Source organism: Bacteroidales bacterium, assembly GCA_014860585.1.
GTDB lineage: Bacteria > Bacteroidota > Bacteroidia > Bacteroidales > 4484-276 > RZYY01.
Genome location: JACZJL010000143.1, coordinates 1 through 57,671 on the forward strand (window position 1 = coordinate 1; position 57,671 = coordinate 57,671).

Below are 57,671 nucleotides of genomic sequence, written 5' to 3' on the forward strand. Positions count from 1 at the left end.
CCCTACGGTAACTGTATTTGAAACGGCCGTTGGCGCCGGTGAGATTATCAGTGATTTTTCCTATGGAGATTTCGCAGGATACCTTGAATTGCCCACGCTTGACTTTGTACTCGAAGTACGTGACGAAACCGGCACTGTAACCGTAGCTGCTTACGCTGCTCCGCTTGCAACCCTTGGTCTGGAAGGCGCTGCCTTATCAGTGATTGCTTCAGGATTTTTGAATCCGGCCAACAACAGCAATGGCGAAGCTTTTGGATTATTCGTTGCCCTGCCATCAGGTGGCGATTTGATTGCTCTGCCGGTTTATGAGCCACAGCAAACTGCCCGTGTTCAGGTAATCCACAATTCAGCCGATGCAGCCGCAGCAGTAGTAGATGTATGGCTTGATGATACCAAGCTGATCGAGAATTTTGCCTTCAGAACAGCTACACCTTTTATTGATGCACCCGCAGGCGTTGAATTTACCATTGCCATTCAGGGACCTGGCAGCACCAGCCCTGAGAATCCGATTTGGTCCCAAAACTACACCCTTGCCGATGGAGAAACCTATGTTTTAGTCGCCAATGGCATTGTAAGCGCTTCGGGTTACGAGCCTTCACAACCCTTTGATATTTATGTTTACGGAATGGGTCGTGAATCAGCTTTGCAATCCGGAAACACCGATGTATTGGCATTCCATGGATCAACCGATGCCCCTACTGTAACCGTTTATGAAGTGGGTGTTGGCGCCGGTGAGATTATTAATGATTTTTCCTATGGTGACTTTGCAGGATACCTTGAACTCCCGACGGCCAACTTTTCATTACAGATACGTGATGAGTCAGGTGTAACAGCAGTTGCAACTTTTGCTGCTCCCCTCGAAACACTTGGTTTGCAGGGACAGGCTTTAACTTTGGTTGCCAGTGGCTTCTTAAATCCTGCAGGTAACAGCAATGGTGCATCATTTGGTCTATTTGCCGCGTTAGCGGCAGGAGGTAATCTTGTTGAATTAACCAATACGAGCAGTATTGATGATATCGTAGAGGTATCCAGCCTGTCGATTTATCCCAACCCTGTTACTTCGTTTGTAAATGTAAATTTCAACCTAAAACAAACCACTGAAGTTGAAATTGAACTTTTCAATCTGCTTGGTTCTAAAATGATCAGTGACAACCTAAATTCACTTTCTGGTAGCCAGCAACATCGTTTGGATGTTAGCAGTCTTCCTGAAGGACTTTACATTATGGTGATCAACGCTGGTGATGAAGCAGTGTCGAGAAAAATTCAGATTGTAAGATAATCTTCATTTGAGTTCCTTTGTCAAAATCCCTCCAAAGTGAGGGGTTTTGACTTTTTACCCACATTAAACCAAAAATCAACCCTTGCTAAAAGTTCTAATTTCAATTCTTTAGTACTTTTGCTTAAATTTTAAAAATATGGATTCGATACTGACGAACAGTAAGACTAAAAGAGATTTCCTGCTTGAAATGGCAAGGGAGAACGAAATGGACGGCTACGAGAAAATGGACCTTTACAACCAGGAAACTATTGACAGCTTAGGATTTCATTATTATGAAATCTTGAAGCTGATTGGAGAAAATCCGGAGCGTGAAGGTCTTCAGAAGACACCTGAAAGGGTTGCGAAAGCGATGCAATTTCTTACTCATGGTTACGATCTTGACCCTGCTGAAATTCTGAAGAGTGCTATGTTTAAAGAAGATTACAAGCAAATGGTGCTTGTGAAAGATATTGAGGTTTATTCGATGTGCGAACACCACATGCTCCCCTTCTTTGGGAAAGCCCATGTTGCTTACATCCCAAACGGATACATCGTTGGTCTGAGTAAATTACCCCGCATTGTAGATGCCTTTGCAAGGCGCCTGCAGGTTCAGGAAAGATTAACGACGCAAATAAAAGAGTGCATTCAAAGCACATTAAATCCCCTTGGGGTGGCGGTTGTAATTGAAGCTCAGCACATGTGTATGTCTATGCGGGGAATCCAGAAACAAAATTCTGTTACCACAACTTCCGACTTTACAGGAGCATTCCTGAGCGAAAAAACACGGGCAGAGTTTATCCATCTGATCGGTTCGAACCTGCACTAAAAGGACGATATTTTCCCGGACAAGGCTGTCGGCAAATTTTACTGACAGCCTTTTTACATTTAATCAAGGGATAGCACCAGGAATCTCGATGCTTTCCAGAAATCTTCAACCCGGGTAATTTCAAAACTGGTTACCCGCTTGCCATCTTCGCTGTTTCTGATCAGGTAACTGTCAGAAGGGTGCACTGTAAGTAGATTTATTTTTTCAGCATCAATGGGGAAAACTGTATTTTCACGAATATCAATCATTGTAAACTGAGATGGATCAAGATTATCGGCAAGTTTGTCAACTTTGCCGAGTCCTAAAAAGCCGCCGCTGCGGATTAAAATTCCCTGTTCACGCATTTCTTTCCGTAGACCAATAAGATAATAACCGCGATGCAACGCTTTGTCCTGCTGGTCAATGGTAATTTCCTTTTCGGCCTGATCAACTTTTAAATCGGTCACTGTACTATACAAATCGTTGATCTGCAGGTTCATGTCTTCCATGTCGGCAAGCAGAGTCTGAATTTCAAGGTCTTTGCTTTCAACCACTGAATTTAGGTTGGCAATCATCTTTTCGAGTTGTTGATTTTCGCCGGTTGTTGTTTTTAACCTTTGACTGAGAAGCTCAAGATTCTCGCGGTTTTTCCGCATGAGTTCATCAATAGCCATGATTTCCTGTTTAATATCATCCACCTTATTTGTTTTGTTTTCGGTGGTTGAAGAAATTTTCAGAAGTCTTTCCTCACGGGCTCTGACATTGGTAAGATTTTCTTCAATTTCGTTGAGGATTGAGATCATGCTGTTGATGTCATCTTCGCGTTGTTGCACGGTAAGCTGCAATTTTTCATTTTCTTGCTTGAGCCTGTCAACTTCCTTGCGCTGGCAGGATGAAACCACGAAGGTCATTAATAATAAAGCGACTGCAATTTTTTTCATCATTTTAATTTGTTTTAAATATTTGAACAGTCATAACGTTTAAAAAGCTCAAATCGTAGGAAGAAGTGTATTTATTTTCAACATGCGTTGAGTAATGAAATTGGAGAAGTGTTGATCATCAAAAGGTTGATGTGTTATTCTGTCATTTTATTCAATTTCTTTATTTTATTTCTATTTTTGCCGCGATTAAAGAGAAGACGTTAAAACCAATTTATTTTTATGAAAGCTTATGTTTTCCCCGGTCAGGGGGCACAGTTTGTCGGGATGGGAAAGGATTTATACGAGAAGTTCCCGGCCGCGAAGGAACTCTTTGAAAAAGCCAACAAAATTCTCGGTTTCAGGATAACAGATATCATGTTTGATGGAACAGATGACGATTTGAAAGAGACCAAAGTTACTCAACCTGCAATTTTTTTACACTCAGTTATTTTGGCCAGGATGCTGAAGGACAGCTTTAAACCTGATATGGTTGCAGGACACTCGTTGGGTGAGTTTTCGGCGCTGGTTTCCAATAAATCGCTTTCGTTTGAGGATGGTCTTAAGCTGGTCAGTAAAAGGGCTCAGGCCATGCAAAAAGCCTGCGAAGCTGAGCCTTCAACCATGGCTGCCATTCTTGGTCTTGATGATGCTGTTGTTGAAAAGGTTTTAAAAGACATCAACGAAATTGTTGTTCCTGCCAACTATAATAGCCCCGGGCAATTGGTTATTTCAGGTTCGGTAAAAGGTATCGAGATAGCTTGTGCAAAACTTACTGACGCAGGCGCCAAACGTGCTTTGCAATTAAAAGTAGGGGGAGCATTTCATTCGCCATTGATGGAACCTGCCAGGCTTGAGCTGTCCAAAGCTATTGAAACTACTAAGTTTGTCAAGGGAATTTGCCCTATTTATCAAAACGTAACAGCTCAACCGGTGACAGATCCGGAAATTATCAAATCGAACCTTATCGCTCAGCTTACCGCACCGGTTCGCTGGACACAAATCATGAAGAACATGCTTGCTGATGGGGTAAAACAAGTAGTTGAGGTTGGGCCGGGAACTGTTCTTCAGGGCCTGTTTAAGAAAGTTGATCGTAACCTGGATGCCACAAGTGCTGTGATTGAGGAGTAGTAAATGAATTATTTCTTTTTGTTCAATATTGCCTGATAAAGAAATTTGAAAAAACAGGTAACTGTTAAGTTAAGGTCAGCTTGTGCCCAATTCCACTTTCATTTTTTTGTTTTGATTGAATTTGACAATTGGTCGTAAAGAAACCCTCGAAATATTTGAATCTGAACAGAACATCCTATTCCGGAAACATTCCTTAAATTTGCCTGATCTTAAACTGATTAAAGCCAACGTATATGAATCGAATAGCAGTTAATTTTTTTGCCGTTTTCATCGCCCTGATTTATGCTGCTTTACCTGCCTGTGCAGAGGAGGAAGAAAATCCATTTAGCGATAAGTCGAAAGTTTACAGGGTTTACACATTAAATATTAAGGAGATGATTGCACCTCCGGTCTGGCACTTGACAAAAAAAGCACTGCAATCAGCAAAGGACACCGCTGCCGATTTGATTCTGATCGATATGAATACCTATGGAGGAATGCTCGAATCGGCAGACTCGATCAGGACGGCAATTTTGCAATCATCCATTCCGGTTTGGGTTTTTATTGATAACAACGCTGCCTCTGCAGGAGCATTGATCTCTATTGCCTGCGACAGTATTTACATGCGTCCCGGAGCAAATATTGGTGCTGCTACCGTTGTTGATCAATCCGGTGAAGTTGTGCCGGACAAGTATCAATCCTACATGCGTTCGATGATGCGTGCGACGGCCGAAGCCAAAGGACGAGATCCGAAAATCGCTGAGGGTATGGTTGACCCGCGAATTAAAATCCCAGGTGTATCCGACTCGGGACAGGTAATCACCTTTACCACATCTGAAGCAATCAAATTCGGATTTTCTGAAGCTCAGGCAGAAAGTCTTCAGGATGTGCTTAATGTTGCTGGAATTAAAGAATATGAAATCATCAACCATGAGCTGACGTTTACCGACAGGATTATCCGTTTTTTAATCAGCCCTGTTGTTTCAGGAATCCTGATCATGGTGATCATCGGCGGGTTGTATTTTGAGTTACAAACACCCGGGGTAGGATTTCCAATTGCAGCCTCTATTTTGGCTGCTTTGCTCTATTTTATGCCGTTATACCTCGAAGGCATTGCAACACACTGGGAAATTATTATTTTCATCGTCGGAGTAATTCTTATTGCCCTGGAAGTGTTTGTCATACCTGGTTTTGGTGTGGCTGGTATAACGGGCATAGTGCTTGTAGTTGCCGGCCTTGCGCTTGGTATGGTTGACATCAAGGGTTTCGAGCTTGGAAGTTTCCCTTTCAGAGAACTAACAGTTTCCTTGTTCATCGTAATCATAGCCACTTTTATTTCGCTAACACTTTCGTTCTGGATCAGCCGAAAACTTTTCACAACAACAACTTTTGGGCACCTGGCACTTGCCACGACTCAGGAAAGTTCAGAGGGTTACACTTCAGCACTTGAATCTTATACCCGTATGATTGGCCTGGAAGGCATTTCAAAAACGGTATTGAGGCCATCCGGCAAAATACTGATCGATGAAGAAACCTATGATGCTACAGCCGAGTCGGGATTTATCGAAAAAGGCGAACCAATCAAAGTTACGCGCTATATCAATTCCCAGCTGTTTGTGAGAAAACTGTAACCTTAGCGTTTGCTCATTGTGATGGATACAGAGAGCACTTGAAAGCACGAAATGCATACCCTTGCCAAAAGAAGCTAACTAGCGGAAAGCATTGATCAGACCGTAAAAATTGTATGGCGACAGTGTTAACTGATCCATTGCTGATTTTATGCCGATGCGTTCTGTAGTGGTTTGTTTAAGGAATGGTGGTAGTCATGATCATACTGAATTAATTACTTTTGCAAAAATTTTTCTAAAGATTTATGCTTGACAAACTTAAAGCAATAAAAACAAAGTGGAAGGACATTGAGCAGAAAATGAATGAACCTACTGCAATGTCCGACATGAAGATGTTCATAAAGCTGAATAAGGAATATAAAGATCTGCAACCGATCGTTGAAGCCTATGATGAGCTGAGCATGATCACCTACAATATCGAATCGACCAGGGAGATTCTAAAAAACGAGAAAGACGAAGAATTTCGCACCATGGCGAAGGAAGAACTGGCAGAATTGATTGCGCGGAGGGATACCTTGGAAGAAAAAGCACGCCTCATGCTAATTCCTGCAGACCCGATTGATGATAAGAATGCCATTATTGAAATCAGGGCTGGCACTGGGGGTGATGAAGCCAGCATTTTTGCGGGCGATCTTTACAGAATGTATGCGAAATTTGCTGAAACCAAAGGTTGGTCAGTAGAATTTGTTGACGCTGCTGAAGGCACAATGGGGGGCTTTAAGGAGATCATTTTCAATATAAAAGGGGATAAAGTTTACGGGCAAATGAAATATGAGTCCGGTGTACATCGCGTGCAAAGGGTTCCGGTGACTGAAACACAGGGCAGGGTTCATACATCAGCCTCTTCAGTTGTTGTTTTACCTGAAGCCGATGAGTTTGATATTGAGTTAAATCCTTCTGATATCCGGCGTGATGTTTTTTGCTCTTCGGGCCCGGGTGGGCAATCTGTCAATACCACTTACTCCGCTGTCAGGCTTACCCATATTCCGACAGGGATTGTGGCTTCCTGCCAGGATCAGAAATCACAAATTAAAAACTACAATAAGGCACTTTCGGTATTACGTTCCAGAATCTATGAACTTGAACATCAGAAGTATCTTGACGTAATTTCCTCGAAAAGAAAAACCATGGTATCGACAGGTGACCGGTCAGCCAAAATCAGAACCTACAATTATCCACAGGGAAGAGTGTCGGATCACCGGATCGGGCTGACGCTATATAACCTTCAATCCATTGTGGATGGGAATATTCAGGAGCTCATTGATCAATTACAGTTGGCCGAAAACGCCGAACGGCTCAAATCGGAAATTGAAACGGATTAATCGTTTCGCAAAAAATCAATGTAAATAATTAACATCAAATAAATGGAAAATCTGGAATACAACACTCAGCGCACGCAACTCCCATTACCGGAATATGGCAGAAATCTTCAAAAGATGGTAGATAAAGTGGTGAAAACTGAGGATAAGGAAAAAAGAACACGTTATGCCCATCAGCTGATTGAAATTATGGTTCAACTGCATACAACGGCAAAAGACTCTCCCGAATTAAGACACAAATTATGGGATCACCTGCACATCATGTCGGATTTTAAACTCGATATCGATTCCCCATTCCCTGTACCTGACCGGGAAGTATTGACGAAAGCCCCAAGAAGGATTAGTTACCCTAAACGCAGCATGAAATACTCCTACTACGGCCGGAATATACAGATGATTATCGAAAAAGCCTGCGAAATGGAAGAAGGTCCGGACAAAGAAGAATTGACTAAAAGCATTGCCAACCAGCTAAAAAAATCTTACCTGATCTGGAACCGTGACTCAGTGGACGACAGTCTGATTGCACAGCACCTGACAGAATTGTCGAACAACAGGCTTCGTATTTCGGAAGCCCTGCAGCTTAAGCACACCAACGAAATATTGAGCCAGCAGGGAACCAAGAAAAAACCTAAACCTAAATCATCGAAGAATCAGTCGCAACGTAGGAAAGGGAAGTATTAGCATTAAGGAAAATCAGGGAATTTGAAGGATAATCCATAACTAATCTTTTGCGTTGCCACAGGTGATTTTATCCTAAATATCAATTAATTTACCAAATTAAACAGCAGCTATGAGTTCGTTCGTCATTCAGGGCGGTAAGAAGTTAGGAGGTGAAATTACACCACAAGGCGCCAAAAATGAGGCACTGCAAGTAATCTGTGCTACTTTGCTTACACCTGAAAAGGTTACCATTTCCAATATTCCGCTCATCAATGATGTGATCAACCTGATTGATCTGCTTAGTGATCTGGGTGTGAAAGTGGGTAAAAAGGACAGGAATACTTTCACTTTCGAGGCAGTGCATATCAATCTCGAGTACCTGCGTTCAGACACTTTCAGGAAGAAAGGTGCAAGTCTCAGGGGCTCAATCATGATTCTTGGTCCTCTCCTCACTCGTTTCGGATTGGGTTACATTCCTCAGCCGGGTGGCGACAAAATTGGTCGCCGCCGTCTTGATACGCATTTTATTGGTTTGCAGAAACTCGGGGCAAAATTTGATCACAGTTTCGATGATAAATTTTACAAAGTAGATGCCTCAAAATTAACCGGAACCTATATGTTGCTTGACGAAGCCTCTGTGACCGGAACAGCAAACGTTTTGATGGCTGCCACACTTGCCAAAGGAACAACGACCATTTTCAATGCCGCCTGTGAGCCATACCTGGTTCAATTATGTAAAATGCTCAACCGGATGGGCGCAAAAATAACAGGGATAGGTTCTAATCTCCTCGTTATCGAAGGTGTGGAACAATTGCACGGTTGCAGTCATACTTTACTACCTGATATGATCGAGATCGGAAGTTTCATCGGGCTTGCTGCCATGACGCAATCAGGTGTCACTATCAGAGGAGTCGACGTTAGCCAACTTGGGATCATCCCAGATGTATTCAGGCGGCTGGGAATCATCATCGAAGAGGGCGAGAATTCGTTAATCATTCCTGAACAGGAGATTTACGAAGTGGAAACTTTTCTTGATGGCAGTATCATGACCATTGCTGATGCACCATGGCCCGGCTTTACTCCGGACCTTATCAGTATTGCGCTGGTTGTGGCCATTCAGGCACAGGGTAGTGTACTCATCCACCAAAAGATGTTCGAAAGCCGCCTCTATTTTGTAGATAAACTTATTGACATGGGGGCACAAATCATCCTTTGTGACCCACATCGTGCAACCGTAATCGGCCTCGGCAGAAAATATAAACTTCGAGGCCTCAGGATGAGTTCACCTGACATACGGGCCGGGGTAGCACTTCTGATTGCAGCGCTTTCGGCAAATGGTGAAAGTATTATCGACAATATTGACCAGATTGACCGTGGTTACCAGGATATTGATGTCAGGTTGAAAGCCCTGGGTGCTGATATTGTCAGGGTATAGGAGTTGTTGCTTTTTATCATGGAAATAAATCGCAAACTGCATACAGCAGGATCCAGAATCCGGCCTCCACAAGGAAATCTGCATTTTTATGGTCTTGTGGTCAATTGTCAGCTGTAACTTAAATATGTAACAGTATAATGCTCAAAATGATCTTAAAACTTCTTTCACTCTTTCTCCTGATTCATATAGCATCTCATTCCCTGAATGCCCAGACTGGTTCATCTCCCAAAACGGGGATTGAAATTGGCAACCTTGCTCCGGACATCACCCTGAAAGATATGTACGAAAATGATTTGAGTCTTTATAATTTGAGAGGCAACATCGTCTTCATTTCTTTTTGGGCAGCCTGGTGTCGCCCGTGCAGGCATGAAAATCTTCAGATTGTTGAGATTTTCCAGACTTTTAAGGATGTAAAATTCAGCAAGGGAGAGCGTTTCAGGATTTTTAGTGTATCCCTTGACAAAACGAGGGAGAACTGGATAAATGCCATCAACAAGGATGGTTTGGTTTGGAGTGATCATGTGAGCAGCCTCGAGGGTTGGGAGTCGCCGGTGGCAAAGACATACGATATCAGAGCAATCCCTGCCAACCTCCTGCTCGACAGCAATGGAATCATTATCGCAAAAAATCTAAAAATCGAACAGCTGAACGAACTTCTGCAAAAATTTGCGGAGTGAGAAGGACAAAGCTTTCAGGATCAACCGCTGACATTCTGACGCTAAACCATTGATTGGCAGAAATTTTGATAACAGATGCCCAATCTATCCAAATATATTGTAAATCATTGATTATTAATAGAGATGAATTATGGTTGAAGAAAACAATTTTGATTTCACTGATCTATCCGGAGAGACGGTTGATGGCAAGGATGCCACAAGTGCAGAAAGCACGAAGGACGCACAGGCAAAAAATGCTAAGGACCAAACCTCTAAAACACTGTTTCAAAAAGGCCACAAGGCCGTGAAGAGATATGAAGAGAAGATCAAAAGCCTCGAAGAAAAACTGGATGAACTCAATGATAAATATTTAAGATTGTTTTCTGAGTTCGATAACTATCGCAAGAGAACAAATAAAGAGCGTCTTGATTTATTGAAGACAGCCTCCGAAGATACGATCATTGGTCTGTTACCTGTGCTGGATGATTTTGAAAGAGCCATTGCTGCAATGGATAAAAATGGCGCTACTGGTGTTGATGTTGATGGAATTAAACTGATATACAATAAGTTATTAAATATTCTAACAAAAAAAGGACTTGAGTCGATGAGTTCAGCAGGACAACCGTTTGACACCGACTTTCACGAAGCATTAACCATTATTCCCGCCCCTGACGACCAGATGAAAGGAAAAGTGATCGAAGAAATTGAAAAAGGTTACCTTCTCAACGGAAAAGTGATCAGGTTTGCCCGCGTAGTTGTGGGGCAATAAATGCCGGTCATTATCAAAACAAACACAAAGGATATGTCAAAAAGAGACTACTACGAAATACTTGAAGTGTCCAGAGATGCCAGCGAGGCCGATGTTAAAAAGGCTTACCGCAAGATGGCGTTGAAATTTCATCCTGATAAAAACCCTGGTGACAAAAGTGCGGAAGATAAATTTAAAGAGGCTGCCGAAGCCTATGAGGTCTTGAGCGATCCACAGAAGCGGGAACGTTACAATCGTTATGGCCATGATGGGGTGGGCAACCAGGGTGGTGGTATGTCGATGGATGATATATTCTCTCATTTTGGTGATATTTTTGGTGGGGCATTCGGAGGGTTTGGTGGTGGTTTTGGAGGCGGTTTCAGCGGTGGAGGCACACACCGGAGGGTCAATCGGGGATCCAATCTTCGTGTTAAAGTAAAGCTGAATCTTGATGAAATTGCAAATGGAGTTGAAAAGAAAATCAAGGTAAGTAAATTTGTAAAATGCGAGCCCTGCTCAGGAACAGGCGCCCAACATGGCTCATCTTACAATACATGTCACACGTGTCATGGCTCTGGCCAGGTAACTCGGGTGACCAATACATTTTTGGGACAAATGCAAACCACATCTACCTGTCCGACTTGTGGTGGAGAAGGTCGTTCGATAACCCAGAAATGCACTTCCTGCGGTGGCGACGGCATAGTGAAAGGGGAAGAGGTGATCAGTATCAATATACCGGCTGGTGTGGCTGATGGCATGCAGCTTTCGGTGAGTGGAAAAGGAAATGCCGGTGCAAGAAGTGGTATCAATGGCGACCTCATCATCATCATCGAAGAGAAAGAACACGAAGACCTGGTGCGTGATGGCAACAACCTGATCTATGAAAAATATATCTCCTTCCCTGATGCAGTGCTCGGCTGTCAGGTAGAAATACCAACCCTTGAAGGAAAAGCAAGGATTACACTGGAGCCAGGAATACAAAGCGGCAAAGTACTCCGCCTCAAAGGTAAAGGACTGCCAAATATTGACCGTTACGGTAAAGGTGATCTGCTGATTAACATCAATGTATGGACTCCCGAGAGTGTAAGTAAAGAGGAAAAACTAATCCTTGAAAAGCTGGCACTTTCGCCCAATTTCAGTCCTTCCCCTTCAAAAGGTCAGAAAAACTTCTTTAGCCGGATGAAAGAATATTTTCAGTAAAAAATGATACTCGTTGACGTTTTTAGAAAAATTATATGTATGGTTTAGTAAAACTATTCAGAGCCGGAGATGATTGAAAGTTAATACTTTTGTTCCTCATAATTAACCTAAAAGGACCTTTTATGGAAACACTCAGAATCAACAATGTGAGTAAACAGTTTACCGGTCATCGTGCACTCAAGAATGTGAGTCTCACGGTTCCTCGTGGGAGCATTTTCGGGCTGCTGGGGCCAAACGGCGCCGGTAAAACCACACTGATAAGAATCATCAATCGTATTACGGCGCCCGACGAAGGGGAAGTCCTGTTTAACGGCGCCAGACTTACAAGGGAGGACGTTTCGCGGATCGGATACCTGCCGGAAGAACGCGGCCTTTATAAAAAAATGAAAGTTGGGGAGCAGGCACTCTATCTCGCTCAACTCAAAGGATTATCCAAATCAGAAGCTACAGAAAGACTGAAAGTCTGGTTTAAAAAGTTTGAGATCACCGCATGGTGGGACAAAAAAGTGGAGGAACTTTCGAAAGGGATGCAGCAAAAAATCCAGTTCGTGGTCACTGTGCTGCACAAACCTGAGCTACTGATTTTCGACGAGCCATTTAGCGGTTTCGACCCCATCAACGTCAATCTTTTAAAAGATGAAATCCTGAAAATCAAAGAAGAGGGGGGCACAATTATCTTTTCAACCCACAACATGGCTTCCGTTGAAGAACTTTGCGATCACATTGCATTGATTAATAATGCGGAGAAAATCCTTGATGGACGTGTGGATGAAATCAAACAGTCTTATAAGAAAAATCTGTTCGAACTGACTTATGTGAAAAACAGTCATTCTTTTGCCACCAATCTGCCACAGGACTATCATCTGATTGGCGAGGAAATTGAAAATGGGTTCGCAAGGGCAAAAATCCAGATCCCTTCCCAAACAACCCCCAACGATCTGCTGAAACTCGCCATTGCTGAGGTGGAAGTGCATGGTTTCACAGAAATACTCCCAACTATGAATGACATTTTTATTTCAAAAGTGAACGAATACAAAAAATAAGTTGAAGCCATGAATAAAATCAAAATCATCATTACACGCGAGTATTTGTCGAGGGTGAAGAAAAAGTCGTTCATTGTGATGACCATACTTGGCCCGATTCTAATGGCCTCCATTTGGGTACTCCCTGTTTTTTTGTCGACAATATCCACGGATGAAAAAACTATTCAGGTGATTGACGAAACCGGCCTGTTTGCGCAACGATTTACTGACACCAAAACAATGAAGTTCATCCCCATTTCTGTTGATGTTGAAACGGCCAAGGAAAACCTGCTGAAAAGTGGCGATTACGGGTTGCTCTGGATCCCTCAAACAGAGCTTAGTGTGCCATCGGCAGGGATGTTTTATTCCACCGGTCAGCCTTCACTTGATGTCACTTCGCATATCAAAAGTATCATGAAAAATGAGGTGGAAAGCCTCAAACTCGAGGCTTCCGGTGTGGATCCCGAAATTCTCAGGGCAATCAAATCCAACATTGTACTCAATACGATTAAAATCACCGAAAGTGGTAGTGAAGAAAAGAGCTTTACTGAAGTAAGCATGGGTGTAGGTATTGTTTCAGGTGTGCTTATTTACATGTTCATTTTTATGTTTGGAGCGCAGGTTATGCGTGGTGTGATGGAGGAAAAGACCAACCGCATTGTTGAAGTAATCATTTCTTCGGTCAAGCCATTTGAACTGATGATGGGAAAAATTGTCGGAGTAGCGCTTGTTGGGCTCACCCAGTTCATGTTGTGGATTGTGCTCACGCTCGGTATAGTCACAGTTTTGCAGGCAACCGTGCTTGATACTACCGAACTCACAAAGTCGGAACAATTATACACCGGTGGAGCAAAAGTACTTGATGCAGAACAGTTAAAGAACATTTCGGAGCAGACACAATCGCAGGATTCATTCAATGTCCGGATTATCGAAGCCATCAGTTCGATCAATTATGGAGTGATGATTGGGGCATTCCTGTTTTTTTTCCTTGGCGGATATTTGCTTTATGCCGCACTTTTTGCTGCCATTGGATCCGCTGTTGACAACGAAACCGATTCTCAGCAATTTATGCTGCCGGTAACCATCCCGCTCATCCTATCGATGGTAATGCTGGGTATGATCATCAATAACCCCTCAGGCCCGGTTGCTTTTTGGTTTTCAATCATCCCGCTCACCTCGCCAATCATTATGATGCTGCGCATTCCTTTTGGTGTGCCATTATGGGAAATTGCACTTTCAGCAGGATTGCTGATTCTTGGCTTTCTTTTTACTACCTGGTTTGCTGCAAAGATTTACCGGACAGGAATTTTAATGTATGGTAAAAAAGTAAATTATGCAGAGTTATGGAAATGGATGAAGTACGAATAACCGATGAACTATTACTGCGTCAATATTTTATTTAAAGATAAATCCTCAGGTGATTACAGCGAAATTATCCCGGCATGGCTGAGCGACTGCGGTTTCGATAGTTTTACAGACGATGACAACGGGATCAAAGCATTTATTCCAGAAACTGATTTTGATGAAAAAGCAGTGACCGAACAGCTTGAATGGATCAAACAGCAGGTTAATATTTCGTGGGAATTCAGGTTTATACCGGACGAGAACTGGAACCGGGAGTGGGAAAAGAACTTCGATCCGGTGACCATTGCAGGCCGATGTATGGTGAGAGCACCTTTTCATCAACCCGATCCGAACATTGAGTTTGACCTCGTGATCATGCCAAAAATGTCATTTGGTACTGCTCACCATGAAACAACCCGGATGATGATTGAATTCATTCTCGAACAAGATTGGGAAGGCAAAGAGGTGCTTGATATGGGGAGCGGAACCGGAGTACTGGCCATCCTTGCTTCCAGAATGGGAGCAAAAAGAGTAGTTGCAGTTGATAATGACAGCTGGGCCTACGAGAATGCATGCGAAAACACCGAAAGAAACCTGGTAAATAATGTCACAACCCTCTTAGGTGATGAAAAAACAATATCCGAAATGACCTTCGATGTGATCATCGCAAATATTAACCGGAATATTCTTCTCCAGCATTTGCCTTCCTACCTAAACTCACTCAAGTCAGATGGCAAGCTGTTTATGAGTGGTTTTTACGAAGAAGACATCCCCATTTTACTTGTTGAAGCTGATAAATCAGGTCTTGAATTCAAAGCTAAAAAATTGCTGAATAAGTGGGCTGCAATCATGATCGGGTAACAGAAAAGGCAATCATATCCAGTCATTTTTCCTGGCGATTCCTTCTTTTTCTTTCCAGGCAGGAAGCTTTGAAATGTTTATGGGCAGTACCATTTTACTCCTTAAACTAAGTGGGCGAAAGGCAATAAAATCGCCATTTTCCCGCTATATTCATCGTTCAGTAAAAACAGGACCGATATCGGAGAATATGTACTACAGGCTTTCAGTCGTGATTCTATTTTGTTGGCTCACCGGGCTGATGCTGAATGGCCAGCCATTGAAGTCGTTTACCCACGAGCCGGACGCATTTTTCGGGGAGTTAAATGGGATGTTCCAGTCCATACAGGTGCGTGATAACCAGCAAAAGGCTATTTCAACATTAAGCACATTTTCCGGATTGTGGAATGCCGGTAGTTTTTCGCCAGAACAGCAGCAAACTATTTATCAGACTGCTGACCTGATGTTATTACGTAAACTCAGATCATTCCCGGATTTCGAACAATATCTCCAGACTTTAACAACCTTTAAATCGAAAAATATCGGCAACGATAATTTCGACATTTGGCTTACTGCTACCCTTCAAATGCTTGAAAGCAAAGGAAACGCCAAAGCTTTCGTTGAGTTACTTGGCTTTACCGGTGATTTTATCGAATCCGGAATACTTTATCAATCAAGGATTTTGACATGGTCAGCCGGAAACAGCCAGTTTCGTTTTGGTTATGATTCTATTTTTTATGCTCGTTTTGATCAGTGCAATATTACCTGTTTCACAAAAAGTGATACTTCAGTGATTTACGAAACCCGTGGTTATTATTTTCCTCTAAACCAGCATTGGAAAGGAGAAGGAGGCAAAGTCACCTGGCAACGGGCAAATTTGCCCGAAAACGAGGTTTTTGCTCAGCTTAATGATTATGAAATTGACATGAAATCTGCAAGTTTTGAAGCAAATCCTGTGGCGTTCAATCACAATAAATATTTCAGGGGTGCGCTTGTTGGTGCACTCATTGAGCGTGTTTCCACAAATGCTGTCTCACCAGACAATGCGCTATACCCCCGCTTCGAGTCAGAGGTCCGTAATCTTATGATTACCAGCCTTTTCAGGGATGTAGACTATGAAGGCAGTTTTTCGATGAGGGGAGCAAAAATATACGGTAGTGGTGATGTGCGGACTCCTGCGAAAATTACTTTTAAACGGCCTTACCGCGATAAAACAGGGAATTACGATTTACTTACTGCAAGATCCAATGAGTTTATTATCAGTCCTGACCGGATTACTGCTGAAACCGCCGCCATAACCATAACCCATCAGGATGACTCTATTGTACACACAGGTCTTCAGTTTCGTTACCTTGACCAAAACAGAGAGATTTCGTTGCTCCGAATTAATCAGGGCATCGAGCAAAGCCCCTACTCAAACAGTTTTCACGATATTGAAATGGAGAGCGAAGCCATTTTCTGGAAGATGGATGAGGAGGTGATTCGGATGGGTGCGATGTATGGCTTAAAAAATCAAAGCACTGCTACTTTTACTTCGAACAAATTTTTTTCTGAGCAACAGTTCGACAACCTGATGGGAATCGACCGTAAACATCCTCTGCTTTGGCTGCACGATTACAGCAAGGAATTTAATACAAAGGAGTTTTTTATTGATCAAATGGCCACTTATATGAAGATACCGCAGAGCCAGGTGGAAGCTCAGGTCATCCGCCTGGCAACGATGGGATTTTTGCAGTATGATATAGGGAGGAAACATGCAGTTATCACCGACAAAGTGAATCACTATCTCTTTTCGAAAAGTAAACTGAATGATTACGACGTCATCAGTTTTTTATCCAATGTTGATGACCGGATCAATGCAGAACTGAAACTCGAAAATTTTGACCTTAGTTTACGGGGAGTACCTCAGGTGTCCATCAGCAATGCCAAAAAGGTTTCCATCCGTCCTGCAGGGCAGGAGGTAACACTTCGTAAAAACCGCGATTTTATCTTTTCAGGTTCTGTTCAGGCAGGACTGTTTGATTTTAAAGCAACAGAATGCTATTTTAATTATGACACGTTCAAACTGAATATGCCCACCGTGGATACCATGCGTTTTAAAGTACAGTCGTTCGACATGGATCAGTTTGGCAAACACAGACTTGTTGATGTGAAGACGCCCATTACCGGAATCAGCGGTGAAATGCTGATTGACCGTCCGGGTAATAAAAGCGGACTGGTAGAATCTCCCCGTTACCCTATTTTTACGAGTACAACAGAATCTTATGTTTTTTACGATGACACGGCTAAGTTAAAGGAAGCCTATAACCGGGAGCTGTTCTATTACTATTTGAAGCCTTTTACCCTCGAAAGCCTTGAAAACTTCGCCACAGAGTCTATTAAATTTGAAGGGTACCTGAATTCGGGAAGTATTTTCCCCGATGAAATTGATGAACCGATGGTGGTTATGCCTGACTATTCACTTGGTTTTCAAAGAAAGATCCCTGAAGCAGGTTATTCTGTTTACAAAGGAAAAGGAACCTATTATGACACCATTACGCTTAGCAAGGCAGGCCTGAGAGGAAATGGCCGGCTCGAATACCTGAACTCAGTATCAAAAAGCCAGCAGTTTATATTTTACCTCGATTCAGCGAATGCCAGCAAAGTTGAGTTTGATCTTAAGTCAAATGCGACAAGTGTTGGAGCTTTTCCGCCGGTAAAAGGGTTCAACTTAAATCAACATTGGATACCTTACAAGGATTCGATGCTGCTAAATACAACAGATTCGCCAATTGCATTGTTTAACGAAAGGGCTTTGTTATCCGGTTCTTTAACACTCACTCCAACCTTATTATCGGGCGCCGGGGAACTGGATTTCCTCAATGCTACTGCCCACTCAAATCATTATGAATTTACGGCCAACGCATTCAGTTCTGACACAACGAAGCTGGTGCTCAGAGATATTGATGTTTCCAATGTAATATTTAATACGGAAAATTACCGGGCCTATGTTGATCTGGATCAAAAAACCGGGAACTTTAAAACCAATGATATTTTTTCTAAAATTGACTTACCGGTAATTCGTTACGTTTCTTTTTTGAATGAATTCGACTGGTATTTCGACCGCAATGAGGTTGAGTTATACAGCTATGTAAAGCCTGATTTACCGGGTCTTGACACGCTTACAATGGCTGAGCTGATTGGGAAACCGCTTCCCGGAGCTCAATTTATCTCCGTTCATCCGATGCAGGATTCGTTATCGTTTTATTCGCCACGTGCCAATTACAACATTACCGGGAATATCCTTACCGCGAGAGATGTTCAACTGATCAATGTAGCCGATGCTGCCATTTTTCCAAGAGATGGCCTGGTCGAAATTCATAAAAATGGTGTAATTCAGCCGTTGATTGGGGCGACAATCATTGCCGATACATCCAACCAAAACCATATCATCACCGATGCAGAGGTTATCATTCAATCGGGAATTGACTATAAGGCCAGGGGAAAATATGCTTTTACCAATGCAATTGGTGAAGTGCACACAGTAAACTTTGATGAAATTACAGTAGATAAGGGATTTCAGACTATCGCTTCAGGAAAGGTGACCGAAGATGATCATTTTCAACTGAGTCCCAGATTCGCTTTTAAAGGTGAGGTAACGCTGAATGCCCGCGACCCGCTGCTCGACTTTAAAGGGGGCTATATGGTCGTCCAGGACTGTGATTCGTCGCTGTCAAGGTGGGTTGATTTCCAACAAAGAATTAGCCCTGAAGAGTTGATCATGCCCGTGCCCGAACAATTATTAGAGCAAGGTTACAAACAACTTTACGCCGGAATTTTCCACTCAAACGAGGAAAACAGGGTTTATCCTGCGTTCCTTTCGAGGCGTTCTTATTACAGTGATTCCTTGTTGTTTTCGATGAATGGCTTATTGAAAACCAGAAAGAAGGGTGCGGAATTACTTATTGTGAAAGCAGATCAGGCTGATTTGGGAGAAGATAGCGAACCTTCAGCACCTTTTATGAGATGGAATATTGATAATTGCACGATCAATGCGAGGGGAAAACTTTCATTCGGGCAAGATCTCGGACAGGTTAAAATGGATGTTTTCGGGCAGATTAATCATTCCATATTCCAGGACTCAACATTTTTCGACGTGACTATTTCGGTTGATTTTTACTTCCCGGAAGAAGCCCTTGTTAAGATGGCTGAAGACCTCGGTGCAGCCAATAAACCAGCCATCGACATGAATGACCCGATGATCAGAGAATCCTTTGAAGTAATGATTGGCAAGGATGAATCCGATCAGGTCTTCGCCGATTTGAATCTGTTCGGCACAATAAAGCGAATGCCTGAGGGCTTAAAAAAGAATTTTATTTTTACCGACGTAAAAATGACTTATGACATCGATTCGCGCTCTTTCATTTCCAAAGGAACCATCGGTGTGTTGATAATTAAGGGAAATCCTGTGTATAAGAATTTCGATGGGTATCTTCAGGTAGTAAGAAGGCGTAGTGGTGATGAATTCAATGTTTACCTTGAACTTGAACGGGGACACTGGTATTTCTTCACTTATAAAGGGAACCTGATGCAGGCAGCCTCATCCCGGACAGATTTTAACGCAATTCTCAGAGATATTAAGACAGAAAAAAGGCAGGATGAGCAAGGAAAAGGTGAGCCCGCCTATCGATTCACGGTTTCAGATACACAGACAAAAAATCGCTTTTTACGGAATATGCAACAAGAAGCCACTGATGATGAATAATATGACAAACGAAATGTACATCGGTATTGGAATACTCACCGCTTACCTGGTTGGCTCAATCCCCTCAGCTGTCTGGGTTGGGAAGATATTTTGGGGGGTTGATGTACGTAATGAGGGTAGTGGCAATGCCGGCGCCACCAACACCATCCGCGTTCTCGGGTTGAAAGCAGGAATTCCCGTGCTGCTCTTCGATGTTTTTAAAGGATGGCTGGCAGTTTACCTGGTTCACTTCCTTCCAATTGAACAATTGAGTACATTTCAGGCTGACCTGTTTAGGATATTTGTAGCTGTTGCTGTTGTCCTTGGACATGTATTTCCGGTATTTGCCGGTTTCAGGGGAGGTAAAGGAATCGCCACTCTGCTTGGTGTTGGCATCGCACTTTACCCTTATGCTGTTTTGGTAACGATTGCCATTTTCGCCCTAATGCTGATCATTTCAAAATATGTTTCCCTTTCATCCATCACCGCTGCTGTAAGTTTTCCTTTCCTTGTCTTTTTCCTTTTTAATACCGGTTCAACGCCATTGTTAATTCTTGCTGTTTTTGTCGGAATATTTGTCCCGCTGACGCATCGAAAAAACATCAAACGGTTGCTTAATCATGAGGAATCAAAGTTTAGTGTGAAAAAGAAGAAGTGACGCAATACGTTTTGACTTTTCATTTTTAGTTCATCTCACTTTCAAAATTCCTGATTAATGAAAACTATCTTGCGAATCATGTCAAAACTGTCGACATTTTTTTATTCGTCCAAATTTTTACAAAAGAAAAACTTACTCCATTAACCGACAAGTTCTTATCTTTGCACACGTTTTCAGGGAATTGGCTTTTGTCCTATGTTTCAACTAAACCCGTTACTAACAAAAGGTTAATGAAAAAATGACGATCATCCTGATAGCGTAAAAGCATAATTTGTAATATTGTAGCTGAAAAAAATCGTTAAACAATAATTAAATCTTTAATCATATGAAGTTCATTGTATCCAGTACTTTTCTGCTTAAAAACCTGCAGGCAATCAGTGGTGTTCTGGGATCCAACAATTCGCTGCCCATCCTCGATGATTTTCTTTTCAATCTTGATGGAGACGATTTGAAAATTACAGCTTCTGACATTGAAACTACCATGACGGTACAACTCAAAGTGACGATGTCCGATGAACCGGGTATTGTGGCAATTCCAGCCAAAATCTTACTCGAAACCCTTAAAACACTCCCCGACGTTCCTGTAACTTTCACCGTCGATCCTTCCACATTTGCCATCGAAATGCTTGCCGGTGAAGGTAAATACAAGATGAACGGTCACAATGGCGAGGATTTTCCCGAAACTCCTGGTGTTGAAGAGGGAAGTGAATTTAAAATCAATTCGATCGTGCTGTCAGAAGCCATTTCAAAAACCGTTTTTGCAGCCAGCAGCGACGAAATGCGCCCTGTAATGACAGGAGTTTTTCTCGATATGAAGCCCGAAAGCACTTCATTTGTGGCGACAGATGCACATAAGCTGGTGCGCTACACCAGGTTCGATATCGGTGTGGAACTTGAAGATTCGATCATTATCCCAACCAAACCTTTAAACCAGATCAAAAATTTGCTTGGCGCAGAAGACCAGGAAGTAAACGTTGTTTACAACAAGAAAAATGCTTTTTTTGCTTTTGGAAGAATTCAACTGATCTGTAAGCTCATCGAAGGAAAATACCCGAATTACACTGCCGTAATACCGTCAGACAATCCAAATAAACTGCAAATAGAGCGTGCTCCGCTCCTTAGCGCAATTCGCAGGGTTTCAATATTTGCCAACCAATCAACACATCAATTGCGGTTTTCGATTACCGGACGTTCTTTGGTCCTTTCAGCCGAGGACGTCGATTATTCCAATGAGGCCCGTGAAATCCTCAATTGCAATTATGATGGCGAAGACATGGATATTGGCTTCAACTCGAAGTTTTTACATGAAATGCTTAGCAACCTTGACTCACCGGAGGTTATCTTTGAAATGTCGCAACCAAACCGCGCAGGGTTGGTAAAGCCCGTGAATGAAGAAGAGCGCCCCAACGAAGACATACTCATGCTCATCATGCCGCTGATGCTAAACGATTAATTCACCTGATTTTCCCGGTATTCCCAATAATCTGACAAGCGCATTCAATGCTGCGTAATCTTAACTGCATGTCATGTCTATCATTGTAAACAAGATATCAAAACTTTTCGGTGAACAAAGAGCACTTGATGAAGTGAGTTTTCACATCGAACCCGGGCAGATAGTAGGTTTTCTTGGCCCTAACGGCGCCGGAAAGTCAACGATGATGAAAATTCTCTCTTGTTTCATACCCCCAACATCCGGGCAAGCTTTAGTGAACGGATTTGATGTCATGGAGAACTCGCTCAAAGTGCGCAAGGTGTTGGGTTATCTGCCTGAGAACAACCCGCTGTATACTGAGATGTACGTCAAGGAGTACCTTGAGTTTGTCGGTGGAATCTTTAAACTGCCTAACCTTGACAAGCGCATTGAAGAGATGATTGAGATGACCGGTTTACAGGTTGAAAGACACAAAAAGATCGGAATGTTGTCTAAAGGTTATCGTCAAAGAGTAGGACTTGCCCAGGCGCTGATTCATAATCCGCAGGTACTGATACTCGATGAGCCTACTTCAGGACTTGATCCCAATCAGATTGTCGAAATCAGGAATCTGATCAAAACCATAGGTCACAATAAAACCGTAATGCTTTCCACACACATCATGCAGGAAGTAGAAGCGATCTGCGATCGGGTGATTATTATCAACAAAGGGAAAATTGTTGCTGACGGAAAAATTGAAAATCTCCAGCAACAAAGTAAGGGAAAAGAGGTGCTGCTTGTTGAATTCAGCAAAAACATTGAGCAGGCTAAAATTCAGGCCATCAGTAATGTTAAAGTTTTAGAGAAATGTGGTGAGAATACATGGAAAATAACAACCTCAGGGGGAATTGATATCAGGCCGGCTATTTTTAAACTTGCAGTTGATCAGGACGCTACCGTGCTGACTCTTCAAAAGCAAGCCCACTCGCTGGAGCAGGTTTTCAGGGAATTGACCAATTAAATAAATTGATCGCTTCAGATACAATTAATCATAGTTTGAAATGAGTTCCTTGATGATAATACCTGTCAGTCAAACATATTTGGTGTTCAGGGTTTGCAGCAAGTTGGACATGCGACTGACTGAAAACATTCAGCTTTTTTAAAATTGTTCAATGCTTTTCCATCTTCTTATTAATTATTCCTATTTTTGCAGCAGATTTTAATCTGATTTTCAGATTAAACCAATGGAGAAATTTGATTGATTGCAACCATTAAAAAAAATGCTAAAACAATTCGTTTTAACAGCCTTCCAGTCATCATTTCCTCCAATTTTCGGATAAAACAAATTTAAAATCATCAACAAATGAGTTATTTATTTACGTCAGAGTCGGTGTCTGAAGGGCATCCCGACAAAGTCGCCGATCAGATTTCAGATGCTTTACTCGATGAATTTTTACGTCATGACCCCAATTCAAAAGTTGCATGTGAAACGCTGGTTACTACTGGTTTGGTAGTACTAAGCGGTGAAGTTAAAACCAATGGTTATGTTGAAGTCCAGGATGTTGCCCGCAATGTCATTAACAAAATCGGATACACCAAGCCATCTTACCGGTTTGATGGAAATTCATGTGGTGTGATCTCAACCATTCACGAGCAATCAGGAGATATCAACCAGGGAGTCGAAAGACCTGATGAAAAAAATCAGGGCGCCGGTGACCAGGGCCTGATGTTCGGTTATGCCGTGCGTGAAATGGACAACCTGATGCCTTTGCCGATTGAACTGGCACACATTCTTATGCAGCAACTGGCAGCAATTCGTCACGAAGGAAAAGTAATGACCTACCTCGGCCCTGACTCCAAGTCGCAGGTCACCGTTGAATATGACGACGACAACACACCGGTACGCATTGATACCATCGTAGTTTCCACACTTCACGATGAATTTGATACTGACCAGGCAATGTCCGCTAGAATCGAAGATGATGTAAGGAAATATCTGATTCCAAGGGCAGTTCAGGAAACACCGAAAAAATTCAGACATCTTTTCAAGGACGATTTTAAACTCCATATTAATCCTACGGGGAAATTTGTAACTGGTGGGCCACACGGCGATACCGGTCTCACCGGACGCAAAATTATTGTTGACACTTACGGAGGTAGAGTAGCTCATGGCGGCGGCGCATTTTCAGGCAAGGATGCCTCGAAAGTTGACCGTTCGGCGGCTTATGCCACTCGCCATCTGGCTAAAAACCTTGTAGCTGCAGGCGTAGCGGATGAAGTGCTGGTACAGGTGGCTTATGCCATCGGCCTTGCTAAACCAGTTGGTATTTTTATTAAAACTTTTGGAACAGCCAAAGTAACTGACGCTGACGGGAAGTTGATGAAGGACAGCCTGATCGCCAAAATTGTAGATGAAATTTACGATCTAACGCCATACGCCATTATCAACCATTTTGGGCTGAAAAATCCTATTTTCTCCCGGACAACAACTTACGGCCACTTCGGAAGAGATCACTACAAAGAGGATGTCGAAGTATATTTTGAAAATGACTCCACATTCAGGAAAACAGTTGACGGAAAAGAGCGGATTTTCAAAACTGTGGAGTTTTTCGGCTGGGAAAAGCTGGATTATGTGGATAAATTTAAAAAGGCGTTCAACATTTAGATGAAAAAAACCGGTTACTGAGGCTGGTTTTTTTATATGCTAAAGTATTTTATCAGAATAATTAGAGGGTAAAACAGTCAAAAGGATTTAACCTTCAAGCGATGGCGTACAATTTTCTAATGAATAACTATTGGATGATTACGACTTAATTGTAAATCCTGAGCGAAAAACCATCGTAAAAAGTCTGGTATGGAACCAGCGGATATGTTGCCGGGCCATTCTGAACTGTTCCGTCGATGATTAACCACTTTGACCCGGAACAGGTATCGACAACGAACAAGCTCGATTCATCAACGATAACTTTGGAACAAATTCTCACCGGGTCTAAAATACAACAACTGTCTGGTTTATAGGTTGGTGTGCGCTCAAAAGCTTTAAAATCCTCCAAAGTCAGCCGATAAACCAAGATACCGCGGCTTGGCTCGTTGGCATTGATGTAAGCGTATCCGCCAGGGCTGTTCAGAGAAATATATTCGGTGGAGTTGGGGTAAATAGTAATGTTGACGTAACCCGTCTGAATTGGGGGATCATCGTCGTTATTACACGCCGTCAGCAGGAGTAAACCCGTCAATCCCACAACTAAAAATAAACCAGTTAAAATTTTCGTTTTCAAAATTATTAGTATCAGAATTTTGGTCAAACGCTAATCCCGGTAATATATTTTTTCAATCGAATTACAGATGATCAGGTGCAGAAGTGTAACTTTGCTTTTTCTCGTAATACTGCTGGTAGCTCCAGGTTGCGCAAATCAGGGTATCAAAAAGCAAAGGGAAATGGAAAAACGGCTTGAGAAGGAAGAGAATGAACGGGAAAAAGCATACAGGGAGGTTAAAAAGCAACATTATCAGATGCAGACCAGGGAAACCCAATTACGGATGAAGGAATCTGAGAAAAGGTACAAGAAACAACTCAAAAAGCGAAGAAAAAATTAATCTTAATTATACAGCATGGTTTCAAATACAATGCGATTTTGAAAAAGCCAGTATCAATAAAAATCATCTTTTTGTTTGCACAGATCATCTGTTTGAACATGGGAATAACAGCCCAAAACAGGGATTATCTCTTTGATCTGATCACTTCTGAGAAGAGAACACTCAGTAAAGGGCTTTCTCAAAATACAGTTTATGCAATCGTACAGGACAGGCAAGGTTACTTGTGGATTGGCACCTGGGATGGACTCAACAAATACGACGGACTTAAATTTACTACATACAACAAGGAAAGTGGCCTGAGCAACGAGGTCATCAATTGTCTACTTGAATCTGATGATGGGAACCTATGGATTGGTACCGAAAACGGGCTTAACTATCTTGATCGCCGCAGCGGAGTCATCACTGTTTTCCAGAATAACCCGATTGATTCCACTACCCTGAGCGACAATTGGATAAATCACCTTTTCCAGGCGCCTTCCGGTAAAATTTATATCGGAACACGACGTGGATTTAATGTTTTAGACCCGGAAACGGGTAAAGTACAGCGGTATCAAAGCAGGGATGCCGCAAACCGCCGAACGAAAAGTAACAATGTCAGGTTTATCAACCGGTACAACGACGAATACCTTGTCGGGACTGATTTTGGACTCGTGAGATACAACCCGGGGACACATGAAAATATAAGATACCTCAATCGACCGGATGATTCTGCAAGCTTAAGCAATAACCAGGTAAACGTAATTTTTCCGGATTCCGGTGGTCGTGTCTGGATTGGTACAGAAAACGGGCTTAATATTCTCGATTGGGATAAAGGAACCTTCACAGTTTTTCTTCATGACCCCACTGATAACTCAAGTCTGAGTAACAATTCGGTTAAAACGATTTTTCAGGATAATGCCGGAGTGATCTGGATTGGGACTGATGGTGGCGGAATTAGTGTTTTTAATGATGATAAAAAGAATTTTAAAAGAATTATTAGTCAACCGGGATTGCCACATAGCCTTAATAATAACCGTGTTTATTCGATATTTCAGGATAAAACCGGTAATATGTGGTTTGGAACTTTTAAGGGATTGAATAAAATTAACCGGTTCACCAGGACTTTTAACTTGTTCACTCATTCACATGGCGCTCCAAATACAGTGGTGAACAACCTGATCTGGTCGTTTTGCGAAATAGAACCCGATGTGTTCTGGGTTGGAACTGATGACGGTATCAGCATCTTCGACCGCGTAAATAATTCATTCTCCTTATTTAGCCTTAACAACGGCCTTTCCAGCAAAAGAATCAGATCTATGATATTGGATGACCTTGGGAACATGTGGATTGGTACCCGGGATGCAGGGCTTAATAAATTAAATTTGGCGACAGGCAAAATAAAGCAGTTTCAACCTTCGATCCAATACCAGAACAGCCTTACGGATAATTTTGTGATCTCTCTCTTCAGGGATAAACGAGGGAAAATATGGGCAGGAACTCAGGGCGGTCTTAATTGTATTGACCCACAGACCGAGATAATCAAAATATTCCAAAACAATCCCGATGATAGTTCTTCCCTTTCTCATAATACAGTTTATCAGATTATTGAAGATAAAGAAGGGGTAATGTGGCTGGCGACCAATGACGGATTAAACCGCTACAACCCTGATTTGAATACTTTCACATCATTTAGGCATACAACAGGTCAGCAAGAAAATATCTCATCTAACAGGTTTTTTTGTTTGTTCGAAGACAGTGAACGGAACTTTTGGGTTGGAACTCGCGGAGGCGGGTTGTTATTATTTGACAGGGCAAGCGGCCGTTTTACTCAATCCTATACTGTTGAGGACGGATTACCTAATAATGTAATTTACGGCATTTTAGAAGATGAAGATGGTCTGTTGTGGATGAGCACCAATTGGGGGCTGTCGAGGTTTGATAAGCATAATAACATATTCGTTAATTATGATGTAACCGATGGCTTGCAAAGTAGCGAATTTAATGCACTGGCATTGCTCAAAAGCAGCAACGGACTTATGTTTTTCGGTGGAATGAATGGATTTAACCTGTTTCATCCTTCTGAAATACAAAGCAATCCTGACGTTCCGGATATCCTGATCTCAGGATTTAAATTGTTTAATATTCAGCAACCTGGTGAAATCAGGCATAAGGATACAATAGCCCTTAAAGCTGAGGATAATTTTTTCTCTTTTGAGTTTACGGCACTCGATTTTATAAACCCCCACAAAAGCCAGTTTGCCTATATCCTCGAGAACTATAACAATGACTGGACCTATGTTGACGGATCAAAAAATTTTGCTGAATACACCAAAGTGAATCCGGGTACATATTACTTCAGGGTAATCGGTTCAAGCAGCGATGGAGTATGGAACAAAGATGGTGTTGTAATCACTGTAATTGTCAGGCCTCAATGGCATCAGACCTGGCTTTTTCGCATTTCACTTTTCCTGATCTTGATGGCAGGAATATGGTACGTTGTTTACAGGCGTTATCGCTTTTTGCAAAAAAAGAACATGACAAACAATAAGATGTTACAAATCGAAAATCAATTGCTCGACATACAACAAAAAGCCTTGCGCCTGCAAATGAACCCGCACTTTATTTTCAATTCACTCAACTCTATCCAAAGTTTCATTTTATCCAAGGACATAGACCAAGCCGTGAACTACCTTAGCAGGTTTTCCCAACTCATGCGAATGATCATGGTCAACTCGACCGAATCAGTAATTCCTCTTTCAGAAGAAATACTCGCTATCAGTCATTACCTCGAAATAGAGAAACTCCGTTTCGACGACAAGTTTGCTTACACAATTAGCATCGCTCCTGAAATTGATGAGGAGTTTACCGGAATACCACCAATGATTATTCAACCCTACATCGAAAATGCTATTATTCATGGATTGTTGCACAAACCCGCTAAAGGGAGGATCGATATAAATTTTGAAAAAGAGGGAAGCAGTATCCATTGTATTATTGCTGATGATGGCATTGGGAGGGCAAAAGCAGAAGAAATTAAGAAACAGACTGGCTTGAATCAGAAGTCGAAAGGGATGATGATCTCTAAAGAAAGGTTAGATATTTTTAATAAAAAGGACCATGACCTTTTTTCGGTTAAAGTTACTGATTTGTTGGATGAAGCTGGAAACCCAGCCGGAACCAAAGTCGAATTATTCATTGCCTATCAGGAGATTTAAAGGTTGTTCATTCCATTAAAAAGTTATTTTTGCAATAAATAATCTGCATTGTTAACTTTTTCCGCTGGGAGGAGAGCAAGAAATTGATCAGAGCCGTTATCATTGATGATGAAAAGCAATCACGCAGTACGCTGACCAGTCTGGTTGAGCGTTATTGCCACAATGTAATGCTGGTAGGCGAAGCTGATGGTGTCCGCTCCGGAATGGAGGTGATAAAGAGTACTCAGCCCGACCTTGTTTTTCTTGATATTCAGATGCAGGATGGGAGTGGTTTTAAGTTGCTCGACTACCTTGATAAAATTGATTTTCAGATAGTTTTTACAACAGCATTTGATCAGTTTGCCATTAGGGCCTTTAAATACAATGCCCTGGATTACCTGCTTAAACCCATTATTCCTCAGGACTTGATTAATGCAGTGAACAGGGCGGAATACATTAAGGAACAACAAAAATATCTTGAAGGACAAAATATTGACGAACTTATCGAAGCGCATAAAAAGGCGACCGATTCACAAAAGATCACCCTCACAACTGCCGATAAAATCCATCTGATAATGGTAAACAATATAATAAGGTGTGAATCGGATAATTACTACACCAGGTTTTTCTTCACGGACGCGAAAACATTGCTTGTTTCAAAGACACTGAAGGAAACCGAAAAGTTGCTTCACGACTTCGATTTTATGCGTCCGCACAAGTCACATCTGGTAAATCTCCGCTATATCAAAGGATTTTTAAAACATGAAGGCGGTTTTATTTTGATGTCAGATGGCACCGAAGTTCCTGTTGCCCGAAGAAAAAAAGAAATGGTTCTTAAAATATTAAATCAATTGTAAATCAATATTATAAATAGATAATTAATACATTAACCCAGATTTGAACAAGAAAAATTTGTAAAGATATTAAAACGGCTTGTTGCAACCAATGGCTTTAGCTTTTACATCATAAATATCATTAATACAGTGGTTTAGAGGCTAAATCGTAGTTAGGTTAAAGGGATTTCCTCTAAACCGAAAACTTACATTTAAGAGCCGAAAACTGATTTTTTGGACAGGGTTCATTTGTGCCTTGTATTTTTACTTGTTCAAGTTGCGAAAAATAGTTTTTCAAAATGGAAGATTACATTTACTACTTAATGCTTGTTGTTTGGCTTGTTTTCTCATTTTATCAACAGAGTCAGAAGAAGAAGCGAAAAAAAGCTGAAATGGAAGCGGCTCAGGCCAGGCAGGAGCAGAACCGGCAGTATGATGAACAGAAACCGGCAGGAGCAGGCACAGAAGCGCCGCCAGACTCAGGATTCAAAAAGATACTCGAAGAGTTACTGGGAGAGGAAGAAGTATTAGTGCCAGAATATGAAACGAGGCCGGTTGAAGTAACCAGAAATTTTGATGAGGAGAGCGTCAGTGAAAGAAATGAATATCAGAAATACCTTGAGAGTAAAAGTTACAAGGAGGGCGAATCACTTGAGATGGGATACTTGTCAAGGAGTAGCCTGGAAGATAAGATCGTTGAACTGGAAAAGGACATGAAACTGCAGGAACATGAGTTGGAAGTGACTGAATCTCATTATTCAAGTGCGTTTAATTTGCGTAGTGCAGTGATTTACTCAGAGGTACTGAAACGAAAATATTAATTAAGTATCATTTTAAATAGAGGACTAAAAGAAAAAAGGTTTGGCCGTAAGATTTTTTTATTACTAATTTTACCGCCCTTTAGCAACAAAGTATAATCTAACGTAAAATTATATGATATGTTAAAACATTTACTTTTAACAATTGTAGGTTTGTTGGCAATCAACCTGTTGGCATTTTCCCAAACAGGCTCCATTCAAGGGCAGATACTTGATGCGGATACAAAAGAACCCATTCCGTTTGCCAACGTGGCGATTTATTCGGGAGGTAACCTTCTGACAGGTGCCACAACCGATTTTGACGGCAAATATGCTGTCAGGTCATTAAGACCCGGTAACTATTCAGTAAGGGCTTCTTTCGTTGGCTATCAGTCTCGAGAGATATCGGGAGTAGTTGTTCGTGCGGATCAAATTACCTTTTCGGACATTGAACTAAAGGCTACGGCTGAAGTTTTAGAGACAGTAGAGGTTACTGAATACAAGATACCGCTCATCTCCAAAGACCAGACAACATCCGGCGCCACCCTGACATCCGAGGAAATTGAAAAAATGCCCAACCGGTCAGCAACCTCAATTGCTACCACGGTGGGAGGTGTTTATTCAGATGCCGACGGCGGTAGCATCAGTATCCGTGGTCAGCGGCAGGAAGGGACAGTTTATTATATTGATGGAATGCGCGTATTGGGTTCAACCAACATGCCTGAGTCGTCCATCGAGCAGGTAGCTGTTATTCTTGGTGGTGTACCCGCTAGGTTTGGAGATGCTACGGGGGGTATTATCAGTTTGACAACAAAAGGCCCTTCTCGCGAATTCGGTGGCGGACTGGAGTTACAAACTTCCCAGTTTCTCGATAAGTTCGGCTATAATCGTCTTGGATTTAGTTTGCAGGGACCAATTCTGACAAAAAACCAGGATGGTAACAAATCCTCAATCCTTGGCTATTTTATTGCCGGCGATGTTGTTTACCGTGAGGATGGAAGGCCTTCAGTCAGCGGGTCGATTGACAAGGTAACGGATGAGTATCTTGCCTATTTGAAAGAAAACCCACTGCGACCCTCAGGAACAGGTTTCGGCTCATTCGATAACAGTTTGTTTACAAAAAAAGCGGATACCGAAAGCATTGAAAATACGCAGAATACAAACTCTCTTGATGTGAGTTTGTCAGGGAAAATTGATATCAAAGTTTCTCCCACGGTCAATATGTCAATTGGTGGCTCCTACAACGTACAGGATTACAAGGCGTTTCAGTATGCAGGCTCTTTGTTTAACTACGAAAATAATCCCCATGTTTACAATAATACATGGCGTGTTTATGGCAGGTTAACCCAAAGATTTTCAACTGACCGGGAGAGTAGTTCCACAATCAGGAATGTTTTTTATACGATCCAGGCCGACTACTCGAAATTTTATCAGGTGGTTGAGGATGATTCCCATCGTGACGATCTTTTCAAATATGGGTATTTGGGGAAATATGATACTTACAAGCGCAGGTCCTACGAGATTGGAACTGATACCGTTAATGGTCAGATTTATTCCAATGTTTGGGTGCAAAATGCTTTCCAGGATACTGCATTCACTTTCCAGCCTTACGAATTTAATCCTGTAGTAGCCCGCTATACGGAGCAGTATTATGAGTTTTATCCTGAGAAAGGCGATTGGAGAGATCCAGCTAATGGATACTGGCTTAATTCCAATCAGGTGCAACTTTATGGTGGTTTACTTAATGGACAGTCGCCTGATAATGTTTACACGATGTGGCAGGGTTTAGGGGCACAATACAATGGATACTCGGTAGCAAATAACTCACAGGTGGGGATTTCTGCCAATGCATCTGCCGACATCGGAAACCACGCGATTGAGTTCGGTTTGCAATACGAACAGCGCACAAATAGCTCTTATGGATATGGTCCTGTAGGTCTTTGGACTATGATGCGTCAGATCACCAATGCGCACATCAACGAATTGGATAAAAGCAGTGCACATCTTGTTGTGGTGGATGGTGTTTTTCAGGATACTATCAATTATGACCGACTCTATAGTTTCACGGATCAGCGGATTTTTGATATCAATCTCAGGGAAAGACTTGGATTGAATGTTCAAGGTACCGATTGGATTGACATTGATTCTTACGATCCAAACACCCAAACCATCAGTTATTTCGATGCCAATGGAAATTTAAATAAAAACATTCCTCTCAGAGGAGGTTTATCCATTGATATGTTCAGTCCCGATGAGTTGTTCAACGATGGTTTCAGCTATGTAAATTACTATGGATACGATCCTTATGGTAATAAACAATCAAGTCGTCCCGCGTTTGATGATTTTTTCAACAAAACAGAAAGCATCTTACTACCAAACGGGCAGACCAAATTCTATAATACACGGGATATTGGAGCATTCCAACCTATTTACATGGCAGGTTATATCCAGGATAAATTTGCATTCGACGATTTGATTTTTAACATTGGAGTTCGTGTTGACCGCTTTGATGCCAACCAGATGGTACTGAAAGATCCTTACCTGTTCTATTCAGCATATACTGCTGATGAGGTAAAAACAGTCGGTGGAAAGCAGGTGACCCATCCGGGTAGTGTTAGCGGTGATGCAGTGGTTTATATTGATAATAAAGACAATCCTTCAGAAATATTAGGATATCGCGAAGGAAGTGTATGGTACAATGCTACCGGTAGTGTTATTCAAAACCCTGAAATACTTGATGCAGGAAATGGCATTACACCGTACCTTGTTAACCCGGGGCAAAATCAAATTACATCAGATGTTTTTAAAGATTATGATCCTCAGGTAAGTGTAATGCCCCGTATTTCATTCTCTTTCCCGATTTCTGATGAAGCACTTTTCTTTGCTCACTACGATATTCTTACCCAGAGGCCAACTTCTGCATTGAGAATGGATCCAACGGATTATTTTTTCATTGCACAACGTGGAAGTATCAATAATCCCAATCTAAAACCTGAAAAAACCATTGATTATGAACTGGGCTTCCAGCAAAAGATAAGCAATTCATCCTCTCTTAAATTATCAGCATTCTATCGCGAAATGCGCGATCAGATTCAATATTTCCGCTACACAGGTGCTTACACAGGAGCTACTTCACTTTACGATAGTTACACCAATCTCGACTTTGCAACAGTTAAAGGGTTGACTGTTGAATATGACCTGAGAAGAACAAGCAATGTTAGAGCAAGGGTAAGTTACACGCTTCAGTTTGCTGACGGAACCGGGTCAAGTCCGAATACTGCTGCTGCACTTGTCAGCGCAGGCTTACCAAACCTCAGGCAGGTCTTCCCGTTGGATTGGGACAGGAGGCATTCTTTTAACATAAGTCTTGATTACAGGTTTGGCGAAGGGAAAGGATATACCGGGCCAACCTCTACCAAGCAGATTAAAGGTACAGAACAGGTTAAAACCATTCAATGGTTGCAAAATACAGGCGCCAACTTTACGCTTAGCGGCGGTTCGGGAACACCTTTCACAAGGTCAGATAATATCATTGGAGTGTATGCCGGTGGCGGTGGTTATCAGCTGGACGGATCCATAAATGGTTCACGTTTGCCCTGGCAGTTTCGAATTGATGCTCGTTTAGACAGAGATATTCAGGTGTCGAAAAAGCCCAATGCTACCACATACCTTAACGTTTATCTGCAATTTTTAAACCTTCTGGATACCAAGAACATCATCAGCGTTTATCCTGCCACAGGAAGTCCGGATGATGATGGTTACCTCACTGCTCCTGAATGGCAGAGTAACATCAATACATCAACTGACCCGGAAGCTTACCGCGATCTGTATGCATTGAGGATGAATTCGCCATTTAATTACAGTTTACCCCGCCAGATAAGGCTTGGTGTTGTTTTTAACTTTTAGATCAATTTTTTCAATCGCTTGATTTTATGAATAAAGCAAATAATAAAATAAGTATAGAGATGAAAAACATTTTACACACGCTGTTGGTGTTTGCTGTGATGAGCTTAATTGTCCAGCAGGGCTATGCAGAAAAATATGTTAACGAAGAAAAGTCCAGGGAGATTAAAGCCAGTGCAGCAGGATGTCCTGCAGGTGCAGGTTTTGCTTTCCTTGACGTAAATAATGTTCGTGCCCGAATCAATACTGGCGGAGATATGTGGTGGAATTTCGACAGGGCACAATATTATGTACCCGCCAACACAGAAAAAACCTCCATGTTTTCTGCTTCTCTCTGGATTGGTGGTCTTGACGTTAACGGTCAGTTGAAACTTGCCGCTCAGCGTTACAGGCAGGTTGGTATTGATTATTGGCCAGGCCCCCTTTCGATGGTTGATGCATCCATAGATGAAGAAACCTGCGCCCAGTATGATCAGATGTTCAGAATGACCCGTCAGATGGTGGATGACTACCTTGCATGGTGGAACAGCACAAATCGTGCTGAAGAGTTTCCCGGCTATGTAATCCCCGATGAAATCCTGAATTGGCCGGCACACGGCGACGTAGCCAAAGGACAAAGTTATTACCTGGCGCCTTTTGTGGATACTGACGGTGATGGAAATTACGATCCGACACAAGGCGACTATCCCTATTATGATATAGACAATAGCCTGTGCCGCACCCAAACCCCTACAATGGATGCCCAGTTTTACCATCCTGACGATCCTGAAAACTGGAAGTATGGGATTCTTGCCGACCAGGTCATTAAAGGCGACCAAACACTTTGGTGGGTTTTTAATGATAAAGGAAATATCCACACTGAAACCAAGGGAGCGGCTATTGGTTTGGAAATCAGAGGCCAGTCTTTTGGCTTTGCTACAAATGATGAAATTAATAACATGACCTTTTACAGTTATGAAATCATTAACCGTTCAACTTTTTCGTTGACCCAAACCTATTTTAGCCAATGGGTTGACACTGACCTTGGCTACGCCTGGGACGATTATGTAGGTTGTGATGTGGGAAGAGGACTTGGTTATTGCTACAATGGTTTCCCAATTGACGGAACCGGTGAGGTTGAAGCCTATGGGGAACAACCTCCTGCCATCGGAGTGGACTTCTTCCAGGGGCCATATATGGATCCGGATAATACCGATAATCCAAAATTTATTTTTGTTACCAATGCACAGGGAGATACTATTGATCAAATTCAAATTTGTGATGTAAGTATCAATGGTGTGAACTTTGGTGATGGTATTGTGGATAATGAGCGTTTTGGTATGAGAAGATATGTTTACCACAATAACACTTCACCCAACCCGGCAACTACCGACCCGAGTTTAGCACCGGAATATTACAACTACCTCAGAGGAATCTGGAAAGACAATACTAAAATGTCCTATGGCGGAACTGCACATGTGAGCGATGCAGCAGCAGTTGGTCCTGATTGTGACTTTATGTTTCCAAGCGATACTGACCCGTGCAACTGGGGTACTGGAGGCGTGCCACCCAATGATGGTTTTAACCAGGATGGCAAATACTGGACAGAAGAAACCCAAAATAATCAACCCGGTGACCGTCGTTTCATGCAGTCTGCCGGCCCGTTTACCCTGGAACCAGGTGCTGTTAACTACATCACTGTGGGTATCCCCTGGGCACGTGCTACTACCGGTGGTCCCTGGGCTTCAGTAGAATTATTGCGAGTGGTGGATGATAAATGCCAGGCCTTGTTTGATAACTGCTTTAAAGTGCTTGATGGGCCGGATGCTCCGGACCTTTCCTTTCTTGAAACAGATCGCAAGCTCATTGTCTTTATATCCAACCGTAAAGGATCAAACAACTACAAAGAATCTTACTCAGAAATTGATCCTAACATTCAATTATTGGAGGATTCTATCCCATTACCTCAAAATGTCGAAGATTCATTGAGAACCTATTTCTTTGAAGGTTACCAAATCTACCAGCTTCGCTACCCGGAAGTTAGTGTCGAAAGCCTTGATGATCCTGACCTGGCTCGCCTGGTGGCTCAGTATGATATCAAAAATGGAATTTCCAAGTTAGTCAACATTTATTTCGACCAGTCCATAGGGTTTAGTGTTCCGGTAGTTGAAGTTGTTGGACGTGATGAAGGGATTAGCCACTCCTTTGAATTAACACAAGACGCCTTTGCTGAAAAAGATCCTAAGTTGGTCAATCATAGGCAGTATTATTTCATGGTGTTGGCTTACGCGTTCAATGAGTATTCGCCTTACAGTGAAGAACCCGGCGTTCTTAACGGTTTGTTTGGGCAAAAAAGACCTTACCTGGCCGGAAGGAAGAACATAAAAGTTTACACGGCAATTCCTCATAAAACCGTTGGTGGAATGGAGTTGAATTCCGAATATGGAGACGGCTTCCCAATTACCCGATTGCAGGGTCAGGGTAACGCCGGTGTGGGGATTGACATGAGCCCTGAAAGCATTCAGGAATTGCTTGCTAAACCACCTATTGAATATCCAAATTACGTTAATCCTCCCTATGGCATTAAGTCGTTGCAACAAAAACTGATTCCTTCTACGGTTATAGGCGATGCGAACTATCCGATAGTTTACAACCCGAAATATCTTCAGGGCAAAGGTCCATTAAAAGTTAAGGTTGTAGATCCAATGAACATTAAAAGCGGGAAATTCAGGGTTGAACTTTTCGATGTGGAAATGCCATTTACAGTGTCAACTGCCAACGATACAATTTATGACACGCTTACAATTGCCAGAGCAAACTGGAGACTTATTGATGAGGGTGGTAATAGTTGGATATCAGACACTACTATTGACCAACGAAATGAACAGATAATTCCAGAACTGGGTGTATCTGTGAATATGGAACAGATTGCTTTCCCCGGAGAAACAAATGCTGTAAATAATGCTTTTATCAAGTCAGAGATCATCTATCAGGACAGCTCGCAGCTTTGGTTCTCTGGTGTACCTGATTTTGATGTTCCTTCAAATCCGCTCAACTGGATAAGATCAGGTGTTTATGTTGACGGAAACAGCCCGTATAACGACTGGAATATGAGCGCCGACAGCCCACTTGATGCCGGGCAGTATTATGAAAAAGTTATCCCGATGACTGTCAGGATATTTGGTGAGGACTTGACCGGAGGAACATGGGCGCCTTTCCCACTGGTTGCTACACGGATTAATATGGATTATGGTCATGGTCCTGCACCAACTGGATCAAAACCTGCAGATTTAAAAAATATTTCCAGTATTGATGTTGTACTTACAAGTGACAAATCACAATGGACCAGATGCCCGGTTGTGGAATTGTGTCCTGACCCAATGCTCGCTGAAGGAAATGCACCTCAATATACCTTGCGTCGTTCACCTTCAGTGAACAAGGATGGAGTATTTGCTGACCCGCAGGCCGCACCAAGTATGGATCCTGCTGATGCAAATTACGTCTCTGCAACAGGAATGGGCTGGTTCCCTGGTTATGCAATTAATTTGGAAACCGGTGAAAGGTTAAATGTAATGTTTGGTGAAAACTCCTGGCTTGCTGGCGACAATGGAAGGGATATGCAATGGAACCCTACTTCCACAGTAGTAAATGAAACAAATTTTGCCCCGGTATTAGGTGGTATGCATTATCTCTATGTTATGGATAATCGCAAGGTTATCATTGGATCTGGAGCAAATGCTTTTAACTTCGATTTTACTGCCTATGATGCTGGTGTGAAACTGTATCATACGTTCAAAATCAGTTCAGACTCCCTACCTATCGGTACCGTGGTTCTCCCGGCAATTTACCAGAGTTGTCAGTGGGTTAATATCCCGTTAAAAGCTGAAAATCAACCCTGGTTGCCTGCCGGCAATGATGCAACCATAAAAATTAGGGTTGGGAAACCATATCAGCGGTATTTATCTAGAGCAGTGGAGCCAGACAATCCTGTGAATACGAACAATTTTAATCCGGCTTATGAATTTGAGACTACCGGAATGGAGGCTGTACCGTTCTCAGCACAACAAAATGATCAGCACCTTGACATGATCAATGTAGTACCAAATCCTTACTACGCTTATGCCGATGGGCCAGGTTATGAACGAAATCAACTGGATACCAGGGTAAAGATTATCAATCTTCCACCTCGTTGTACTGTCACAATCTACAATATCAGCGGGACACTCATACGACAGTATAACGTTGATAAAACAGGCATTCCCAACCCACGGGCCTCCACTAATGGCGAGGATACAGATGCACAGACCTCTATTGATTGGGATCTGAAAAACTTTGCCGGAATTCCTATTGCCGGAGGTATTTATTTGATTCATGTCAAAGAATCCGGCGGCCGCAACGGTGAGCGCGTGATCAAATGGTTTGGCACAATGAGACCTATTGACCTGAATACGTTCTAATGATAAATAGATTGGAAATTTTAAATAACTAAGAATTATGAAAAATTTTTATAGATACACAGTCGCAATTCTTTTATCGGTGGCTTTCCTGCTTCCTATCCAAAACCTGGTTGGCGGTAACCCGGACCGCTCTGGTCAGGCCGGTGCTTCTGAACTGCTGATCAACCCTTGGGTTGGAAGTTCTGGTTGGGGTGGTGCAAGTATAGCCTGTTCAAGGGGTCTTGAATCAATATATACGAACGTTGCCGGAACCGCCTTTACTAAAGGAACGGAATTGATTTTTGCCAACACCAATTATCTCAAAGGTGCTGACATCAATATTATGAACTTTGGGTTTTCACAGCGCGTTGGTGAAGCTGGCGCATTATCAATAGCCATCATGTCAATGAACTTTGGTGATGTCAACAGAACTACCATTTTAAATCCTGATCCGACAGATGCCAATATTGGAACATTTGCACCTAACCTGCTTAACATAAGTATTGCATATGCTAAAGCATTTTCAAACAGCATATATGGCGGTTTCAACCTGAAGATTATCTCCGAATCTATCGCTGACCTGAGTGCCCAGGGTATTGCCATCGATGCAGGTATCCAATATGTAACAGGACCCCAGGAGAATGTGAAATTCGGTATTGCCCTGAAAAATGTTGGTCCTACAATGAAATTCTCAGGTGATGGATTAACCTTCAGAGGTTTCTACAATCAGTTTTCACGCACTTCACCCACTTTTGTGCAGCCATCCTCTGAATTTGAACTCCCGGCTCAACTTTCAATCGGTGGAGCTTACGACTTCCTTTTTAGCGAAAACAGATTTACTTTGGCGGGTGCTTTCATTTCAAACTCATTTACAAAAGACCAGTTTACCCTCGGTGGCGAATTTGCGCTAAAATCTTACCTTGTGCTTCGTGCAGGTTATACTTACGAAGATGGAATCACAAGTAAGAGCGAGAGGACCACAGTATTCACAGGACCAAGTGCAGGCTTGTCAGTTCAGATTCCACTTAATAAAGAGAAAGGATCAATTTTTTCGGTTGATTATTCTTACCGTGATACCGATCCTTTCAGTGGCGTTCATAGCATTGGAGCACGAATTAGTCTTTAAAAAAAAGTTGCAGCCTAGGTAAATAGTATTTACTTTTGCAAAAAATTTCAAGGCCCTTTTTTCGGAAAGGGTCTTTTTCTATTATTAAGATGAATTAAAATTCTTCAAAAATTCGGATTATGACTGGAATTAAATATTATAGCGAAGAGGGCTTAAGAAAGCTTGAGGAGGAGTTGCAAAATCTTATTTCTATTGAGCGACCTGCTATCTCAAGGCAAATTGCTGAAGCACGTGACAAGGGTGATCTTTCGGAGAACGCTGAATACGATGCTGCCAAAGAGGCACAAGGAATGCTCGAGATGAAAATTTCAAAACTTGAAGAACTGATTCGTAATGCCAGGGTCATCGATGAATCAAAACTTGACACTTCAAAAGTCCTTATTCTTTCAAACGTCAAAATAAAAAATCTGAAAAATAATGCCCAGATGACCTACACCATCGTTCCCGAAAGTGAAGCCGACCTGAAGGCAGGAAAAATATCGGTTAATTCACCCATAGCTAAAGGTCTGTTGGGAAAAAGAGTGGGTGACACGGTTGAAATACAGGTACCTGCAGGGATGATTACCTTCGAAGTCATTGATATTTCACGATAATTAACCTTTTATTTTCAACATTTAAAATGCTAAATGATTGGTCGTTTAGCATTTTTTTTGGAATTGTGTTACTTTTGCTAAATACAATCAAAATTACGAACCATGAGCACAATTTTCACTAAAATTATCAACGGAGAAATTCCTTGCTACAAGATTGCTGAAGATGAAAAGTACTTCGCTTTTCTGGACATTAACCCCTTGGCAAAAGGACATACCCTGGTAATTCCAAAAGCTGAGATAGATTACATCTTTGACCTCGATGAGCAAACACTGACAGGGATGTTTGCATTTGCTCAGAAAATTGCAAAGGCCATTGAAATAGTTGTTGAGTGCCAAAAAATCGGAATTGCCGTTATTGGCCTTGAAGTGCGTCATGCCCACGTACACCTCATCCCAATCAGCGGTATTTACGACATTGATTTCAGTAAGCCTAAACTAAAACTATCAAAAGAGGAGTTTGAATTTTTAGCTGCCAAAATACGTCAGGGTATTACACTTTAACTGACATTAAATACGCAATGAAAAGGAGATATGATTTTCTCATAATTGGCACAGGTATAGCGGGTTTGAGCTATGCTTTAAAGGTCGCCGCATCAGGTTCCGTTTGTATTATCAGTAAAGCCGAGGCAAAAGAAACAGCAACGCGCTATGCACAGGGAGGCATTGCAGCGGTAATGTACACACCAGATACTTACGAGAAACATATCAACGATACAATGGTGGCCGGTGATGAATTAAATGATCCGAAAATTGTTCGTATTACCATCACCGAGTCAACTGACCGGATCAAGGATTTGATAGAGTGGGGGGTGGTCTTCGACAAGACTGCTTCCGGGCGTTTCGATCTTGGGCGGGAGGGCGGCCATTCTGAACGCAGGGTCTTACATCACAAGGACAGCACGGGAATGGAAATTCAGAATGCGTTACTATATGAAGTAAAGCGCCATCCAAATATTCATTTATTCGAAAATCATTTTGCAGTAGAAATTATCACCCAGCATCACCTCGGTCAAAAAATTACACGCCGTAGTCCGGACATTGAATGCTACGGAGCTTACGTTTTGGATGTAAAAACCAATATTGTTGATTCTATTTTGGCTAAAGTTACCATGTTGTCGACCGGTGGTATTGGCAATGTGTACTCCTCAACAACTAATCCCACTGTAGCCACAGGAGATGGAATAGCTATGGTTTACAGGGCAAAAGGTTTGGTTGAAAACATGGAGTTTATTCAGTTTCATCCAACAGCACTATACAATCCAAAGGAGAAACCCAATTTTCTGATTACTGAGGCGCTTCGTGGATTTGGCGCAGTACTAAAAAATTCAAAAGGGCAGGAATTCATGCAAAAATATGATGAGCGTGAGTCTCTCGCACCGCGGGATATTGTTGCCAGGGCTATTGACACCGAAATGAAAATAAGTGGCTTTGATCATGTATTTCTTGATTGTCGTCATCTGAACAAAGATGATTTAATCAACCATTTTCCGACAGTTTACGCCAAATGTCTCAGTATCGGGATTGATATTACAACCTCAATGATTCCGGTTGTTCCGGCAGCACATTATATTTGTGGAGGCATAAAAGTGGATGAATATGGACGCAGTTCTATCAGGAACCTTTATGCCAGTGGAGAATGTGCTTCAACAGGATTACATGGTGCAAACAGACTTGCTTCAAATTCTTTGCTCGAGTCATTGGTTTTTTCACATAGGGCAGCCATGGATTCTATCCATGTTTTTAAGCAAATACAACTCAACGATCAAATCCCAGACTGGTCTTATGAAGGAACTGTTATGAACGAGGAAATGGTGCTTATCACGCAAAGTATTAAGGATTTACAAACGATAATGAGCAGCTATGTTGGAATTGTGCGTTCAAACCTCAGATTAAAAAGAGCTTTCGACAGGCTCGAAATACTTTACAAAGAAACCGAAGAATTGTTTAAAAAATCAATTCTTTCACAAGATATCTGTGAGTTAAGAAACCTGATTAATGTTGCCTATCTGATTATTAAAATGGCGATGAACCGCAAAGAGAGCCGCGGTCTTCACTACTCATTGGATTATCCCCGCCAATTGCCTTCGCTCAATTTACCTCACCCAGAACCTTAACAACAAATGAACCGGCATCATTTTATTGAGCTCTTAAACGACAATATGTTACTACAGCCGTCCGAGAACGACCAGTTGAAAGAGATTGTTCAGACTTATCCTTATTTTCAGTCGGCACAGGTTATGTATTTTTTATCCTTGCTTAAGAACGATAACATTCATTATCACAACAGGTTAAAGATGGCATCTGCCTACATTGGAGACCGTGGAATATTAAGACAGCAAGTGGAGAAAATTAAAAAGAAGATAAGCTTTAGTGTTAACCAATTTGACCGCTCAACATTAGAAAATCAGCCTGCTAAAAGCATTTCAGGTAATGATGTAGATGGCACAATTAAACCTTCAGCAACTGATGCGGATAACCTTAAGGACGTTTCAACGCTGGATGAAATCGTAAATGTTGAATCAATTATTGGAGTTCAGGACAATAGCCGGTTGACCGGTGAGCTCACAAAGACAGCAAATCAATCAAAATCTAAAGAAGAATTGATTGATCAGTTCATCGAAAATGCACCACGTATTATCCGCTCTAAGAGCGATTTTTTCGACCCGGATGAAATTGCCAAAAGTAGTCAGAAAGATAATGAGCAGATTGTGAGTGAAACACTTGCTCAAATCTACCATAAACAAGGTAAAACGGATAAAGCAATAAAAATTTATCGGAAATTAACTGTTACCAATCCGGAAAAAAGTAGTTACTTTGCAGCCCTAATTGAAAAAATTATAAGCGAACAAAACTTAAACACTTGATAATATGGGACTTTTCATTCTTTTCACAGTAATAATCCTTATCGCAGCAGTACTTATCATTTTGGTGGTTTTGGTACAGAATTCAAAAGGAGGAGGACTTGCATCAAATTTTGCCAGCTCAAATCAATACATGGGTGTAAGAAAGACCGCCGATTTTCTGGAAAAGTCAACCTGGACTCTTGCAGTGGTAATGCTGGTTTTTGTGTTAGCCTCTTCGAAAGCAATTCCAAAATACCAAAGTACTGATGTTCAAGCAGTAGAAAGTGAAATTATCGAATCGATCGAGAAAATGCCGGTTCAGGCTACCGAGCCTTTTGATCCAGGTCAGGCTGAGCAAGGTACTAAAACTGAAGAAGTGCCAGCTGAAGAAAATTAGCATAAAGACATAGAGTGCTTTCGCTTTCCTTGAATGTCAGAATGTCATAAACGTTCTGACATTTATATTTTACCTATCTTCCCTCCCCAGTTTAACGGATACCAATCAAGACTAAATCCCTTAAGGAAAAACCTAACGATTGTCGGGTCAGACCAAGAAAGTGGTTGTCGTTATCATGACAAGGAATCAAATTCTCACTGACATGATTTCTTATGTCGATTGTCAATCAATGATGAATACTGCCTTTTCGTGCTTTGGCACAAATTATGATTAGCCCGCCGCAGTCAATACTGAATAATAATTTAAACATTTTAAAAATTAACAAATATGACAAAAGTGAACATCAAACCATTAGCCGACAGGGTTGTGATTGAACCTATGCAGGCCGAGCAAAAAACCGCCGGTGGAATCATTATTCCCGACACAGCAAAAGAAAAACCACAACGCGGAACTGTTGTGGCTATAGGACCTGGTAAAAAAGATGAACCCCTTACAGTGAAAGTTGGTGATGTTGTTCTTTACGGAAAATATGCCGGAACGGAGATCAATATCAATAACAACGATTACCTGATCATGAGGGAATCAGACATTGTCGCAATCATCTAATCTGGAGTAATTAATTAAAAACAATAAAAATTTTATCAAAATGGCAAAAGACATCATTTATAATCTCGAAGCGAGGGAAGCATTAAAAAAGGGCGTTGACGCACTATCCAATGCTGTAAAAGTAACATTAGGCCCAAAAGGTCGTAATGTGATCATTGACAAATCATTTGGCTCACCAACTGTTACCAAAGACGGTGTTACAGTGGCAAAAGAGGTGGAGTTGAAAAATCCTGTGGAAAACATGGGTGCTCAAATGGTAAAAGAAGTTGCATCCAAGACCAATGACCTGGCTGGTGATGGCACAACCACAGCAACTGTTCTTGCCCAAGCTATTTTTACAGCAGGGATCAAAAACGTGACTGCTGGTGCCAATCCGATGGATCTCAAGAGAGGTCTCGAAAAAGCTGTAATCGCAGTGATTGAACATTTGAAAAAGCAATCAAAAGAAGTTGGCGACAGCAACCAGATGATTGAACAGGTTGCTTCGATCTCTGCCAACAATGACCATGAAATCGGTAAACTCATTGCCGAGGCCATGTCGAAAGTAAAAAAAGAAGGTGTAATCACAATCGAACAAGCCAAGGGTACCGATACTTATGTTGACGTTGTGGAAGGGATGCAGTTTGACCGTGGTTACATTTCTCCATACTTTGTAACCGATACAGAGAAAATGGAAGCTGTTTATGAGAACCCGTTCATTTTGATTCATGACAAGAAGATTTCTGTTATGAAAGACCTTCTGCCAATTCTCGAAAAGGTTGTGCAGACCGGCCGTCCGTTGCTGATCATCGCCGAAGATGTTGAAACTGAAGCACTGGCTACCCTGGTGGTTAATAAACTCCGTGGTGGGCTGAAGGTTGTGGCTGTGAAAGCTCCGGGATTTGGTGACAGACGAAAAGAGATGCTTGAGGACATCGCTATTCTTACTGGCGGAACCGTAATTTCGGAAGAAAGAGGTTACAAACTTGAAGATACAACACTCGATTCACTTGGTCATGCTGAGAAGGTTACTATTGATAAAGAAAATACGACCATTGTAAGTGGCAAAGGTGAAAAAGCTATGATTGATGGACGAGTTGCCCAGATCAAGAAACAGATTGAATCTACAACTTCGGACTATGACAAAGAAAAGTTGCAGGAAAGGCTTGCAAAACTTGCCGGTGGCGTTGCAGTGATCTATGTTGGTGCAGCCAGTGAAGTGGAAATGAAAGAGAAAAAAGATCGTTTTGACGATGCGCTTAATGCAACACGTGCTGCCATTGAAGAAGGAATAATCCCCGGCGGCGGTGTCGGTTATCTGCGTGCCATCTCATCGCTTGATAATCTCAAAGGTGAAAATGAAGACCAGACAACAGGTATTGCTATCCTCAAGAGAGCGCTTGAGGAGCCGTTGCGCCAGATCGTCGAGAATGCCGGCATGGAGGGTTCAGTGATTGTGAACAAAGTGAAAGAGGGCAAAGATGACTTTGGTTTCAATGCCCACACCGAAGTTTACGAGAGCCTCTACAAAGCGGGTGTTATTGACCCCACTAAAGTTGCCCGTGTAGCGCTTGAAAACGCCGCATCAATTGCCGGAATGTTGCTCACTACCGAATGTGTGCTTGCCGAAAACAAGGACGATAAAGAATCAGGAATGCCCGGTGGAATGCCCCCCGGAGGTATGGGCGGCATGGGTGGCATGTACTAAAATAATAAAACCTCCAATAATAAAAAAAGCTCTCCGTCAGGAGGGCTTTTTTGATTTAAAGAAGAAAGTTTTACTATTTTTCATTGCTGGCATAATGATCTCCATTGACCGGGATTTTGAATCTTATCAATGTACCTGAGAACTCTTCGGATTCAACTTCAATGTAACCACCCATCTCCTTTGCAATTCCGAGAGAAATCGAAAGGCCCAGTCCAGTTCCCTTTCCCAGGGTTTTTGTAGTGTAAAAAGGCAGGAATATGTTTGTTTTAATCTGGTCAGGAATGCCAATACCATTGTCAATAACCTCCACATTGATGAAACCGGAATCAAGGTAACTTTTTACCTTCATTAGTTTGTTAAATGGTTGTTTGGCAATGGAAGCTCTTTCCTCGATAGCATCTTTTGCGTTGTTGAAAAAATTGACCACAACCTGCTCAAATTTGTATGGATTACCAAGCACCTCCGGGATACTCCGGTCGAGATCAAATTCAACTTTGATCTGGTAATCTGAAAATTTAGTACGTGCCAGTATGAATGCTTTTTCGATACTTTGGTTCACATCAAAAAGTTCCTGAATTTGCATTTGCTGACCACGGGAAAACTTACTAATCTCGCTGATGATCAATTTAATCCGCTTTATATCTTCATGAATATCAATGATGGTTTGGCTAATATAGTGGCGGTTGGGTTCAGCTTCCTGGTTTTCAAGTTGTATGCTTTCTGTGGCAAGTGATATGTTCTGAAGCGGTTGTTTGATTTCATGAGCAATGCCTGATGCCAGTTCCCCAAGCGAAGTGAGACTTGACTGATGCACAATAACTTGTTGCTGTTCATTCGCTTTTTTGACCGCGTCTGCAATTTTAATTTCAAGCTGCTTATTTACTTTTTTCTTGATGCGGTACCTCGAGTAAAATATGATCACCAAAGTGAAAACCACAAGTATGGTCAGCCAAAAAAAAACTTGTCTTGTTTTTAATGTTTCGATAGCAACACGCTGTTCGAGGATTTCTTTCTCTTTTTTCTCCACCTCATACACGATCTGCAGGTTTTTAATTTGCATACTTTTTTCAATACTTAGCAGGCTGTCTCTTATCATTGAGGCTGCTTTGTAATATTCTAAAGCCTTCATATAATCCCCAGTGGATTCGTGCCAAGTGGAAAGATAGGTTTTAGCTTTCTGGATATTCTCTTTCGAGTCGATCAGCTCGGCAAGTTCAAGGGCTTCTTTAAAATGGCTGTAACTTTCTGTATACATTTCCATTTTAAGCCGGGCATCACCCATGTTCAGTTTTGAAACAACAATTCCCTGTTTGTTGTCAATAGAATAGTAAAGGGCATTACTCTTGTCGAAGTATTGCAATGCTTTATAGAAATCCCCATCCACCAGACTGATTACCCCCAGGTTAGTATAAATGGCGGCTATATTGCTGACATCACCCATTCGCTCCTTGATGGGCAATGCTTCGTTGAAGAACTGCCTTGAATGCTCATAGTTCATCATATCCATGCTAATCACACCCAGATTTATAGAAGTGTTAGCGTAGGAGTTGGTATCGTTCATTCTCTTGTAAATTTCTCTCGACCTGATGTAGTATTCCAGGGCTTTATCATTCTCTTTCAGGTTATTGTAAATATTCCCGATATTTAGGTACGAAATGGCAATGCCACGTGTGTTTTCAGTAGCTTCATTGGTTTTCAGCTGATTAAGGTGGTTTTGGAGCGCAAGGTCATAGTAACCCAGACGGTTATATACTACCCCAACATTGTTATAGCTGGCGGCAAGTTCATCAGTATTATTAATCTCGATATTAATCCGGAGGGCCATTTTGAAATATTCGAGTGCATTGGCAAGGTCGCTTTGACGGTAGTATGCTTTTGCTATCTCCTTAGCAGCCGCAGCTATTAGCTTTTTATTCTGCAATTTTTCAGCTATAATCAGTGCTTCTTTTCCGTATTCAAGTGATTGACTGGCTGATGTTGGCATCTGGTGGCGCGCCAATTCAAGTAAAGCTTCAATACGGGGCTCACCGGCAAATTGATTGGAGGAGAGTAACCGTTCAAGACTGTCAACAGATGCAGAATAAGTGGCCAGAGAAGATGTAAAAAAAGTAATGATCAATATTACAAATTTCATTTTTAAATGTTTTATTTCAAATATTAAGAGTGTAGGATAGAGCAGCGACCTTGTATTTTATGAATAAGGACAAATTTACCATCATTTTGTAAACGGTACTTTGAAATTAAAAAATATGCGTTAAATTTGTTGCTCATTATTAACCAATAAATCTTAAAACTATGGCAGGAGTTAATAAAGTTATCCTCGTTGGAAATTTGGGCAAAGACCCTGAGGTGTTAACCTTTGAGAACGGAGTAAAGAAAGCTGCATTTTCTCTGGCTACTTCCGAATCCTATAAAGATAAGGATGGCAATAAAGTTGATCAAACCGAGTGGCACAATGTAGTACTATGGCGCGGACTGGCAGAAATTGCAGAAAAATATTTGCGCAAAGGAAACTCCATCTACCTCGAGGGTAAGATCAAAACTCGTTCTTATGAATTAAACGGAGTAAAGAAATACATCACCGAGATCTATGGTGATACAATGCAGATGCTCGGGAAGAAAGAACAGCAGGATGGAGCACCTTACCAGCCACAAAATCTTCCCGAAAGAAATATTGAGGAATTACCTCCCCCGGAAGAAGGCCCGACAGATGATCTTCCTTTTTAGTTCATTTGGCATAGGTTTGCAGAAAGATGTATTTTTGCACCCGCTTCAGTGCTTTTTTGTCTAACTAATTATTTGAAGTTTTGGAAGATACAGATAGCGATCCTTATGCGGGTACTCTTATGATTGCAGCTGATGTAATATTTCAGCCGCTAAGTTTGCCCGTTGTCATCGGTTTGGTAGTGATGTTGATTCTTATTTTCTGTTCTGCACTCATCTCAGGCGCCGAAGTGGCTTTCTTTTCGTTGGGTCCTTCTCAGGTCAAAACAATCCGTTCTGAAAAATTGAAAAACGGTGAAAGCCTTCTTGAGTTGCTTGAACAACCTAAAAGACTGCTGGCTACCATTTTAATTGCCAACAACTTTGTTAATGTAGCTGTCATCGTTTTATCTACTTTCATTATCTCCGATCTTGTTTACCTGGATAGTAATCCTGTGCTAGCATTCCTCCTCCAGATTATTGCAGTTACAGCGCTGTTACTCATTTTTGGTGAAATCATGCCAAAAATCCTTGCTGCATCCAGACCCCTGCGATTTGCCCTGATAATGACTACTCCATTCAAATTCCTGATTAATTTCTTTTACCCGTTAAGTACCTTGCTGGTAAAAAGTTCAGGAATAGTTGACCGCCGAATCAGCCGGAAAAACAATCAGCTTTCGATGAGTGAACTCTCCCAGGCTATAGAACTCACTTCAAATGACAACTCACCAGTAGAGGAACGCAAAATACTGAAAGGGATAGTTAAATTTGGTGAAATTGAAGCCAAGGAAATCATGAAACCGCGCCTCGATGTTACTGCTACTGATATTTCGATAACATATCACAAACTCCTCAAAATTATCCTCAATTCAGGTTACTCCCGAATCCCTGTCTATAGGGAAAACTTTGATCAGATTGTCGGGATTCTTTATGTTAAAGACCTGCTTCCACATCTCGAAAAACCTGACAACTTTGATTGGGCCAGCCTGCTCCGACCTGCCTTCTTTGTCCCTGAAACAAAAAAAATCAATTACCTGCTCCAGGATTTCCAAAAGAAAAAAATTCACCTTGCCGTTGTTGTCGATGAATACGGTGGTACCTCAGGAATCGTGACTCTCGAAGATATCATTGAAGAGATTGTTGGCGACATCAGTGATGAGTTTGATACCCTGGAGGATGAAGTAAGCTATTCAAAAATAGATGATTACACTTATCTTTTCGAAGGGAAAACCCTGCTAAACGACTTTTGTAAGATTATTAATATTGAGGATTCAATTTTTGAAGATATCCAAGGTGATCCTGATACCCTTGCTGGATTGATCATCGAATTGGAAGGTCGAATCCCTAAATTGAACAATAGTACTAAATTTCAGCAATTTGAGTTTAAAATAACGAAAGTTGATAACCGGCGAATCCTTCAAATCCAGGTAAACTTGCCGAAAGCAAAAGTTATTAAGTAAATTCAAACATGTCCACAGCCAAGTCTTTCACTATCACTTTACTTTTATCGGTCTTTTTTTGTATTTCCTGTACCGACAATTCTTACTTCCCACGACCTTCCGGTTATCTCCGGATTGATCTTCCCCAGGCAGCTTACCAACGATTTGACACTACTTTTCCATACTCATTTGACTATTCCAACTTTGCCCGAATTGAATTTGAAAACGACCCGCAAAGTGACCCTTTTTGGATCAACATTTCTTACCCGCGTTTTAATGGAAAGATCCATATGAGTTACAAGGACCTTGCACACCATGATCTGTACACTCTGCATGAGGATGCCCGCAATTTCGTTTACAGACATGCCTCCAAGGCTATTGGCATCCGCGAGTCTATTGTTACTTTAACCAAGTCCAATACCTTTGGAATGGTATATTTTATTGATGGTAAAGATGCCGCTTCCCCTTTTCAATTTTGGGTAACCGATAGTGTAAATCATTTCGTCAGAGGAGCTCTGTATTTCAACCTTTTACCCAACAACGACTCCTTAAAGCCGGTGATTGATTTTATAGTGAATGACGTAGATCATATGCTGGCAACTTTTCAATGGAAGTAGGTGTAAAACAGATTAAAAATTTTATATTTGTCAAGCGTTAACAGGTAGCATGTTTTGTCTCCTTACAATTTAATTAATCAAAGCGGGATTTTTATCAGGTAAAATAATAGAAGATGTAATTTGTTTACATTTGCATTTTTGAACTAATGTAAGTAAGTTACTTCTACGCTTTAATTTCTAATTATTCAAAAACATTTATTGAAGTGAAAATTAAGTACAAAGACCTAATTGAACAAACTTTCGAGTTTCCACAGGAAGAATTTGAAGTTCACGACAATGAGCTCTATTTTCATAATATCCCATTGATGGATATTATTAAACAATATGGAACGCCTGTTAAACTTACCTATTTACCTAAGATCAGTGCCCAGATTCAGAAAGCCAGAAGGTTGTTTAATGTAGCCATGGCAAAAGTGGATTACCAGGGCGACTATAAATATTGTTACTGTACAAAGAGTTCGCATTTTTCATTTATTCTGGAAGAAGCATTAAAGAACAAGATCAATCTCGAAACCTCATCTGCTTTTGACATCAACATTATTGATGAATTGTTGAATGTTGGGCTGATTAACAAGGATATTTTTATTATTTCAAACGGATTTAAACGCCCGCAATATCTTGAAAACATCGCAAGGATAATCAATGAAGGATTTGATAACACTATCCCAATTCTTGACAATATGGATGAATTGGATTACTATACCGAAAATGTGAACGGTCATTTCAACGTTGGGATAAGAATTGCTTCGGAAGAAGAACCGATGTTTTCGTTCTACACCTCAAGACTTGGTATCCGGTACAACGACATAGTACCTTTTTACCACGAAAAAATAAAAGCTAACCCGAAGATTGGTTTGAAAATGCTTCATTTTTTCATCAATACCGGCATCAAGGATACAGCCTATTATTGGAATGAGTTGAATAAAAGTTTGAACGTCTATGTGGAGTTAAAAAAGGTTTGCCCTGAATTGGATTCGTTTAATATTGGTGGTGGTTTCCCAATCAAGCGCTCCCTGGGTTTTGAGTTTGATTATGAGTATATGGCTGAGGAAATAATAGCCCAGATAAAATCGGTTTGCGAGCAGCACGGAGTACCGGAACCGGACATCTTTACCGAGTTTGGATCGTTTACGGTTGGCGAAAGTGGTGCAACGCTTTATTCAGTTTTAGATCAGAAACAACAGAACGACCGGGAGCTTTGGAACATGATAGACAGCTCATTCATGACTACACTTCCTGATTCCTGGGCTATTAACCAGCGCTTTATATTGCTCCCAATCAACCGATGGGATGCTGAGTATCAGCGTGTATGCCTCGGAGGCCTGACTTGCGACAGCCAGGATTATTATAATGATGAGGCGCATACGAATGCTGTGTTTTTGCCAAAATTTGACAAAAATGATCCTTTGTACATTGGTTTTTTCCACACCGGCGCTTATCAGGAGTCACTGGGCGGTTATGGCGGCATTCAGCATTGTCTGATTCCGGCTCCAAAACATATCATTATTGATCTTGACGAAAATGGCGATTATTTCCCAAAACTTTTTGCCAAAGAACAGTCATATAAATCCATGCTGAAAACATTGGGGTTCTGATTGTTTGATTTACAAGTTTCAATAGCGACCTTTCCAAATAATCGGAGAAAAAAATGCCGGTAAGTTTTTAGCCTTTTCCTGAAAATTTGTTCACTCTTAATGTGTTGCGTAGTTCCCGGAAAATAATTTGTATCATTTCATTGGGTTCACCCAGCAGATGAAAAGACATGGTCTTCCACCTTTTTGTTGCTCTTTGTTTTAATTCTTTGCTCATAAAAAAACTTCCGAGCAGGTCAAGCATTCCTAAAAATTCGATAATCAACCGTGTTTCCGTCATGGAATTTCGACCATAGACCAATGACCGCTCCATATCAGAGATGATCGGTTTCAAATTGTCGGGATTATTCACCCTGTAACGCTTTCCCCATCTGATTCCGAGCCATTCAATCGGAATACTGCTGATCAGATGTTGCCTTTCGAGACACCCCATCTGCAACGTGTAATATTTGTTGACATGCATAGACAATTTTGTCATCAGCCATGAGAACTTTTTACCTTGCCACGCATTTAATTGTGTTAATAGCTCTTTAAATACAGGATCAGTAGTGTTAGTTTGTGCGACTTTTATCCTTCCTTCTTCAACCCAAAAAGCATTTTGCCGGGACAGATCAATCAACGAAGCCGCCAGTAAGGCATGGCCAATCACGCTTTTCTTCCGCACCCATCCCTTTTCGGGATGAATGCAGAGCAGGATGAGCTGATCTTTAATTGCTTTAGTCATGATTCAGGGTTTTTTTCCGTTGGTTCCTCAGTTTCATCATCTTTGCTACGCCCGGCTGTTTTCAATGAATTGTGTAAAATCCACTCGATTTGCCCGTTGACACTACGAAATTCATCGGCAGCCCATTTCTCGAGCTTTTCCATCATTGTTGGATTGATCCTGAGAACAAACGATTTCTTTTTCGTCATTTTTTCTCCTATTGATGCAAAGTGCCAGTGTTGATCACCGGGCTTGCATCTTTATCCGAACACAATACTACCATCAGGTTGCTGACCATTGCGGCTTTTTTCTCTTCATCCAGTTCGATGATCTGCTTTTGTGAAAGCTGCTCAAGTGCCATTTCAACCATACTCACAGCGCCTTCGACAATCTTTTGCCTTGCTGCAACAATGGCCGATGCCTGCTGACGGCGAAGCATAGCACCTGCGATTTCGGAAGCATAGGCAAGGTAAGCAATGCGAGCTTCCATGACATGGATGCCGGCAATTTCGAGGCGTTCGCGAAGTTCGTCTTCCAATTGCTGATTCACTTCCTCGCCACCGGCGCGTAAACTGATCTCAGCCTGGTCATCATCAAAATTGTCGTAGGGGTAAGCCCCTGCAAGTTTGCGAATTGCAGCTTCGCTTTGGATGTCCACAAACCGGATGTAATCATCCACCTCAAAGGCGGCCTTAAACGTATTTTCAACCTTCCACACCAGTACAATCCCGATCATGATCGGGTTGCCTATTTTGTCGTTTACCTTGATTGGCTCACTGTTAAGGTTGCGTGCCCGAAGCGAAATTCGCTTGCGGCTGAAAAACGGATTGATCCAGTAAAACCCATTTTTCTTCAGCGTTCCTGAGTATTTCCCAAAGAGAACCAATACGCAGGATTCATTGGGATTAACGATCTGCAGGCCGATCCAGCTTAACAGGTCGGGGATCAGCAGCAGCAGCCAAAAGAAATTTTTTGTAACGATGGTCAGCCACACCGGGGCGACCAGCAAGACCAGGGCTATCAGTAATCCGAAGAACCCCATCTTTGGTGATAAATGCATTTCCTTTTCCATAATGATAGATATTTGATATTAAAATGATATCACAAAAGTAAATTAAATTTCTAACATTGCAACTTTTTTAAGATTTTTTTTGAAAGTATTTTCTTTGGTAGCCAGTCATAAAAAAAAGGCCGCCCGATTGGACAGCCTTATTTATCTTGCTAAAAGCTCTGTTAATCCTCATCTGCCAGAAAGCGCTCGGCTTCAAGAGCTGCCATACATCCCGTTCCGGCGGCGGTTACGGCCTGGCGGTATACTTTGTCCTGGATATCACCGGCAGCAAATACACCGGGGATTTTAGTGGCGGTGGAGTCGGGTGCGGTGATCAGGTAACCTGATTCGTCCATATCCAACTGACCTTTGAACAGATCGGAATTGGGTTTGTGACCAATGGCAACAAAAAACCCATCAATACCAATGGTTTTGTGTTCGCCGGTTTGTAAATTTTCAACATTTACTCCGGTAACTGCTTTGGAAAATCCTTCCTGTTTTCCAATGATTTCTTTTGGTACGCTGTTCCAAACAAGTTCAACATTTGGCAATTTGAACAATCTTTTTTGCATTGCTTTGGAAGCCCTTAACTCATCCCGACGATGGATAAGGTAAACTTTTTTGCACAGTTTGGCAAGATACGACGCTTCTTCAGCTGCTGTATCTCCACCTCCAACAACGGCAACCACTTTATCTTTATAGAAATATCCATCGCAGGTGGCACAGGCTGAAACACCGTAGCCGTTGTATTCCTGTTCGGATGGCAATCCCAGCCACCTGGCAGAAGCGCCCGTGGAAATGATAATGGTTTCTGCCAAAATTTCCTTTCCGTCGTCAGCCTTTACTTTAAATGGTCGTTTCGACAAATCCACCTCTACAATTTCTCCCCAGCGGATGTCAGTGTGAAACCGTTCGGCCTGCAGTTTCAGTTCCTCCATCATTGCCGGCCCCTGCACTCCATTGGGGTAACCGGGAAAGTTCTCTACTTCGGTGGTGATGGTCAGCTGCCCACCCGGTTGCATACCCTGATACATAACAGGGTGGAGGTCAGCACGTGCCGCATAAATAGCAGCCGTGTAGCCGGCAGGTCCCGATCCAATGATCAGGCATTTTACTTTTTCAATCGTTTCGCTCATTGATTATCTGTTTTGTGTTGGTTATTTGAATAATTTTCGCTGCGATGTCTAAAATTGTGCCAAAATAAATCGCTTTGATATCACTGATCATTTTTTATTTTAAAAGTAGAAAATGGAGTAAACTCGTTAGATAAAGACATTTTAATCCGTAAAATGCTTTCGTTTGTTTGAAAATGCTTTATAGATTGCCAACTACCAACTTTTACTGATGGATATAATGGCGGAAACTTTTCATGAACTGAACGCGTTCATAAGATGCCGGGTTTGCACTTTTAGCCTGGCTCATTTTACCTCTGAACTCATCAATCCTGGAATACCCTTCGTGATCCATCCATTTTTTAACGTCTTCGAGCATTTGGGCAATATAGGTTACTCCGTGCCTGTAAAGGGTGGAGACAACCTGGACGGCATCGGCGCCGGCAAGCAATTGTTTGATCAATGCTTCACCGTCGTGAACTCCTGTTGAGGCAGCAAGGTCGCAACTGACACGTTCTGCCATTACAGCTATCCATCTGAGCGAAATGGCCAGATCGTGCGGATTACTCAATACATTGGTAGAAACAACCTGGTAAGTTTCCAGGTTGAAATCAGGACTGTAAAAACGGTTAAACAATGTCAATCCTTTGATTCCGGTGCTGGAGAGCTTCTGCATCATCTGCCCAAGATTGGATGCATAATAGCTGATCTTCAGTAAAACAGGGATTGTAACCACTTTAGTCACCTCGGTTACAATATCAAAATATAATTTTTCATTGTCCGCTGCAGTGCGTTCGAAGTCTGTTGGCAAGATAAAAAGATTCAGTTCAAGCGCATCGGCGCCCGCATCCTGTATCTCTTTGGCAAAATAGGTCCATTTTTGTGAGGTGACGCAGTTTATACTCGCAATTACAGGGATGTGAACGGCATCTTTGGTTTCCCTGATCAGTCGCAAATATTTCCTTACCGTGTCCTCTTCCGGCTCTTCATCCATGTAATCGAATGTTTCGGGATAGATAAACTGGCGGGATGTCATACGGTGCATGGCTTCTTCCATCTCTGCAATGATTTCTTCTTCGAAGAGTGATTTCAGCACAACTGCTCCTGCTCCAGCCTGCTCGGCGGCTTTTACTTTGTCAACACTATCTGTTAATCCGGAACTCCCGACAATCAATGGATTCCGAAGGGTTAATCCCAAAAATTTTGTTGTAAGGTCAACCATAATTGTTTATTTTGAAATGAGTAATATTTGTTCGAGAAATGTCGCCATACTTTAAAGATCAGTTGTATTCCAATCATTTTCCAAAAGTAGAATTTTTCTTTTTAATGAGGCATCATTGTTGCCATTACAAATTCTTCTTATTGAGCATAAGGAAAGGTGTTTTCCAGAAGGTTTGCTTCAGAACTGAATCACTGAACTGGTTTAAAGTATTTTGCCAGAAAACATCAAAACGTTTGTTGATTTGTGGATGGATTTTTAAAATTTAATCTATTTTTGCACTGAATTATTGAAATATATATTTTAGACATTTTGGAACAGGTACATTAGGATTGTTACTTTTTAAACCACTTAAAAATGCAGAATTAATATTGATTATCAAATACATAACTTAACATATTAATATTCAAATGAAAAATTTAATTCTATTACTTACGGTACAGTTTTTTGTATTTCTTCCTCATACACTTTTAAAAGCCAATCTGGTTAACGACACCATTTCGATGGGTCCCGGCTATACCAATGATGTGTTTTATAGTCTTGAAAATGGTACAGTAAAGACAGAACCACGTAATAACTGGGATCTTGCTTTTTATACTGTAAGATGGAGTGCCGGTGTGATGATTAACGATGGTATGGGAGTAGTACTTTACACTTATCCCTACAGTGATACAACTGGTTGGCAAACCATGGATGTAACGGATATCGAAAGTTGGAAGCCCGTGTACAATTCTGACACCATATGGGAAGAAGGAGCATTCAACGCTAACTCGCTTGAACATCCTGACTATGGCTGGGGTGTTTACAACATGGTTACGCACGATGTGATTGGGGATTCGTTATTTGTGCTACAACTGGCCGATGGATCGTTGAAAAAGATTTGGATTCAGCGTAAAAATTCAACCAGCAATACCTATTATTTTAAATATGCCAACATTGATGGTTCAGGTGAAGTTGCTGAGGTGTTGAATGTGAACGATTTCACTGACAAGCATTTTGTTTATTATTCAATTAGTAACCAGTCTGTTGTTGATAGAGAACCTTCAATGGAAAGTTGGGATATACTTTTCAGCCGTTTTATGGGGACAACCTTTGATAATGAAGGGAATCCGTCGCGTTACCCCGTAGTGGGAGTGCTGAACAATCCGATGGCAGGCTCCAACCGCTTTCAACCGGTCGGACAGGATTTTGAAGACTGGAATTCTTTACCAATGATCTTCGAGCGTTCGGTAATTGGACACGACTGGAAGCAATTCGATATGGAATTGTTCCAATGGTTGCTTGCTGACGATTTAGTCTATTTTGTAAAAACAGTTCAGGAAGATGTTTATAAATTGACGTTTGACTATTTTGGGGGCACATCCAACGGAAAAACAGGTTTGCAAAAAACAGCTGTTTCCCTGGCATCCATTGGTCAGGATATTGACAACCTGAACGGCATGAAAGTTTCACCTAATCCGGCTTCGGAGCAACTCGTTGTAAGTTTGGAAGAACAGCGGTCAACTTCAGCTACCTTCAAAATTTTTAATCAGAC

The 57,671-nt window shown here is 41.7% G+C and carries 45 protein-coding genes (1 of these 45 running past the window's edge); 37 read left to right on the top strand and 8 right to left on the bottom strand.

Going from position 1 to position 57,671, the window contains the following annotated elements; translation table 11 throughout:
* Together IH598_14650 and folE are read left to right on the top strand one after the other, a co-directional pair.
* Positions 1-1,279: DUF4397 domain-containing protein (locus tag IH598_14650; GenBank protein MBE0639755.1), on the top strand; the 1,279-nt coding region annotated here is incomplete at its 5' end.
* Positions 1,280-1,466: 187 nt separating this feature from the next.
* The gene (gene folE, locus IH598_14655; GenBank protein MBE0639756.1) at positions 1,467-2,084 is read left to right on the top strand and encodes a GTP cyclohydrolase I FolE; all 618 of its coding nucleotides are present in this window, start codon (positions 1,467-1,469) and stop codon (positions 2,082-2,084) included.
* A 59-nt stretch (positions 2,085-2,143) separates the two neighbouring features.
* Here folE and IH598_14660 read toward each other — a convergent pair whose 3' ends face one another.
* Positions 2,144-3,007, bottom strand: coding sequence for a hypothetical protein (locus IH598_14660; GenBank protein MBE0639757.1), 864 nt, complete (start codon positions 3,005-3,007; stop codon positions 2,144-2,146).
* 216 nt (positions 3,008-3,223) lie between these two features.
* On the opposite strand from IH598_14660, the gene fabD reads away from it, so the two are divergent.
* The 16 genes from fabD (at position 3,224) to IH598_14740 (ending at position 24,396) form a co-directional block, all read left to right on the top strand.
* Positions 3,224-4,111 (top strand): ACP S-malonyltransferase, encoded by an 888-nt coding sequence (gene fabD, locus IH598_14665; protein ID MBE0639758.1) that lies wholly within the window; start codon positions 3,224-3,226, stop codon positions 4,109-4,111.
* A gap of 233 nt (positions 4,112-4,344) precedes the next feature.
* Positions 4,345-5,721: a nodulation protein NfeD gene (locus tag IH598_14670; GenBank protein ID MBE0639759.1), complete on the top strand. Its 1,377-nt coding sequence runs from the start codon at positions 4,345-4,347 to the stop codon at positions 5,719-5,721.
* A 242-nt stretch (positions 5,722-5,963) separates the two neighbouring features.
* Positions 5,964-7,040 (top strand): peptide chain release factor 1, encoded by a 1,077-nt coding sequence (gene prfA, locus IH598_14675; GenBank protein MBE0639760.1) that lies wholly within the window; start codon positions 5,964-5,966, stop codon positions 7,038-7,040.
* 42 nt (positions 7,041-7,082) lie between these two features.
* A complete protein-coding gene (locus IH598_14680) occupies positions 7,083-7,718 on the top strand; it encodes a DUF4290 domain-containing protein (protein MBE0639761.1) in 636 nt (211 codons plus the stop codon).
* Positions 7,719-7,827: 109 nt separating this feature from the next.
* Positions 7,828-9,132 carry a UDP-N-acetylglucosamine 1-carboxyvinyltransferase gene (gene murA, locus IH598_14685; protein MBE0639762.1) on the top strand — a complete coding sequence of 435 codons (1,305 nt, stop codon included), beginning with the start codon at positions 7,828-7,830 and terminating at the stop codon, positions 9,130-9,132.
* A gap of 137 nt (positions 9,133-9,269) precedes the next feature.
* Positions 9,270-9,809 (top strand): TlpA family protein disulfide reductase, encoded by a 540-nt coding sequence (locus tag IH598_14690; protein ID MBE0639763.1) that lies wholly within the window; start codon positions 9,270-9,272, stop codon positions 9,807-9,809.
* 130 nt (positions 9,810-9,939) lie between these two features.
* Positions 9,940-10,557 (top strand): nucleotide exchange factor GrpE, encoded by a 618-nt coding sequence (locus IH598_14695; protein MBE0639764.1) that lies wholly within the window; start codon positions 9,940-9,942, stop codon positions 10,555-10,557.
* Positions 10,558-10,590: 33 nt separating this feature from the next.
* Positions 10,591-11,736: a molecular chaperone DnaJ gene (dnaJ, locus tag IH598_14700; protein MBE0639765.1), complete on the top strand. Its 1,146-nt coding sequence runs from the start codon at positions 10,591-10,593 to the stop codon at positions 11,734-11,736.
* A 122-nt stretch (positions 11,737-11,858) separates the two neighbouring features.
* Positions 11,859-12,779, top strand: a complete 921-nt coding sequence (locus tag IH598_14705) for an ATP-binding cassette domain-containing protein (GenBank protein ID MBE0639766.1) — start codon at positions 11,859-11,861, stop codon at positions 12,777-12,779.
* Between the two features lie 9 nt (positions 12,780-12,788).
* On the top strand, positions 12,789-14,126 hold the full coding sequence (locus tag IH598_14710) for an ABC transporter permease (protein ID MBE0639767.1): 1,338 nt from the start codon (positions 12,789-12,791) through the stop codon (positions 14,124-14,126).
* A 3-nt stretch (positions 14,127-14,129) separates the two neighbouring features.
* Entirely contained in the window at positions 14,130-14,963 is an 834-nt protein-coding gene (prmA, locus tag IH598_14715; protein MBE0639768.1) for a 50S ribosomal protein L11 methyltransferase, read from the top strand.
* Between the two features lie 79 nt (positions 14,964-15,042).
* Positions 15,043-19,683: a hypothetical protein gene (locus IH598_14720; GenBank protein ID MBE0639769.1), complete on the top strand. Its 4,641-nt coding sequence runs from the start codon at positions 15,043-15,045 to the stop codon at positions 19,681-19,683.
* A 1-nt stretch (position 19,684) separates the two neighbouring features.
* A complete protein-coding gene (gene plsY, locus IH598_14725) occupies positions 19,685-20,320 on the top strand; it encodes a glycerol-3-phosphate 1-O-acyltransferase PlsY (protein MBE0639770.1) in 636 nt (211 codons plus the stop codon).
* A gap of 325 nt (positions 20,321-20,645) precedes the next feature.
* Positions 20,646-21,773, top strand: coding sequence for a DNA polymerase III subunit beta (dnaN, locus tag IH598_14730; protein ID MBE0639771.1), 1,128 nt, complete (start codon positions 20,646-20,648; stop codon positions 21,771-21,773).
* Between the two features lie 73 nt (positions 21,774-21,846).
* Positions 21,847-22,752: a gliding motility-associated ABC transporter ATP-binding subunit GldA gene (gene gldA / locus IH598_14735; GenBank protein ID MBE0639772.1), complete on the top strand. Its 906-nt coding sequence runs from the start codon at positions 21,847-21,849 to the stop codon at positions 22,750-22,752.
* A gap of 342 nt (positions 22,753-23,094) precedes the next feature.
* On the top strand, positions 23,095-24,396 hold the full coding sequence (locus IH598_14740) for a methionine adenosyltransferase (protein ID MBE0639773.1): 1,302 nt from the start codon (positions 23,095-23,097) through the stop codon (positions 24,394-24,396).
* 145 nt (positions 24,397-24,541) lie between these two features.
* Here IH598_14740 and IH598_14745 read toward each other — a convergent pair whose 3' ends face one another.
* Complete coding sequence (locus IH598_14745) at positions 24,542-25,009, bottom strand: hypothetical protein (GenBank protein MBE0639774.1); 468 nt, start codon at positions 25,007-25,009, stop codon at positions 24,542-24,544.
* A gap of 160 nt (positions 25,010-25,169) precedes the next feature.
* Between IH598_14745 and IH598_14750 the strand changes: the two genes are divergently transcribed.
* The 14 genes from IH598_14750 (at position 25,170) to groL (ending at position 45,701) form a co-directional block, all read left to right on the top strand.
* Complete coding sequence (locus IH598_14750; GenBank protein MBE0639775.1) at positions 25,170-25,328, top strand: hypothetical protein; 159 nt, start codon at positions 25,170-25,172, stop codon at positions 25,326-25,328.
* Positions 25,329-25,366: 38 nt separating this feature from the next.
* Positions 25,367-28,522 carry a histidine kinase gene (locus IH598_14755; protein MBE0639776.1) on the top strand — a complete coding sequence of 1,052 codons (3,156 nt, stop codon included), beginning with the start codon at positions 25,367-25,369 and terminating at the stop codon, positions 28,520-28,522.
* An 83-nt stretch (positions 28,523-28,605) separates the two neighbouring features.
* Positions 28,606-29,358, top strand: coding sequence for a response regulator transcription factor (locus IH598_14760; protein MBE0639777.1), 753 nt, complete (start codon positions 28,606-28,608; stop codon positions 29,356-29,358).
* A gap of 275 nt (positions 29,359-29,633) precedes the next feature.
* Positions 29,634-30,155, top strand: a complete 522-nt coding sequence (locus IH598_14765) for a hypothetical protein (GenBank protein ID MBE0639778.1) — start codon at positions 29,634-29,636, stop codon at positions 30,153-30,155.
* Positions 30,156-30,272: 117 nt separating this feature from the next.
* Complete coding sequence (locus tag IH598_14770) at positions 30,273-34,037, top strand: carboxypeptidase regulatory-like domain-containing protein (protein MBE0639779.1); 3,765 nt, start codon at positions 30,273-30,275, stop codon at positions 34,035-34,037.
* Positions 34,038-34,096: 59 nt separating this feature from the next.
* The gene (locus IH598_14775) at positions 34,097-38,470 is read left to right on the top strand and encodes a T9SS C-terminal target domain-containing protein (GenBank protein ID MBE0639780.1); all 4,374 of its coding nucleotides are present in this window, start codon (positions 34,097-34,099) and stop codon (positions 38,468-38,470) included.
* Positions 38,471-38,507: 37 nt separating this feature from the next.
* Positions 38,508-39,575: a PorV/PorQ family protein gene (locus IH598_14780; protein ID MBE0639781.1), complete on the top strand. Its 1,068-nt coding sequence runs from the start codon at positions 38,508-38,510 to the stop codon at positions 39,573-39,575.
* Between the two features lie 119 nt (positions 39,576-39,694).
* Entirely contained in the window at positions 39,695-40,168 is a 474-nt protein-coding gene (gene greA / locus IH598_14785; protein ID MBE0639782.1) for a transcription elongation factor GreA, read from the top strand.
* A 102-nt stretch (positions 40,169-40,270) separates the two neighbouring features.
* The gene (locus tag IH598_14790; protein MBE0639783.1) at positions 40,271-40,669 is read left to right on the top strand and encodes an HIT family protein; all 399 of its coding nucleotides are present in this window, start codon (positions 40,271-40,273) and stop codon (positions 40,667-40,669) included.
* A gap of 17 nt (positions 40,670-40,686) precedes the next feature.
* Positions 40,687-42,282, top strand: a complete 1,596-nt coding sequence (nadB, locus tag IH598_14795; GenBank protein MBE0639784.1) for an L-aspartate oxidase — start codon at positions 40,687-40,689, stop codon at positions 42,280-42,282.
* Positions 42,283-42,462: 180 nt separating this feature from the next.
* A complete protein-coding gene (locus IH598_14800) occupies positions 42,463-43,032 on the top strand; it encodes a hypothetical protein (GenBank protein ID MBE0639785.1) in 570 nt (189 codons plus the stop codon).
* Between the two features lie 4 nt (positions 43,033-43,036).
* Positions 43,037-43,408: a preprotein translocase subunit SecG gene (gene secG, locus IH598_14805; protein ID MBE0639786.1), complete on the top strand. Its 372-nt coding sequence runs from the start codon at positions 43,037-43,039 to the stop codon at positions 43,406-43,408.
* Positions 43,409-43,735: 327 nt separating this feature from the next.
* Positions 43,736-44,014, top strand: coding sequence for a co-chaperone GroES (locus tag IH598_14810; GenBank protein MBE0639787.1), 279 nt, complete (start codon positions 43,736-43,738; stop codon positions 44,012-44,014).
* A 40-nt stretch (positions 44,015-44,054) separates the two neighbouring features.
* Entirely contained in the window at positions 44,055-45,701 is a 1,647-nt protein-coding gene (gene groL / locus IH598_14815) for a chaperonin GroEL (GenBank protein MBE0639788.1), read from the top strand.
* Between the two features lie 73 nt (positions 45,702-45,774).
* Here the strand turns inward: groL and IH598_14820 are convergent, their stop codons facing one another.
* Positions 45,775-47,835: a tetratricopeptide repeat-containing sensor histidine kinase gene (locus tag IH598_14820; GenBank protein MBE0639789.1), complete on the bottom strand. Its 2,061-nt coding sequence runs from the start codon at positions 47,833-47,835 to the stop codon at positions 45,775-45,777.
* A 161-nt stretch (positions 47,836-47,996) separates the two neighbouring features.
* Here IH598_14820 and ssb point away from each other — a divergent pair, with 161 nt between their 5' ends.
* From ssb to IH598_14840, 4 genes are all read left to right on the top strand, one after another.
* Positions 47,997-48,428 (top strand): single-stranded DNA-binding protein, encoded by a 432-nt coding sequence (gene ssb / locus IH598_14825; protein MBE0639790.1) that lies wholly within the window; start codon positions 47,997-47,999, stop codon positions 48,426-48,428.
* 119 nt (positions 48,429-48,547) lie between these two features.
* Positions 48,548-49,864, top strand: coding sequence for a gliding motility-associated protein GldE (gldE, locus tag IH598_14830; protein MBE0639791.1), 1,317 nt, complete (start codon positions 48,548-48,550; stop codon positions 49,862-49,864).
* Positions 49,865-49,872: 8 nt separating this feature from the next.
* Positions 49,873-50,460 carry a gliding motility lipoprotein GldD gene (locus IH598_14835; GenBank protein ID MBE0639792.1) on the top strand — a complete coding sequence of 196 codons (588 nt, stop codon included), beginning with the start codon at positions 49,873-49,875 and terminating at the stop codon, positions 50,458-50,460.
* 203 nt (positions 50,461-50,663) lie between these two features.
* Positions 50,664-52,055 (top strand): arginine decarboxylase, encoded by a 1,392-nt coding sequence (locus tag IH598_14840; GenBank protein MBE0639793.1) that lies wholly within the window; start codon positions 50,664-50,666, stop codon positions 52,053-52,055.
* Between the two features lie 67 nt (positions 52,056-52,122).
* On the opposite strand, the gene IH598_14845 is transcribed toward IH598_14840, so the two are convergent.
* From IH598_14845 to IH598_14865, 5 genes are all read right to left on the bottom strand, one after another.
* The gene (locus IH598_14845; protein ID MBE0639794.1) at positions 52,123-52,776 is read right to left on the bottom strand and encodes a GPP34 family phosphoprotein; all 654 of its coding nucleotides are present in this window, start codon (positions 52,774-52,776) and stop codon (positions 52,123-52,125) included.
* A complete protein-coding gene (locus IH598_14850; protein MBE0639795.1) occupies positions 52,773-52,964 on the bottom strand; it encodes an Arc family DNA-binding protein in 192 nt (63 codons plus the stop codon). The genes IH598_14845 and IH598_14850 overlap by 4 nt, the downstream gene beginning before the upstream one ends.
* An 8-nt stretch (positions 52,965-52,972) precedes the next feature.
* Positions 52,973-53,827, bottom strand: a complete 855-nt coding sequence (locus IH598_14855) for an SPFH domain-containing protein (protein ID MBE0639796.1) — start codon at positions 53,825-53,827, stop codon at positions 52,973-52,975.
* Positions 53,828-53,988: 161 nt separating this feature from the next.
* On the bottom strand, positions 53,989-54,942 hold the full coding sequence (trxB, locus tag IH598_14860; protein MBE0639797.1) for a thioredoxin-disulfide reductase: 954 nt from the start codon (positions 54,940-54,942) through the stop codon (positions 53,989-53,991).
* A gap of 202 nt (positions 54,943-55,144) precedes the next feature.
* Complete coding sequence (locus tag IH598_14865; protein MBE0639798.1) at positions 55,145-56,140, bottom strand: dihydroorotate dehydrogenase-like protein; 996 nt, start codon at positions 56,138-56,140, stop codon at positions 55,145-55,147.
* Between the two features lie 407 nt (positions 56,141-56,547).
* Between IH598_14865 and IH598_14870 the strand changes: the two genes are divergently transcribed.
* Positions 56,548-57,671 carry the 5' portion of a T9SS type A sorting domain-containing protein gene (locus IH598_14870; protein MBE0639799.1) on the top strand. Its footprint extends 145 nt past the window's final position, so 1,124 of the gene's 1,269 nt are visible here — the first part of the coding sequence; it begins with the start codon at positions 56,548-56,550; its stop codon lies beyond the right edge, outside the window.

Bases quoted from the DNA above. Each gene is read 5' to 3' on its own strand.
- folE (MBE0639756.1), top strand. From the start codon at position 1,467: ATGGCAAGGGAGAACGAAATGGACGGCTACGAGAAAATGGACCTTTAC.
- IH598_14660 (MBE0639757.1), bottom strand. From the start codon at position 3,007: ATGATGAAAAAAATTGCAGTCGCTTTATTATTAATGACCTTCGTGGTT.
- fabD (MBE0639758.1), top strand. From the start codon at position 3,224: ATGAAAGCTTATGTTTTCCCCGGTCAGGGGGCACAGTTTGTCGGGATG.
- IH598_14670 (MBE0639759.1), top strand. From the start codon at position 4,345: ATGAATCGAATAGCAGTTAATTTTTTTGCCGTTTTCATCGCCCTGATT.
- prfA (MBE0639760.1), top strand. From the start codon at position 5,964: ATGCTTGACAAACTTAAAGCAATAAAAACAAAGTGGAAGGACATTGAG.
- IH598_14680 (MBE0639761.1), top strand. From the start codon at position 7,083: ATGGAAAATCTGGAATACAACACTCAGCGCACGCAACTCCCATTACCG.
- murA (MBE0639762.1), top strand. From the start codon at position 7,828: ATGAGTTCGTTCGTCATTCAGGGCGGTAAGAAGTTAGGAGGTGAAATT.
- IH598_14690 (MBE0639763.1), top strand. From the start codon at position 9,270: ATGCTCAAAATGATCTTAAAACTTCTTTCACTCTTTCTCCTGATTCAT.
- IH598_14695 (MBE0639764.1), top strand. From the start codon at position 9,940: ATGGTTGAAGAAAACAATTTTGATTTCACTGATCTATCCGGAGAGACG.
- dnaJ (MBE0639765.1), top strand. From the start codon at position 10,591: ATGTCAAAAAGAGACTACTACGAAATACTTGAAGTGTCCAGAGATGCC.
- IH598_14705 (MBE0639766.1), top strand. From the start codon at position 11,859: ATGGAAACACTCAGAATCAACAATGTGAGTAAACAGTTTACCGGTCAT.
- IH598_14710 (MBE0639767.1), top strand. From the start codon at position 12,789: ATGAATAAAATCAAAATCATCATTACACGCGAGTATTTGTCGAGGGTG.
- prmA (MBE0639768.1), top strand. From the start codon at position 14,130: ATGAACTATTACTGCGTCAATATTTTATTTAAAGATAAATCCTCAGGT.
- IH598_14720 (MBE0639769.1), top strand. From the start codon at position 15,043: ATGGGCAGTACCATTTTACTCCTTAAACTAAGTGGGCGAAAGGCAATA.
- plsY (MBE0639770.1), top strand. From the start codon at position 19,685: ATGACAAACGAAATGTACATCGGTATTGGAATACTCACCGCTTACCTG.
- dnaN (MBE0639771.1), top strand. From the start codon at position 20,646: ATGAAGTTCATTGTATCCAGTACTTTTCTGCTTAAAAACCTGCAGGCA.
- gldA (MBE0639772.1), top strand. From the start codon at position 21,847: ATGTCTATCATTGTAAACAAGATATCAAAACTTTTCGGTGAACAAAGA.
- IH598_14740 (MBE0639773.1), top strand. From the start codon at position 23,095: ATGAGTTATTTATTTACGTCAGAGTCGGTGTCTGAAGGGCATCCCGAC.
- IH598_14750 (MBE0639775.1), top strand. From the start codon at position 25,170: ATGGAAAAACGGCTTGAGAAGGAAGAGAATGAACGGGAAAAAGCATAC.
- IH598_14765 (MBE0639778.1), top strand. From the start codon at position 29,634: ATGGAAGATTACATTTACTACTTAATGCTTGTTGTTTGGCTTGTTTTC.
- IH598_14770 (MBE0639779.1), top strand. From the start codon at position 30,273: ATGTTAAAACATTTACTTTTAACAATTGTAGGTTTGTTGGCAATCAAC.
- IH598_14775 (MBE0639780.1), top strand. From the start codon at position 34,097: ATGAAAAACATTTTACACACGCTGTTGGTGTTTGCTGTGATGAGCTTA.
- IH598_14780 (MBE0639781.1), top strand. From the start codon at position 38,508: ATGAAAAATTTTTATAGATACACAGTCGCAATTCTTTTATCGGTGGCT.
- greA (MBE0639782.1), top strand. From the start codon at position 39,695: ATGACTGGAATTAAATATTATAGCGAAGAGGGCTTAAGAAAGCTTGAG.
- IH598_14790 (MBE0639783.1), top strand. From the start codon at position 40,271: ATGAGCACAATTTTCACTAAAATTATCAACGGAGAAATTCCTTGCTAC.
- nadB (MBE0639784.1), top strand. From the start codon at position 40,687: ATGAAAAGGAGATATGATTTTCTCATAATTGGCACAGGTATAGCGGGT.
- IH598_14800 (MBE0639785.1), top strand. From the start codon at position 42,463: ATGGCATCTGCCTACATTGGAGACCGTGGAATATTAAGACAGCAAGTG.
- secG (MBE0639786.1), top strand. From the start codon at position 43,037: ATGGGACTTTTCATTCTTTTCACAGTAATAATCCTTATCGCAGCAGTA.
- IH598_14810 (MBE0639787.1), top strand. From the start codon at position 43,736: ATGACAAAAGTGAACATCAAACCATTAGCCGACAGGGTTGTGATTGAA.
- groL (MBE0639788.1), top strand. From the start codon at position 44,055: ATGGCAAAAGACATCATTTATAATCTCGAAGCGAGGGAAGCATTAAAA.
- IH598_14820 (MBE0639789.1), bottom strand. From the start codon at position 47,835: ATGAAATTTGTAATATTGATCATTACTTTTTTTACATCTTCTCTGGCC.
- ssb (MBE0639790.1), top strand. From the start codon at position 47,997: ATGGCAGGAGTTAATAAAGTTATCCTCGTTGGAAATTTGGGCAAAGAC.
- gldE (MBE0639791.1), top strand. From the start codon at position 48,548: ATGATTGCAGCTGATGTAATATTTCAGCCGCTAAGTTTGCCCGTTGTC.
- IH598_14835 (MBE0639792.1), top strand. From the start codon at position 49,873: ATGTCCACAGCCAAGTCTTTCACTATCACTTTACTTTTATCGGTCTTT.
- IH598_14845 (MBE0639794.1), bottom strand. From the start codon at position 52,776: ATGACTAAAGCAATTAAAGATCAGCTCATCCTGCTCTGCATTCATCCC.
- IH598_14850 (MBE0639795.1), bottom strand. From the start codon at position 52,964: ATGACGAAAAAGAAATCGTTTGTTCTCAGGATCAATCCAACAATGATG.
- IH598_14855 (MBE0639796.1), bottom strand. From the start codon at position 53,827: ATGGAAAAGGAAATGCATTTATCACCAAAGATGGGGTTCTTCGGATTA.
- trxB (MBE0639797.1), bottom strand. From the start codon at position 54,942: ATGAGCGAAACGATTGAAAAAGTAAAATGCCTGATCATTGGATCGGGA.
- IH598_14865 (MBE0639798.1), bottom strand. From the start codon at position 56,140: ATGGTTGACCTTACAACAAAATTTTTGGGATTAACCCTTCGGAATCCA.